Genomic DNA, 55,469 nt, shown 5'->3' on the forward strand with positions numbered 1-55,469 from the left:
GGGCGCCGGTCCTGACTTCCGCCTGGAGCGCAGGTGCGGCAGTGTGGGGCGTCCCGGTCTCGGACCGGGTCGTCTCGCCGGTGATCCGCCGCGCCCATCGCAAGGCGCAGGTCGGCACCGCGCACCCGGTTGCCCTGGAGATCCCGACTTGAAGGTTCACATACTCGACGATTGGTACGACAACCTGCGGTGCCTGCCGTCTTTTTCCCTGCTCGACGGCCATGAGGTCACCGTCTGGACCGACCGCGCCCCCGATGCCGCCGCCCAGGCCGCGCGACTGCAGGGCGCCGAGGCGGTGGTGCTGTTCCGCGACCGCACCACGATCAACGCCGAGCTTGCCGAAGCGCTCGATGGGGTGAAGTTGATTGCCATGCGCGGCCAGCATGGCCATGTGGATACAGACGCGCTGAGCCGTGCCGGCATCCTCTTTTGCTCGAAGATGAGCAAGGACGGCCCCTCGACCTCGACCGCCGAGCTGACCTTCGGGCTGATCATCGCGGCGCTGCGCCACCTGCCCCGGCAGATCGCCTCGGCCCGCGCGGGGGCTTGGCAGGGCCACGCGCCGATGGGGCGCAACGTGGCGGGCAAGAGGCTGGGACTCTACGGCTACGGCGGCATCGCCAAGGTGGTGGCGGGGTATGCGCGTGCCTTCGGTATGGACGTGCAAGTCTGGGCCTCGGAGGCGAGCCGTGCCCGCGCCGCCGTCGATGGTTTGATCGTTCCCGAGGACCGCGAGGCCTTTTTCGCAAGCTCGGACGTGGTGTCGATCCACAAGCGCCTGCTGCCCGAGACCCGGGGCGAGGTCACCGAGGCCGACCTGATGGCGATGCGGCCGGACTCGGTGCTGGTGAACACCTCGCGCGCCGGGCTCATTGCGCCGGGTGCCCTGCTGGCCGCGCTCGAGGCGCGCCGCATCGGGCAGGCCGCGCTCGATGTCTTCCCCGCAGAGCCCGTCACCGATCCCGCCGATCCGCTGCTCTCGCACCCCCGGGTGATCCCGACGCCGCACGTGGGTTTCGTGACCTCCGAGGAGCTCGACAAGCAATTCGGCGAGATTTTCGAGCTGATAAATGCCTACGCCGAGGGCGCACCGATCGAGATGATCAATCCCGAGGTCTGGTCGCCCAACCAGAGTTGAGCGCGAGGCGGGCCGGAACCTGGCGAGCAGCTCCGGTCATCGTCGATCGTGCGCGGGTGGTGCGCCAGCGCGGCGTGGCTGAGGGTCGGCGCCTCAACGCCGCGCTGGAACGAGCCTTCATCGGCGTTGCCCCTGCAGGCCTCCTGCTTCAGATAGACGACCCGCACCCCTTGTTCTTCGCCGCAATAGTTGAGATCCTGCGGCACCTTACTGCAAGAGCAAACCTCCCATGATCCCATCCCTGCTGCTGCCCGACGGCATGACCGAAGCGGTCTTTGCCCTGCTCATCGGCACGAGCTTCGCCGCCTCCTTCATCACCGTCGCCTTCGGCATCGGTGGCGGCGGTGTCCTCTTGGCGGTCATGGCGAGCCTGGTGCCCCCGGCGGCGCTGATCCCGACCCATGGCGTCATCCAGCTTGGCTCGAACTTCGGGCGCGCGGCGCTGACCTTCCGCCACATCCACTGGTCGGTGATCCCGGCCTTTGCACTCGGCTCGCTGATCGGCGCGGCGGCGGGCGGCGTCATCGCGGTGACCTTGCCGCCGGCGATCATGCAGATCGGTATCGGCGCCTTCGTGATCTACTCGGTCTTTGCCAAGCCGCCCAAGGGGCTGCGCGACTGGCCTGCCATCGTCGGCGCGGTGTCGAGCTTCCTGACCATGTTCTTCGGCGCAACGGGGCTCTTCGTTGCGACCTTCACCAAGTCGCAGGAGCTGCCCCGCCACTCCTATGTCGCGACCCATGCGACGCTGATGACGGTGCAGCACGGGATCAAGACGCTGACCTTCGGCCTGCTCGGCTTCGCCTTCGCCCAATGGGGGGCGTTCGTCGTGGCGATGATCGCCGCCGGTCTGCTCGGAACGGTCTCGGGGAAGATGGTGCTCAACAGGATGAACGATCACCGCTTCCGGTTGGCGCTCGACACGATCCTGATCCTGCTGGCCCTGCGGCTCATCTATGCGGGTCTGCGGGATCTCCTGGGCTGAGGGCCGCTTGGCCACAGGCGCGCCCGGCGGCAATCAGATCTTGGAGCATCAGCGCAGCCGCTGACAAGTATGTGTCCGCGCGGGCAACAACCTAGACGCCGCGGATCACCTCCGTCGTCACCAGGTTGCGCAGCGCGCGCCGCCGCGCTTCAAGCCCTCGGTCTTTGCGCCGCTCGCGGCCCACACGCTCAAGGAACTGGCGCCGAAGATGGAGCTGCCTCGGGCCGCAGCTCGCCGCCATTCGCAGATCTGCAAGGCCTGTTGCGGTGGCGAGGGCAATTGCGGCGGCTATCCCGACGAGTCACGGGGTGCGGTAGATTGCCAGCACAGGCGACTCTCCCTCGCGCACGCTTGCGCGGTACATGCCTTCGCAGTTGAAAGGCATCGCGATGCTGCCGTCCTGCGCCACGGCGATCACCCCACCCGAGCCATCGTGGTCATGCAGGTCATGCATCACCACATGGCTGGCGGCGTCCTCGAGCGTCTCGCCCAGGAACCTCATCCGCGCGGCGATCTCGCTGCCCGCCGTGTAGCGGATGAAAACCTCTCCATGCCCCGTGCCCGAGACCGCGCAGGTGGCATTCTCGGCGAAGGTTCCCGCCCCCGGCAGCGGCGTGTCGCCGACCCGGCCGGGCAGCTTGGCGGTCATCCCGCCGGTGGAGGTGGCCGCCGCGAGGTTGCCCGCGCGGTCGCGCGCCACCGCGCCGACCGTGCCGTGGCGGCGGGCCGGATCGTCGCTCTCCTCGCCGTTGCGGCGCATCTCCAGCGTCTCCTGCAGGGCGTCCCAGCGGGCCTGGGTGAAGAAATACTCCGGCTCCTCGAAGGGCAGCCCGGCATCGCGCGCGACCTGCAGCGCGTTGGGCCCGATCAGCAGCACATGCGGCGTGCGCTCCATCACCGCGCGGGCAGCGCGCACCGGGTTGCGCGGGCCGCAGATCCCGGCCACGGCCCCGGCGCTGCGGTCGCGCCCGTCCATCACGCAGGCGTCCATCTCCTGCACGCCTTCGGTGGTGAAGACCGCGCCGCGCCCGGCGTTGAACAGCGGCTCATCCTCGAGCGCGCAGACCGCGGCGGTCACCGCATCCATCGCGCTGCCGCCACTCCGCAGCACCGCCTCGCCCGCCTCGAGCGCGCGGGCCAGCCCGGCCTCGTAGGCGGCTTCCTTCTCGGGGGTCATCTGAGACTTGAGGATGGTCCCGGCCCCGCCGTGGATCGCAAGCGAATAGGTGGTCATTTCGGTCCTTTCAGCCCAGCCTCTTCGGCGCAGTAGCGGGCGATCTCGGCATGGGTGGCGATCCAGCAATCGCCGGTCGCGGTGATATGCTCGAGCAGCTCTTCAAGAATGAAGATGCGCGAACGGTAGCCGGTGATATGGGGGTGCATGGTGAGCAGGAACAGCCCGCCCTCGGCCCGCGCCCCGTCGAACTCGCGGCGGAAAATATCGAGCACGTCGGCGGGCGGCGTGTAGGGACGCTGCGCACCAAAGCGGTTCATCATGAAATAGACGGCGTCGTCGCGGATCCATTCCACCGGCAGCTCGACGATGCCCGTCGGCTCGCCCGCGTCGAGGATCTCGAAGGGGTCGTCGTCGTTGAACAGCGAGCTGTCATAGAGCAACCCGAGCTCGCGCGCGATCTTCAGCGTGACCTGCGAGTAGTCCCAGGACGGCGTGCGCATCCCGACCGGACGCGTTCCGGTGATCTTCTCCAGCGTGTCGGCAGAGCGCAGCATCAGTTCGCGCTCGGCCTCGGGCGGCACCTGCGTGTTGCGCTCGTGGATCCAGCCGTGCAGGCCGATCTCGTGGCCTTCCTGCGCCAGCATCCGCTGTTCCTCGGGGTGCAGCAGCGCCGCGACGGCGGGAACGAAGAAGCTTGCCTTCGCGTCGAAGCGGTCGAGCACCTGCTTGATCCGCGGGATGCCGCGGCGCGCGCCGTATTCACCCCAGCCGAGACGGGCGATCGAGGTGCCGCCGTCGCGCAGCTCGTTGGTTTCATGGTCGCTGTCGAAGCTGAGCGCCACGGCGCAGCGCGCGCCGCCCGGCCAGCGGTCCGGCAGCAGGCTGCGCCCGGCGCGCACCTGCCCCACCAGCCCGCGCCACTGCGCCTCGTCCCATTCGTGCGGCTCGCTCATGCATGTCCTCCGTCCACGGACAGCACCTGTCCGCTGATCCATTCCGCCGCCTCCGAGGCCAGGAAGGCCACGGCCCCGGCGATATCCTCGGGCCGACCGAGCCGCCGCGTGTGAATGCCGCTCAGCACGGCTTTCTGGCGCTCGGGGCCGAAGGCCTCCCACTGTTTCTCGGTCGAGGGGTTCGACAGCACGAAGCCCGGCGCCACCGAGTTGACGGTGATCCCCTGCGGCCCCAGCTCCAGCGCGAGCTGCCGCGTCAGCCCGACGAGCGCGTGTTTCGCCGAGGCATAGGCCTGGATGCCGGTGAGGCTGGGCCGCAGCCCCGCGCCCGACGAGATGGTGACGATCCGCCCGCTTCCGCGCGCCTTCATCCCCGGTGCCACTGCCTGCGCGCACCACATGGCGGCATCGACGTTGGCGCGGAAGATGGCGTGCCAGTCGTCCTCGGCGATCTCCTCGATCGGGCGACCCACCTGCCCGCGTACCCCGCCGGCGGAGGTGACCAGAACGTCGATCCGGCCATGCGCTCCGATGGCGCTGGCAATGGCGGCAGCGGCGCTCTCGCGGCTGCCGAGATCGGCGACGTGCAGGCCCATGCCCTCGGCGCCGAGCGGCGCCATGCCGTCCATATCGATGTCGAGCGCTGCGACCTGTGCGCCCGAGGCGGCGAAGCGCCGCGCGATGGCCGCCCCGATGCCCTGCGCCGCCCCGGTGACCGCCACGACCTTGCCCTCGAAACTCAGACGCATAGCGGCAGCATCTCCGTCACCAGATCGGCGGACTGCGCGCGCCGGCCTTCCTCGATGTCATGGATCAGCTCGACCATCCGCGCCAGCGCTGGCACCTCGATGCCATGCGTCTGGCCGAGCCCGACCATCACCCCGATCTGCGCGTCCACCTCGGTGCGGCGCTTGCGCACGGCGAGGTCGCGCCAGATTCCGGAATGGGTTTTCGCCGTCTTTCGGTTGTGCGCGACCATCTTGTCCATCGAGGCATCGATCGCCGCGCGGTCCCCGGCGCGAAAGGCCTCGGGGTCGAAGCCGTTGAAACCGAGCGGCGTGACCCCTTCGGCGGCTGCCAGCGTCATCACCTCGCGGCCGAGCTGCGCGTAGACCGCACGATGCTCGGGCCGGGCCATGGCGTCGGACATGCTGTCGGGCGTCAGCGCGGTGCAGAAGAGCAGCGCACCATAGCCCATCTTGCCCCAGAGATAGCCCCAGATGTTGTCGGTCAGCACCGCCTCGGGCTCGAGGATCGACAGCAGCGCATGGACCTCGCGCGCGCGGTCGGTGACCTGCCCGTCAAGCTCGCCCACCGCCACCGCGGCGCGGTTGCCGAAGAGGACAACCCCCGGCTCCAGCCAGTCGGCGCCGTAGTTGACGAAACAGCCGACGGTATGTTCCGCACCGATCCGCGCCGCGATGACCCTCTCGTTGAGCCCGTTCTGCGCCGAGACCACGTAGCCACCCGGCGTCAGATGCGGCAGCAGCATTTCCAGCGCCGCCTCGGTGACATGCGCCTTCACCGCGAGGATGATGACGTCATAGCTGCCGGTCAGCTCCTCCGGGGTGCTGGCGGGCAGCACCTGGGTAAACTCTTCGACTGGCCCTTCGATGCGCAGCCCGGTCGTGCGCATCGCCTCGACGTGCTCGGGCACGATGTCGACCATGTGCACCGCCCGACCGGCGCGGGCGAGATAGGCACCGAGGATGCCTCCGATCGCCCCCGCGCCCCAGATCAGGATCGGACGCGCGCTCATGCCCAGTCCCCGTCGAGCAGCGCGCGGGTTTCTTCCACGGCCACGGCCCAGAGCCGGTCGGTCTCGGCGTCGGGCTTCTGGTAGACGCCGCCGTAGTTGCCATCGCCGATCAGCGCGCGCACCCCGGCAGCGTCGCGATCGCGCAGCCGCTCGAAGGGCACGAAGGGCTTCTGCTCATCCGGCAGCGCGCGGCCCGGCAGCCGCGTCCAGGGGAAGTTCTCCATCCAGCTCGCGTGGCTGGCCACCGGGTCGATCTCCTGCACGCAGGCCCAGGTCTTCGGCGCGCGCCACCAGTCGTGAAACCGGCAGCGGGCGCCCGGGTTGGCCTGCATCCACTCCATGGTGACTGGCTGTACCGGGCAGTTGCCGCCGTGACCGTTGACGATGAGGATGCGGCGGAAGCCGGTGGCGTAGAGACTGTCGAGGATGTCCCGAACCACGGCGGCATAAGTCGCGAGCTTCAGCGTCACGCTGCCGGGAAAGCCCATGAAGTAGGGGGTAAGCCCGTAGGCCAGCGCCGGGAAGACCGGCACGCCGAGCGGCTCGGCGGCATCGGCGGCGACTTTCTCCGACAGGATCGAGTCGACCGAGAGGCTCAGGTAGGCGTGCTGCTCGGTGCTGCCGAGCGGCAGCACACAGCGGTCGTCGGTCTCGAGGTATTTCTCGATCTCGAACCAGTTGCTTTCCGAAATCCTCACGTCAGTCTTCCTTCTTGCTGGTCAGTCGCAGGCGATGGTCCTCGATGGCCGGCAGAAGCTCGGTCCGGACCGACTGGTTGTCGGGGGTGTGGCGATATTCAAAGCCGGTTTGGCCCGGCCGCAGATTGTCGCGCAGGTAATCGGTGCCGGTGGCGTAGACGAGCACATCGGCCTCGGCGATCAGCGCCTCGGCGCCCGGCTCGCCGCGCACTGCCATCGAGACATCCGACACATGCGGCGCAAAGCGCCGGATGCCCGCCTTCATGATGGTGACGAACTCGGGGAAGTAGGAATAGCCGACCACCCGCGCTTCCGTGGGCAGCGAGGCCAGAGACACCCGCGTCGCCTCGTCCGGGATCAGCGTCAGCCCGTAGACCGCGACGCCGGGAAACAGCTCGCGCGCCGCGCCGAGAAGGGTGCGCGGGGCCACCACCAGATCGACATCCTGCGGCGGCGCGCCGCGAAGTTCGGAAAGCACGCCCGGCACGATCTCGTCGCCTTCCGCAAGGCGCGGGCGCAGCGCGGCGGCATAGGCCTCGGTCGCGTCGTGGAAGTTGCCGAGCATCATCATGCGCAGCGCCCGGCGCTTGCGGGACTGCGCGGTCGAGACCCGCGTGGCCAGGTCGTCGGCACTGAAGCCGCATTGCTTGCCCACCCGGATCAGCTCGGCGACAAGTTCGTCGAGCTTGCGCAGCTGCGTGGCGCAGGTGACCGCCGCCCCGGCAGACACGAAGGTGCCCGAGCCCACCCGTCCTTCCAAGTGCCCCGCCTCCTGCAGCGTCGCGTAGACCGTGCTGACGGTGACCGGCGAGATACCGAGCCGCGCCGCCATCACCCGCACCGAGGGAAGCCGCGCCCCGGCGGGAAGCTCGCCCGAGGCGATTCCGAATTCCAGCGCCCCACGCAGCTGGACAGAGACCTGTACCGACGACTCGCGGTCGATCGCCTCGGCGATGCGGTTCAGGGATTGATCAAGTTGGGCCTGTTTCTTGCTCATTTCGTCACAATGCATTTAAACACTTTAACTGCCAAGTGTTATGTTTTTCCGTGCCCATTATTGATGCAGCCACTCTCTTCGCAGCTACCCGTATCAACATTTTCTTGACCGTATCAACAACTCACCTCAGTGTATCAACATCAAATAACACAACAAGGGAGTTTCAAGATGACACGAGCGACACTCAAGTCCGCCGTCGCGGCTTTGGCCCTGCTGGGCACGGCCCCGATGGCCATGGCCGATGATCTGGTGATCGGCCTGCGCGCCGGTCCCGATTCCATCGACCCACATTGGTCCACCCTCGGCAGCCAGGCCGAGGCCCTGCGCCACATCTATGACACGCTCGTCGATGTGGACGACAACCTGCAGCTCAAGCCCGGCCTCGCCCTGTCCTGGGAAGCCGTCGATGACACCACATGGGACTTCAAGCTGCGCGAAGGCGTGAAATTCCACGACGGCAGCGACTTCACCGCCGAGGACGCGAAATTCTCGATCGAGCGAATCCCCGAGGTCACCGGCCCGATGTCGATGACGCTCTACACCAAGTACGTGGACAGCGTCGAAGTGGTCGACGACTACACGCTGCGCGTCCACACCAAGGGCATCGCCCCGGCCCTGCCGAACGACTTCACCCGCCTCTTCGTCGTTCCCTCCGAGACCGGCATGGAGGCGCGCAACGAAGAGTTCAACTCGGGCGCCAAGGCCATCGGCACCGGCCCTTACACCTTTGTCTCCTGGCAGCCCAAGGGTGATCTCGTGCTCGAGAAGTTCGACGGATACTGGGCCGACACCCCGGCCTGGGACAAGGTCATCCGCAAGGAGATCCCCGACGATGCCGCCCGCGTCGCCGCGCTGCGCTCGGGCGAGGTCGACATGATCAACTACGTGCCCGCCTCCGACTACCTGGCGATGAAGAATGATTCCGGCCTCGAGACCTTCATCTCGGACTCGGTCTACATCCTCAACGTGCAGCCCTCGGTCGTTGACGAAGAGCCGCAGCCGATCACGCTCAACGGCGAGCCGGTCGACGGCAACCCGCTGCAGGATGTGCGCGTGCGCAAGGCGCTGGACCTCGCTATCAACCGCGACGTGCTGGTCAATGTCGTCCTCGAAGGCCTCGGCACCCCCGCCAACCAGCTGATGCCCGAGGGCTTCTTCGGCTATTCCGACGAGATCGGCGCGCGTGAATACGACATCGAGCAGGCCAAGGCGCTGCTGGCGGAAGCCGGCTATCCCGACGGGTTCGAGATCGACTTCACCTGCACCAACAACCGTGTCCCGGGTGACGCGGTGGTCTGCGAGGCGCTGGCCCAGATGTGGTCGCGGCTCGGGCTGAAGGTAAAGGCGCAGGCGCTCAACGGCACCGTCTTCTTCCCTGCCGCGGCGCGCAAGGAATACACCATGGCCATGTCCGCCTGGGGCACGCTGACCGGCGAGGCCGCCTACACCTACGGCGCGCTGACCCACACCCCGGACGAGGAGAAGGGCTTCGGCAACTTCAACCGCACCGGCTATTCGAACCCCGAGTTCGACAAGGTCTTCGACGAGGGAGCGCAGACGCTCGACCCGGAGGCACGCCGCAAGCTCTACGAGCAGGCATCCTACATCGCGATGGAAGACCGGGCGCTGATCCCGACGGTCATCCTGCAGACGGTCTGGGCGGCGGATGCTTCCTCTCTGGAGTTCACGCCGCGCGTCGATCAGGAGACCCGCGCCTACGAAATCTGGCCGGCCAAGTGATCCGGACGCTCCGCTGATAGAGGGGCGCCCGCCCGGGCGCCCCTGCCTGCAACCGCGCGGCGGGCCGCTTCCGCTGCGCGCCGTCACCGACAAGAGGCCCCAATGCTAGGATATCTCGCCAGGCGTCTAGCCCAGGCCGTGGTCGTGGTCTTCGCCATGTCGATCATCGTGTTCGTCGGCGTCTACGCCATCGGCAACCCGATCGACGTGCTGATCGACCCCGGCGCGACGCAGGAGATCCGCGCCAAGCTGATCGCCCAGTACGGGCTCGACCAGCCGCTCTGGCGGCAGTATTTCACCTTCCTTTCGAACGTCGCCCAGGGCGATCTCGGCACCTCGATGGTCTACAACATCCCGGTGGTCGATCTGGTCTTCTCGCGCCTGCCCGCGACGCTGGAGCTGGTCTTCGTCTCGGTCTGCATCGCGACCTTCATCGGCATCCCGGCGGGGCTCTACGCGGGTTACAAGCCCGGGAGCCTCGGAGCCCGCGCGATCATGGCGCTGTCGGTTCTGGGCTTTTCCGTGCCGACCTTCTGGATCGGCATGCTGCTGATCATGGCCTTCGCGGTAAATCTCGGCTGGCTGCCCTCTGGTGGACGCGGCGATGTCGGCAGCCTCTTCGGCATCCCCACCTCGCTGGCCACCGCCGACGGCTGGAGCCATGTCATCATGCCGGCGCTGAACCTGTCGCTCTTCAAGATGGGCCTGCTGATCCGCCTCACCCGCGCCGGCATGGTCGAGGCCATGCAGACCGACTACGTGAAATTCGCCCGCGCGCAGGGGCTGCCCGACCGGCAGATCGTCTTCAGCCACGTACTGCGCAACATTTCCATCCCGATCGTCACGGTCTTCGGCCTCGAGCTCGGCTCGACCCTCGCCTTCGCCGTGGTCACCGAGAGCGTGTTTACCTGGCCCGGCGTCGGCAAGCTGATCATCGACTCGATCCTGCAGCTCGACCGGCCGGTAATGGTCACCTACCTGGTGCTGGTGGTGATCCTCTTCGTGCTGATCAACCTGGTGGTCGATCTCGTCTACGCCCGGCTCGACCCGCGCGTGCGCCTCAAGGGGAAAGCCTGATGTCCGACACCGCTCCCATGCCGCAGGCCAGCCTGCCCCTGCCACCCGCACCCGAGGTCGAAACCCGCGCGCAGCGCTTGCGCAATTTCTGGGCCGACTACCGCCGCTCGTCGGTGGCGGTGGCCTCGCTGGTGGTGATCCTGGTCTTGGCTTTCGTCTCCTTCGGCGCGCCGCTGGTCTCGCCGCAGGATCCCTATGACATGGCCGCGCTCGACTGGATGGATGCCTTCCTGCATCCGGGCGAGACCGGCTCGGGCGGCTACACCCATCTGCTCGGCACCGACAACGCCGGGCGTGACATGCTCTCGGCGATCTTCTACGGGCTGCGCACAAGCTTCGTCATCGGCCTCTCGGCGGGGGCGCTGGCGCTCTTCACCGGCATCTGCGTCGGGCTCACCGCGGCCTATTTCGGCGGCCGGGTCGAAAGCCTGCTGATGCGCATCGTCGATCTTCAGCTCTCGATGCCCGCGATCCTGCTGGCGCTGGTGCTGGTGGCCATGCTGGGACAGGGCGTCGGGCAGATCATCCTCGCGCTGGTTGTCGCGCAATACGCCTATTTCGCCCGCACCACCCATGGCGCCGCCACGGTCGAGCGCAGCAAGGATTACATCGAGGCCGCGCGCTCGACGCCGCTGCCGACCCGCCGCGTGCTCTTTCGGCACCTGCTGCCCAACGTCATGCCGCCGCTGATCGTGGTCGCCACCGTGCAGGTCGCCAGCGCCATCGCGCTAGAGGCCACGCTCTCGTTCCTCGGGGTCGGCCTGCCGCTGACCGAGCCTTCGCTCGGCTCGCTGATCTCCAACGGCTTCAAGTACATCCACTCGGACCGCTACTGGCTGTCCATCTATCCGGGGATATTCCTGATGATCACCGTGGTTGCCATCAACCTCGTCGGGGACCAGGTGCGCAGCGTGCTCGATCCGCGAGGCCAGCGATGACCGCCGCGCTCGAGGTTCGCGGCCTCACCACCCGCTTCGAAACCCGTAAGGGCCCGGTCACCGCCGTCAACGACGTCAGCTTCTCGGTGCAACCGGGGCGCATCATGGGGCTGGTCGGCGAAAGTGGGTCGGGCAAGAGCGTCACCGGCTTTTCCGTGCTCGGGCTGATCGACGCGCCGGGGCGCGTCACCGGCGGTCAGGTGCTGGTGCAGGGCACCGACCTGCGAACGCTCTCGCCCGACGCGCTGCGCCGGATGCGCGGCAGCAAGGTGTCGATGGTCTTCCAGGATCCGATGATGACCCTGAACCCGGTCCTGCGCATCGGCGACCAGATGGCCATGGCGGTGCGGGTGCACGAGAAGATGAGCAAGCGCGCCGCCTGGGACCGCGCCCGGCAGGCGCTCGAGACCGTGGGCATTCCCGCCCCCGCCGAACGGCTGCAGGCCTATCCGCACCAGCTCTCGGGCGGGATGCGCCAGCGCGTCGCCATCGCCATGGCGCTGCTGCACCGACCCGCGGTGATCATCGCCGACGAGCCGACCACCGCGCTCGACGTGTCGATCCAAGGGCAGATCCTCGCCGAGGTGCGCCGCCTTGCCGACGAGACCGGCACCGCCGTCGTCTGGGTCACCCATGACCTCGCCGTGGTCAGCTCGCTCGCCGACGACATCTCGGTGATGTACGCGGGCCGCATCGTCGAGAGCGGCACCGCCGCGCAGGTGATCGGCAACCCGCGCCACCCCTACACCCGCGGGCTCATCGACAGCGTGCCAAGCCTGCACGAGCCCGGCGCAAAGCTGCCGCAGATCCCCGGCGCGACACCGCAGCTCGCGAACCTGCCCTCCGGCTGCCCGTTCCGCCCGCGCTGCGCCTTCGCCACCGAGGCCTGCGCCGCCGCCCCTCCCCTGCACGAGGCGCACGGCCGCCACGTCCTGTGCCATCACCCGCTGGAGGCGACATGACCGACCCCTTGCTGAAGATCGACACTGTCTCGAAGCGGTTCAGCCGCAAGCCGGGCCTGCTGGGCCGCGGCATCGACCGGATCACCGGGCGCAGCTCGGAAAGCACCGTGCACGCGCTGACCGATGTCTCGCTCGAGGTGACGCGCGGCGAGGTGCTGGGGATCGTCGGGGAATCCGGCTGCGGCAAGTCCACGCTCGGGCGGATCGTGTCGGGCATCTACGCCCCGACCGAGGGCGCGGTCCTGCTGGGCGGCAAGCCGGTCGCCCGGGGCGCGGATCACGGCATAGAAAAGCTGACCACCCGCGTGCAGATGATCCATCAGGATCCCTTTGCCAGCCTCAACCCGCGCATGAAGGTCGGCGAGACCATCGCCGAGGGCCCGCGCGTCCACCGCATCGTGGAGGCCGGACGCCTGCGCGCCCGCGTCGCCGAGCTGCTGGAACAGGTCGGGCTTGAAGGCGCCTACGCCGACCGCCTGCCGCACCAATTCTCGGGCGGCCAGCGCCAGCGCATCGCCATCGCCCGCGCGCTCGCCATGGAGCCCGAACTCCTGGTGCTCGACGAGGCGGTCGCCTCGCTCGACGTGTCGATCCAGGCGCAGGTGCTCAACCTCTTCATCGACCTGCGCCGCGAGCTCGACCTCACCGCGCTCTTCATCAGCCACGACCTTTCCGTGGTGCGCCACGTCTGCGACCGGGTGGCGATCATGTACCTTGGCCGGGTGGTCGAGCTGACCAGCGCCGCACGGCTCTACGCCCGCCCGATGCACCCCTATACCGAGGCGCTTTTCGCCTCAGTGCCCACGCTCGGTACCGGCCGCGCCGCCTTTCACCCGATCAAGGGCGAGATCCCCTCGCCGCTGAACCCGCCCAAGGGCTGCGCCTTCCACCCGCGCTGCCCCTTCGCCGGGCCGCGCTGCCGCACCGAGGTCCCCCGGCTCGCGGCCCCCGAGACCGGCCATTCCGTCGCCTGCCACCTGCACGACGGCGGCACCGGCGCGACGGAGGTGGCGGCATGACCAGCGATCTCTCGACCCGTGTCGCCCAGCTCAACGACGTGCTCTGCAGCGTCAACGCGCTGCAATGGGACGCGCGGGTGATGATGCCGCGCGGCGGGGCTGAAACCCGCGGCCACCAGCTTGCCACGCTCAAGGGCATCGCCCGCGAGATGATCCTCGACCCGGCAATGGAAGCCGCGGCAGAGGCCGCGCTCGGCACCGGCGAGGATGCCGCGGCGCAGGCGGTTCAGGCCGCGCGCCGCTGGCACGCCGCCTTGCCCGCCGAGTTGCTGCGCCGCCAGGCCGAGCAATCCGCCCTCGCCGGCGCGGTCTGGGCCGAGGCGCGCGCCAGCGGAGATTTCGCCCTCTTCAAACCCTACCTTCAGACCATGCTGGACCTCGCGCGGCAGGTCGCGCAGGCGAGCGGCTTTGGCGCGCACCCCTATGACGCGATGGTCCACGCCTTCGAACCGGGCGAGACGGCCGCCAGCCTTGCCGCGCTCTTCGACCGGCTGCGCGCCGCGCAGAAGCCGATCCTCGACAGCGCGCTCGGCAAACCCAAGCCCCGGACCGAGTTCCTCTACCGCGACTATCCCGTTGCGCAGCAGCAGGCCTTCTGCCGCGCGCTGGTTGCCGAGCTGGGCTATGACTTCGCCCACGGGCGACTGGACACGGCGGTGCACCCCTTCGAGATCAGCATGACCCGCGGCGACGTGCGCATCACCTCGCGCTGGCGGCCCGATTACCTGCCGATGTCGATCTTCGGCTCGATCCACGAGACCGGCCACGCGCTCTACGAGATGGGCGTCGACCCGAGCTTCACCCGCAGCGCCATGACCACCGACATGATCGGCCTCTACGCCGTCGGCGGCACCAGCTTCGGGATGCACGAAAGCCAATCGCGCCTGCTGGAAAACCACGTCGGCCGCGCGCCGGAGTTCTGGCAGCACCACTTCGGCACCCTGCGCGATCATTTCCCCGAGCAGCTTTCGGATGTCAGCGCAGAGGAGTTCGTCGCGGCGGTCAACCGTGTCGAGCCCGGACTGATCCGGGTCGAGGCCGACGAACTGAGTTATGATTTCCACATCATGCTGCGCGTCCGCCTCGAGATGGCGCTGATGGAAGGCAGCCTCGACCCCGCCGACCTGCCCGACGTCTGGAACGCCGCCATGCGCGAGGATCTCGGGGTGGAGGTGCCGCACGATGGCCTCGGCTGCCTGCAGGACGTGCATTGGTCCTCGGGCTACATCGGCTCCTTCCCGACCTACACCATTGGCAATATCACCGCCGCGCAGATCATGGAGCATTACCGCAACCATCGGCCCGAGATCGCGGCCGGACTCGGGCGCGGCGAGACGGGTCCGCTGCGCGAGGCTCTGAAGGCAGATGTCTGGCGGCACGGGCGGAGCCGCAGCCGGGCGGAAATCCTGGACGGACTGGGGAAGACGGCTTCGGACCCCACGGCGTATATCGGATACCTTCGACGAAAGTTCACCTGACCGCGGGCCAGCGACACGCGTCCATATCTGAGGCCCAGGCGGTGCCCCGTGCTGGCGGTCAGTTCCATGCAAATGAGGGCGCCGTCACTCACCGCGTCGGGCGCATGGCCCGAAAGAGTGCATCCCCGTCTCGCTGCCGCAGGCTGTGGGGCGGTCAATCTCTCGGACAAGGTCGACCCATGGATGAGTAGACGCGCACCCGTCACGCGCAGCCTTGCCACCGCCCAATAGGCAGGGGCATCGAGCTGCCGACCCGGCACCATCGATCAGGCGACGGCGCGCCCGATCAGCGTCCGACACAGCGCCTCGATCCGCTGCGTGGCCAGCGCGAGCTCTGCGTCCGGAACCGTCAGCGCCACACGCACCAGCCCCGTGCCGTTGCTGCCGAAGGCGCTGCCCGGCATCACCGCCACGCCCTGCTCCTCCAGCAACCGCCAGGCGAAGCCCTCGCCATCGAGCCCCGTTCCCGAAACGTCGAGCATCAGGAACATGCCGCCGCGCGGCATCTGGGACGAAAGACCCGGCACATCGTTCAACCGGTCGCAGAGCATGCGGGCCCGCCGGCCAAAGGCTTCGCGCATCCGCTCCGAGGTATCAAAGGCCCCGCGCAGGGCGGCCTCGGTCATGTCCGCGATGAAAGGCTGGTTGCCGAACAGCATCGTTTCCGAGACCGGCAGCACAGCCGCGCAGAAGTCCGCCGGGCCGATGGCCCAGCCGCTGCGAAAGCCCGTGGCCGCGTGGCTCTTCGAGATCGAAGAAACCACGACCACCCGCTCGCGTAGCGCCGCGATCTCGAGCGGCGAGGCGAAGCTGCCCTCGAAGATCAACTCCGCGTAGACCTCGTCGCAGACGATCCAGAGGTCGTGCTCGGCGCAGATTTCCCCCAGAGCCTCCAGCGTCGCGCGGTTGATCACCGCGCCGGTCGGGTTGTGCGGCGTGTTGAGCAGCAGCACCCGGCTGTCTTTCGTTATGGCCGCGCGCAGGTCGTCCGGCTGCAGCACGAAACCCCGGTCCATGCGCAGCGGCACCGGCTGCACGTGGCCACCGGCGGCGGCCACCACGCCCTCGTAGGTGGCATAGTAGGGATCGCCGATCAGCACCCCCTCGCCCGGCCCCACCAGCCCCAGCATGACGGTGAAAAGCGCGGTCTGGGTGCCGGGAAAGCACAGCACGTTCTCGGGTCCGATATCCGGCTGCCGGGGCCGGTAGGCCTCGACCAGCGCATCGATCAGCCCTGGCTCGCCCCGCCCGTTGGAATATTGCGTGCGGCCTGCGCGCAGCGCGGTGACGCAGCGCTCGATCAGCGCGGGGTCCGGGGCGATGTCGGGCTCGCCGATGGTCAGCTCGAGGATGTCCTCTCCCGCGTCGCGCCGCGCGCGGGCCGCGTTGTGCACCGCCCATTTGTCTCCGCCGAGGGTGCGCAGGCGTTCGGTGATCGCGGCATACCGCATGTCAGGTCCTTTCGTCTTCGAGCGCCAGGTGGCGCGTCAGCGTGGTGTCGGGCAGCCTCATGATGCCTTCGGCGGCCTGGAGCGCGATGCCAGAGAGCCGCCGCGCATCGTAAAGCCCGTGGCCGAGCGACCCCTCGATCCAAAGGCCATCGATCAACCCGTTGAGCGCGATGGCCAGGTGCTTGCACCGGGCCGGGTCCGCCGGGCAGCCATGCGCCAAGAGCACCGGGTGGATGCGGGCTTCAAGCAGGTCGAGGAACTCGCGGTAGCCCTCGCGGTGGATGTCGGCATAGGCTGGATCGACGCGCACGCGGCCCACGAAAGTAGCCCAGAGCGAGACCTTCACCCCGGAAAGGCTGGGCGGCGCGAAGTTGGCGGCGATGAATTCCGCCAGCGCCGCGTCGGGCGGTTGCGCGCCGCCGGCCCCGGAATCTTCGGCGGCGGCGGTCATCTGTCCCATGAGGTAGGCGTAGGCGGCGCGCACCATCTCCTCCTTCGAGGGAAAATAGTGACGGATCAGCCCCGCCGAGACCCCGGCGCGCTCGGCGATCTGCCGCGCCCCGGCCTTGTCGAGCCCGAGATCGGCGACGCAGGAGAGCGTCGCCTCGAGCAGGTCGGTGCGGCGACGGTCCTGCGACAGGCGGCTATAGACACGCCGGGTCACGCCCGGCCTCCCGCCGCCAAGAGCATCCTGTCACGCGCATTCCGTATGGTCACTTTGACTTCCTCGTCGAGATTTGTTTTACAGTCGTACAACAGCGAAGAAATTGCAAGGGATGCAGCCACCCGGGATCGTCCGGATTCGGCAGAGGGACAGCCATGAAAGACGCCACGCCGGCGGTAGAGATCCGCGACCTGCACAAGCACTTCGGACGTCTCGAGGTGCTCAAGGGCATCTCGCTCACCGCCCGCCCCGGCGACGTCGTGGCGGTGATCGGCGGTTCGGGTTCGGGAAAGTCCACCATGCTGCGCTGCATCAACATGCTCGAGACCCCCAGCGCCGGCCGGATCGCCATCCATGGCGAGCCCTATGCCATGCGCCCCACCCGCGACGGCGGGCTCGAGCCCTCGGACCGCGCGCAGTTGCAGCGCATCCGCGCCCAGCTCGGCATGGTGTTCCAGAACTTCAACCTCTGGCCGCATCGCACAGTGCTCGGCAATGTGATCGAGGTTCCAATGCAGGTGCTCGGCATTCCCAAGGAGGAAGCCGTCGCCCGCGCCCGTCAGGTCCTCGACCGCGTCGGGCTGGCGGACAAGGAAGACGCCTACCCCGCCCACATGTCCGGAGGCCAGCAGCAGCGCTGCGCCATCGCCCGCGTGTTGGCGGTCGAGCCGCTGGCGATGCTCTTCGACGAGCCGACCTCGGCGCTCGACCCCGAACTGGTCGGCGAGGTGTTGAGTGTGATCCGCGACCTCGCCGCCGAGAAGCGCACGATGATCCTCGTCACCCACGAGATGGGCTTCGCCCGCGATGTGGCGAGCCACGTCGTCTACCTGAAGGACGGCAGGATCGAGGAGGAGGGCTCGCCAGAACAGATCTTCGGCGACCCACGCTCGCCGCACCTGCAGCAATTCATCCGCTCGATCGCCTGACCGCGCGGGTGCACGACAAGACCAACAGAGGAGAGACCATGTTCAGAACACTCGCGCTTGCCGCCACTGCCGCCGCCACGCTCGCCGCCCCGGCCCTCGCAGAGCCTTACAAGGTCGGCATCGCCGCCGAGCCCTATGCGCCCTTCTACAGCCCTGCCTCGGACGGCAGCTGGAGCGGCTGGGAGATCGATTTTGCCGACGCGCTCTGCGCCGAGATCGAGGCCGACTGCGAGATCACCCCGGTGGCCTGGGACGGCATCATCCCGGCGCTCAACACCGGCAAGATCGACATGATCGTCGCCTCGATGAGCATCACCGAGGAACGCGCCAAACAGATCGCCTTTTCGGACAAGTACTATGACACGCCGACCGGCGTGATCGCCCTCAAGGACAGCAAGGTCGAGCCCACCCCCGAGGGCGTCAAGGGTGCCTATCTCGGCGTCTCGGTGGGCACCATCCACGAGACCTACGCCCGCACGCATTTCTCCGAGACCGCCGCCGACATCCGCAGCTACCCCACGGTGGACGAAGAGCTGCAGGATCTCGCCGCGGGCCGGATCGACGCGGTGATCGGCGACATGCTGGCGATGATGCCCTTCCTCGACACCAAAGCCGGCGCGGCCTGCTGTGAGTACCGCGGCGCGGTCAACAGCGACCCGGCGATCCTCGGTCAAGGGGTCGGCGTCGGCCTTCGCAAGGAGGACAGCGAGCTGCTCGAACGGGTGAACTCCGGCATTGCGGCGATCCGCGAGAACGGCACCTACGACAAGATCTCGGAGCCCTACTTCGAAGGTCTCGACATCTACGGCAGCTAAGCCGCCTTCCCGGGCCGCGACACGACCGTCGCGGCCCGGGCACTGCAATAATCAAGGACGCCGCCGCACGATGTTCGATGCTTTCGATTTCAGCCTGCTCGCCCTCACGTCACCGGGATGGGGCGGCGCGCTCCTCGCCGGGTTCCTGCGCTCGGTCGAACTGGCGGCAGGCGGCTATCTGCTCGGCATCGTCATCGGCCTGCTCGGTGCCACCGCCAAGCTCTACGGCGGGCGCGTGCTGCGCGATATCGCCGAACTCTACACGCTGCTCATCCGCGCGGTGCCAGAGCTGGTCTTGATGCTGCTCTTTTACTACGTGGGCACCGATCTGCTGAACAAGCTGATGGCCACCCTGGGCCGCGAGGGTGTCGACATCGACGGCCTCAGCGCCGGTATCCTGGTGATCGGCTTGGTGCAGGGCGGCTACGCCACCGAGGTGATCCGCGGCGCCATCCGCGCCGTGCCGCCCGGGCAGATCGAGGCCGCGCAGGCCTTCGGCATGTCACCGCTCAAGGTGCTGCGCCGGGTGACCCTGCCTGCCATGACACCGCATGCGCTGCCCGGCATGGCGAATCTGTGGATGATCGCCACCAAGGACACCGCGCTGCTCGCCGTGATCGGCTTCTCCGAGCTGACGCTGGTGACCAAGCAGGCCGCCGCCGCGACGCGCGAGTATTTCCTTTTCTTCGTCGCCGCGGGGCTGCTCTACCTCGCGCTCACCCTGATCTCGAACCTCGGCCTGCGCTGGCTCGAACGGCGCGCCCGCCGCGGCTTGCCGGCCGCCGCCTGAGGAGCGCCCCATGCCCGATATCAACATCGCCTCTCCGATCCTCCCCGCCCCTGCGCTGCCCCTGCGCGCCCGACTCGCGCCGCTGCTGATGCCGCACCGCCTGGCCCTGGCGGCGCTGGCGCTGGCGGCGCTCGCGGCGATTCTCACCCAGATGGACTGGAGCTGGCTGCCCGCCTACCTGCCCAAGATCGGCCACGGACTGCTGGTGACCCTGGCGCTTCTGGGTTCGAGCATCGCCGCCGGCCTCGCGCTCGCGCTGCCGCTCGGCGCGGTGCAGGTCGCCGGTCCGGCGCCCCTGCGCTGGCTGGCGGCCGGCTTCTGCACGGTGATCCGCGGAACGCCGCTGCTGCTGCAACTCTGGCTGATCTACTACGGCCTCGGCGCACTCTTCGCGCAATTCCCCGAGATTCGCGGTTCTTGGCTCTGGCCCTACCTGCGGCAGGCCTGGCCCTACGGTTTCCTGACACTGGCCCTCTCCTTCGCCGCCTACGAGGGCGAGGTGATGCGCGGCGCCTTCGCTGGGGTGCCGCGGGGCGAACTCGAGGCTGCCCGGGCCTTTGGCATGTCTCCGCTAAAAGTGTTCCGCCGGGTCTGGTTGCCCCGCGCCATGCACCGCGCGCTGCCCACGCTGGCGGGCGAGATCATCCTGCAACTCAAGGCGACGCCACTGGTCGCGACAATCACCGTCACCGACCTCTATGCAGTGATCACCCGCGTGCGGCAGGACACCTACCTCACCTACGAGCCGCTGCTGCTGCTGATCGCGATCTACCTGTGCCTGAGCGGCACTCTGACCCTGCTGCTGCGCTGGATGGAGGGGCGGGTGCCGAGCGGGCGCTGAGCCCGCCCCGAGAAGGTCAGTAGCCGCGCGCCCGGTCCACCGCACAGCCCATCGGGCGCCCGTCGCGCAGCGCCCGCGCCGTCTCGACCACCTGCTCGGCCACCACCTCGGGCAGAGAGTCGCTGGCCACATGAGGGGTGATCCGCAGCCGCGCATCTTGCCAGAAGCGGTGCTCAGGCGGCAGCGGCTCCTCGCGGAAGACATCCAGCGTCGCCGCCGCCAGTTGGCCGCTGTCCAGTGCCGCCTCGAGATCGGTCTCCACAAGGTGCTCGCCACGACCGATTTGCACCAGACTCGCCGCCGGAGCGAGCCGCGCGAAGAGCGCCGCATCCAACACGTTCTCGGTCTCGGCCGTCAGCGGCAGGACATTGACGAGGTACTGTGCACCCTCGGCCGCACGCGCCACGGCGCCCGGCCCGGAAAGATAGCTCACACCCGGCAGCCGCTCTGCCGGTTCGCCGCGACAGGCCACGCGTACCGAAAATCCCAAGGCCCGCAGCCCGGTCACCACCGCCCGGCCCATGGTCCCGTGTCCCAGCACCGCAACCTGCACCGAACCCGGGGCCCTCATCCGAAGCGGAAGCCACCGGGCTTTGGCGGCATTGCGCGCCATCTCGGCGAAGCCGCGCTCGTAATGCAACACCTCATGCACCGCATAGCCCGCCATCAGTTCGGCCTGATGCGGATCACGCACCCGCGCGACGACGGCAGCGTCGGGCAGCCCGGGATGCGCCAGCAAAGCGTCGACGCCCGCCGCGACCGACATGGCGAGCCCAAGGTTCGGATAAGGCGCGAAAGCCCCCTCTCCCGGCTCCCAGCAAATCGCGAAGCGCACGTCCTCGGGTCGGTCGATCTGGTCGGGGCGGCGCAGCAAGACATCCGTCGCACACTGTCGCAGCGCTGCGCCGTAAAGCGCATCCAGGTCCGCCGTTGCACTGAGGTATACACCGAGGATTGGTGACTGCGCGGGCATGGGGCTGTCTCCCTTTCATTGATCGGGATTCTTATTGCACAAATGTACAATAGACGCCATGCCGCCGGCTCTGCCATCCGCCGGATCGGCGCCCGCGCGCGGCAACCGGTCGCGCCCATGCCGCGACCGGCGCGAGATCACATGGTCACACAGATCTTGCCGAAATGCGCGCCGCTTTCCTGGTAGCGGAAGGCCTCGGCGAGATCGGCCAGCGCGAAGCTGCGGTCGATCACTGGGTGGAGTTTCAGCGCCTCGAGCGCCTTGACGAAGTCGAGCTGGTGCTGGCGCGAGCCGACGATCAGTCCCTGAAGCCGCTGCTGGCGCGCCATCAACAATGCCGTGGGGATTTCGCCGGAGCGCCCGGTGAGCACGCCGATCAGTGCGATATGTGCCCCCGGGCGCCCCGCAACGATGGATTGTGCCAGCGTCGCCGGACCGCCGACCTCGACCACGATGTCAACGCCGCGCCCGCCGGTGAGGTGGCGCATCTCCTCGCCCCATTCGGGCGTGGTGCGGTAGTTGATCACGTGGTCCGCCCCGAGCGCGCGCAGGCGCTCGAGCTTGGCGTCGGACGACGAGGTCGCAATCACCGTTGCACCCATCGCCTTGGCAAGCTGAAGCGCGTAGATCGACACGCCGCCGGTTCCCAGCACCGCGACCGTATCGCCTGCCTTGATCCCCGCATCGACCACCAGCGCGCGCCAGGCGGTCAGCCCGGCGGTGGTGATCGTCGATGCCTCCTCGTGGCTCCAGCCCGCGGGCGCAGGGGTGAACCAGGAGGCGGGCAGCGTGACCCGCTCACGGGCGTAGCCGTCGCGCCCGTCACCCGGCGTGGTCGAGAAATCGCTAGGGCGATCGTCGCCGGTCTGCCAGTCGGGGAAGAAACAGGACACCACAGCATCGCCGACTGCGAAGCCCTCGACACCTGCGCCGACCGCCTCTATCTCGCCCGCGCCATCGGCCATCGGGATCCGACCGTCGGGCAGCGCGCCCTCGACGGCGCAGACCCGGTAGTCGTGGTAGTTCAGCGAACTGGCGCGCAGGCGCACGGTAATTTCACCGGCCGCCGGAGCCGAAGGCTCCGCGGTGTCGCTCGTGACGAGATTGTCGAGACCGCCCGGCGCTTTGATTGTCACCTGTTTCATTGGATTGCCTTCCTTCTGTCTTGGCCCGCTGGCAGGCCACGCCCACCTTTTCGGCGGATCTAGCGCGCCTCGCCGAGAGTCCATTCCCGAGGCGCTTGCGTAAGAGGCCCGTCGCTCGCTCAGCCGCGGAAGTCGGGGCCGACGCCTTCGATCGAGCGCAGATGCGCCTGCCATTCGAGTTCGAGATCGCCATCTTCCTCGTTCATCTGCACGTACTGCTGGTGCACCCGGGTGGCGATCTCGTCATTGACCATGCGCAGCGGCCGACCGCTGGAGGTGGCGGCGATCTGAATCTCGCAGGCGCGCTCGAGGTAGAACATGTTGTTGAACATCTCGGCGGCGCTTCGGCCGGTGGCGATGAGCCCGTGGTTGCGCAGCATCAGCACCGGGTGATCGCCGAGGTCCTCGACGATGCGCTCGCGCTCTTCCAGATCCAGCGCGATGCCTTCGAAGTCGTGGTAGCCGATGCGATTGTGGAACTGCAGCGAAATCTGGTTGAGCGGCAGCAGCCCTTCTTCCATGCAGGAGACCGCCACGCCCGCGCGGGTATGGGTGTGCATGATCCAGGCCGCGTCATGCCGGGTCATGTGCACCGCCGAATGGATGGTGAAGCCCGCCGGGTTCACCCGCTGCGGGCTGCCGTCGACCTTGTTGCCGTCGACATCGATCTTCACCAGCGAGGAGGCCGTGATCTCTTCCCAGCGCCAGCCATAGGGGTTGATCAGGAAATGCCCGTCCTCGCCCGGCACGCGCGCGGTGATGTGGGTGTAAATCAGGTCTGTGAACCTGTGCAGCGCCGCGAGCCGGTAGCAGGCGGCGAGCTCTTCGCGGGTCTGTTTCTCTTCAGGGGACATGGTCATCGGTGTCTCCGGTCTTCAGTTGCGTTGGCCGACGGCGCCACCGGCGCCCTCGGCGGGGCGCCCGGCGTGGGCCGCGGCCAGGGTTTCGAGCGCCTGCGCCACCTGCGGCTCCGGCGGGCATGCGCGGCGGGTGGTGAGGTCGGTGTGAACAAGCAAGGTTTCGAGCGTGGCCGCAAGGGTTCCATCGGGTTTTGTCACCCGGTGGAAGAGTTTCATCTTCTTGCCCGCGCCCTCCAGCACCTGTGTGATCACCGTCAGGAGGTCCCCGCGATGCGCCTCACTCAGGTAGCGGATGCGGGTGTCGACAGTGAAGAAACTCTTGCCCGAGGCGACATAGGCGTCATCCGCGCCCACGAGTTTCATCAGCCCGTCGGTGGCCCAGGTGCCCAGCTCGAGATAGGCGGCCTCGTTCATGTGACCGTTGTAGTCCGTCCAGGTGACCGGTACCGACTGGCGCAGGGTGATCGGCAGACCGTCTTGCTCGCCACCCCTGTCCAGCAATGTCTCGTGCCGCAGAAGCACTCCGCCCGCGCCACTGCCGGTACGGCGGAGGCCGCGCAGGATGGCGACAAGATTGTCGTCGCGCAGCCGCTCCAGTTCCCGGATGCCAAGATGGCCCGACTGGGCGTCGGACTGGCTGCTGATGGTTTCGACAAGCGCCGCATTCAGCTCGGGCACATCGGTCAGCTTTGTCCAGGGCCAGTCGAGGGTCGGGCCGAACTGCGCGATGTAGCTCTGCATTCCTGCCTCGCCGCCGGCAATCCGGTAGGTCTCGAAGAGCCCCATCTGCGCCCAGCGGAGGCCGAAACTCATGCGGATCGCGTCATCGATCTCGGCGGTGGTTGCGATGCCGTCCTTCAGCATCCACAGTGCCTCGCGCCAGACCGCCTCCTGGAAGCGGTTGCCGATGAAGGCGTCGATCTCCTTACGCAGAACCAGCGGGTGCATGCCGATCGAGGTAACCACCTCGGCGGCCTTGTCGCAAAGTGTCGGATCGCCCGAAATTTCCGCCAGAGGCAGCAGGTAGACCGGGTTGAACGGGTGCACCACCACCACCGGCGCACCGCCGGAGGCGAGGTCGCTGGCCTTGAAGCCCGAGGTCGAGGACGCGATGAAATCACCCACGCGCAGCGCCGCGGTGATCTCGTCATACACCCTGTGCTTCAGCTCTAGCCGCTCCGAGACGCTCTCCTGCACCCAGTCCGCGCCCGCCACCGCTTCGGAGATCGAGGCGGCAAAGGTGAGGCTGCCCTCGGGCGGCAACGGGCGGGCATAGAGCGCGGGCAGCGCGGCGCTGGCATTGTCCAGCACCTCGCCGATCTTGCGGTCCGCCTCGGGGTCGGGGTCGAAGAGTGCGACGTCCCAGCCGTTGAGCAGGAAGCGCGCGGCCCAGCCACCGCCGACGACGCCCCCGCCGATGATCGCGGCGCGGCTCATGCCGGAGCCGCGGGGGCGGCGCGCTTCACGAGGCCAAGCTGCGCGCGCACCTCTTCCGGCCCGATCAGCGAGGCGCCCATGTTGCTCAGCAGGCTTGCTGCCTTCTCGACAAGTTGCGCGTTGGTCGCCAGCACGCCGCGCTCGAGGTAGATGTTGTCCTCCAGCCCGACCCGGACGTTGCCGCCTGCCAGTGCCGCCGCCGCCACATAGGGCATCTGATCGCGGCCAAGGCTGAAGGCCGACCAATTCCAGCTCTCGGGCACGTTGTTGACCATCGCCAGGAAGGTATTGAGGTCGTTCGGCGCACCCCACGGGACGCCCATGCAGAGCTGCACCAGCGCCGGGTTTTCCAGCACGCCTTCCTTCACCAGCTGCTTGGCGAACCATAGATGGCCGGTGTCGAAGGCCTCGATCTCGGGTTTCACGCCGAGCTCGGTCATCTGCTGGCCCATGGCGCGCAGCATGCCCGTGGTGTTGGTCATCACGTAATTGCCGTCGCCGAAGTTCATCGACCCGCAGTCGAGCGTGCAGATCTCCGGAAGGCAGGCGCGGATGTGGGCCATGCGCTCGGTCGCGCCCGCCATGTCTGTGTTCGGCGTATCGAGCTGCATCGGCCTCTCGGGATCGCCGAAGGTCAGATCGCCGCCGACGCCTGCGGTGAGGTTCAGCACCACGTCCACCTCTGACGCGCGGATGCGGTCGGTCACTTCTCGGTAGTAGTCCAGATCGCGGCAGGGCGCGCCGGTCTCGGGGTCGCGTACGTGGCAGTGGACGATGGCGGCCCCGGCCTTGGCGGCGTCTATGGCGGCATCGGCGATTTCCTTGGGCGAGCGCGGCACGAGGTGGCTCTTGTCCTGCGTTGCGCCCGCGCCGGTGATCGCAGCGGTGATGAAGGGTTTTCGGTTCATCTGAAGAGGCATGGTGTCTCCTGTCGTCTCGTTACCGGCCTTTCCAGACCGGGTCGCGTTTCTCGGCGAAGGCGCGGGCGCCTTCCTTCTGGTCTTCGGAGCGGTACAGCCGCTCGACGGTTTCGAGCTGGCTGCGGGTGATGCGGTTCATCGCGTCCTGGAACTTCATGTCCTCGGCTTCGCGGGCGATCTCCTTGATCGCGGCGAAGACCAGCGGCGGACCGGCGGCCAGCTCGTCCGCCATCTTGCGCGCCTCGGCCATCAGTTCGGCCCCCGGCACGACGCGGTTGACCAGGCCCCAGCGATGCGCCTCCTCCACGTCGAACCAGCGGCCGGTGTAGAGCAGCTCCATGGCGATGTGATAGGGGATGCGCTTGGGTAGCTTGAGGGTCGCCGCGTCGGCCACGGTGCCGGATTTGATCTCCGGGAGGGCAAAGGAGGCGTGGTCGGCGGCGAAGATGATGTCGGCGCTGATCGCCAGTTCCAACCCACCACCGCAAGCGATGCCGTTGACCGCAGCGATCACCGGCTTGTTCAGGCCGCGCAGCTCCTGCAGGCCGCCGAAGCCGCCCTTGCCATAGTCGCCGTCGGCATCCTCGCCGCTGGCTGCGGCCTTGAGGTCCCAGCCCGGGCAGAAGAACTTCTCGCCCGCGCCGGTGAGGATCGCCACGCGCAGCTCGGGGTCGTCCCGGAAGTTGGTGAAGATTTCCCCCAGCTCGCGGCTGGTGGCCATGTCGATCGCGTTGGCCTTGGGCCGGTTCAACGTCACCTCGAGCACCGCGCCGCGGCGCTCGGTGAGCACGTTCGAAGAGGTCATTGTCTCTCTCCCATCCTGATGAGTGCATCCGCTGCAACGGCGCCCGAGGCACGACAGATCAGCGGGTTAATTTCGATTTCGTGGAGGTTGTCCGCATGGCAGCTGACCAGCTCCTGCAGCGCCATGATCGTGTCGAGCACGGCCTCCATGTCCGCCGCCGGGCGGCCGCGGTAGCCGGTGAGCAGCGCGCCGCTGCGCAGGCCCGTGAGCGCACGATGCACCTCCTCGCGGCTGGCGGGGACCAGCAGCGAGGAGGTGTCGCGAATGAGTTCGGTGAGGATACCGCCCAGCCCCAGCGTCAGCACGAAGCCATGCGCCGGGTCTCGCGTCACGCCGATCAGCAGCTCGGCCACGCTGCCCGTGATCATCTCTTCGACGAGAAAGCTCTGCGCGGGCATCACCGCCGCCGCTTGCATCACCGCCTCGCGGCAGTCGAGGTTCAGCACCACGGCCCCGGCCTCGGTCTTATGGGCGATGCCCTCGCCCTTCAGAACGACCGGGAAGCCGATGGCAGAGGCGCAGGCTCCGGCGGTCTCGGCACAGTCGGCGCGGTCGGATTTCGGCACTCGGATGCCTGCTGCCGCGAGCAGCGCCTTGGCCTCCGCCTCGGGATAGATGCGGGTGGCACCATGGCCGTTAATCGGCATCAGCACCGGCTCGGTTGGTTGGTTGCCGCCCGCGGACCGCATGCCGACCTGTGCCGCGGCGCCAATCGCGCGCAGCGCCTCGCCCATGCCGCAGAGCGGGGTGATGCCGAGCTCCAGCGCCCGTGCAGCGACCGGCTCGGGCAACCCCTCGGCGAGCAGCGAAACCAAGGCCATCGGCGTGCCGGTGGTGTGTCTCGTTCGGGCCACCGCGCGCAGCACCTGGTCGTAGTCGGGCGCGGCAAAGCGGTCGTCGCGCGGGTAGTCGATCACCACGCAGCCGAGCGCCAGATCGGCGTCGCAAAGGCCGGTGAAAGTGGCTTCCAGCGCCGCCTCGTCGCCCCAGATATATGTGTTGTAGTCCAAGGGGTTTGCCAGCGCGACCTTCGGGCCGAGCGCCGCCCGCAGAGCGGATTTCTGGGTATCGTCCAGCGCAGGGAATTCGACGCCCACCACTTCGCCCATGTCGGCCATCAGCGAGGCCTCGCCGCCCGAGCAGGATGCCGAGGCGATCCGCGCAGAGGACAGCCCGCCGATGACATGCAGCAGCTTCAGCGTCTCGACCAACTCCGACGGCGTGGCGACCTGCGCCATCCCGAGCCGGCGCAGCAGCGCCCGCGCCCCGGCATCGCTGCCGGTGAGCGAGGCGGTGTGCGAGACCGCCGCCTCCTGCGCCTGCTGCGACGCTCCGACCTTCAGCGCGACGATGGGTTTGGCCAGTTCCTGCGCGCGGCGGGCCAGCCCCTCGAAGGCGGGCAGGTGGCTGATCCCCTCGATGTGCAGCCCGAGCGCGGTGATGCGCGGGTCTTCCAGCAGCGCGATGCCGAGATCGGCCATGGATGTCTGCGCCTGATTGCCCGCCGCCACGACCGCGGCCAGCGGCAGACCGCGGCGCTGCATTGTGAGGTTGATCAGCACGTTGGACGACTGGCCAATGACGGCGACGCCGCTCTCCACCGGCGACATGCCGTGCCGGTCGGGCCAGAGCGCCACGCCGTCGAGCGCGTTCACCATGCCATAGCAGTTCGGTCCCAGGATCCGCATATTGCCCGCGGCGGCGACCAACTGCTCCTGCAGGTCATCTCCGTCGGCCAATTCCGAGACCGCCTCGCTGAAGCCGGCGGCAAAGCAGACCGCGCCGCCGCAGCCCATGGCCGAGAGCTCTCCGGCGATCTGTACCGAAAGCTCGCGGTTGACCCCGATGAAGGCGGCATCCGGAACGCCTGGCAGCGACGAGAGGTCCGCGTAGGCCGGCAGCCCGCCGACCTCGGATTTCTTGGGGTGCACCGGCCAGATCGGCCCCGAGAAGCCGGTCTCGCGGCACTGGCGCACCACGCTTTCGCACCAGGTACCACCGCCGATGACGGCGATGGCCTTTGGCGAAAGGAAGCGGCTGAGCGGCTCCATCGATTAGGCTCCCAGCGGCCGGAAAATTTCCCGGCTGATGATGTGACGCTGGATCTCGGACGTGCCGTCCCAGATGCGCTCAACGCGGGCGTCACGCCAGAAGCGCTCTATCGGCAGCTCGTCCATCAACCCCATGCCGCCGTGGATCTGCAGCGCGGCGTCGGTAACACGCGCCAGCATTTCCGAGGCATAGACCTTGGCCGAGGCGATCTCGCGGTTGGCGGGCAGGCCCTGGTCGAGGCGCCAGGCGGAGGAGAGCGTCAGCATGTCTGCGGCATCGATCTCGGTGATCATGTCGGCGATCTGGAAGCTGACACCCTGGAACTTGCCGATCGGCTGGCCGAACTGCTTGCGCTCGGCGGCGTATTGCACGGCGTGGTCGAACACCCGGCGGGCGCGGCCCACCGACATGGTCGCCACAGTGATGCGCGTGGCGTAGAGCCATTCGTTCATCACCTCGAAGCCGCCATCGACCTCCCCCAGCACCTGCGCGTCGGGCAGGCGGCAGTTGTCGAAGTAGAGGATGCAGTTCTTGTAGCCGCGGTGCGAGACCGAGTTGTAGCCCTTCGCCACCTCGAACCCGGGGGTGTCGCGGTCGACAAGGAAGCAGGTGATGCGCTTCTTGGGGCCGCGCGGGGTCTCGTCGACGCCGGTGGCGACGAAGACGATGAAGAAGTCCGCGTGATCGGCGCCGGAGATGAAATGCTTGGAGCCGTTGATCACCCAGTCGCCGCCGTCACGGGTGGCGGTGCATTTCATACCGCGCACGTCCGAGCCGGCGTCGGGCTCGGTCATCGCCAGCGCGTCCATGCGCTCGCCGCGCACGGCGGGCATCAGGTAGCGGTCGACCTGTGCGCCCTCACAGGCCATCAGGATGTTCTGCGGGCGGCCGAAGAAGTGGGTCAGCGCCATCGAGCCGCGCCCCAGCTCGCGCTCGACGAGGGCGAACTCCAGGTGCGACAGGCCCGGCCCGCCGACACTCTCGGGGAAGTTGGAGGCGTAGAAGCCGAGATCGATGCACTTCTGCTTGATCTCCTGTGCCACCTCGGCGGGCACCTCGCCGCTGCGCTCTACAGCGGCCTCATGCGGGTAGATTTCGTTCTCGACGAAGCTCCGGACGGTGGAGACGATCATCTCCTGTTCTTCGGTCAGTCCAAAATGCATGTCGGACCCTCTTGTTCTGTCGTTGGGTTGATCTGGGGTTTTGCGGGGTCTCCCGCGCCGCCGGGGCGCGGGAGGCAGGATCATCGGGCGGCGCGTTCCTTGCGCATCAGCAGCAGGGCACGGGCGATCACCAAGAGGCTCACCACGAGGATCAGCAGCACCGAGAGCGCGGCGATCGAGGGGTCGACGTTGTCACGCAGCCCCTTCCACATGCGGCGTGGCAGGGTGATGGTCTCGACCGAGGTGACGAAGAGCGTCACGCCGATCTCGTCCCAGCTGAGCAGGAAGCACAGGAAGAACGCGCCCAAGAGGCCGAAGCGGATGTTGGGCAGGATCACCCCAAAGATGCGGGTCGGCACGCTGGCACCCATGGATTGCGCGGCCAGGTCCATACGCCGGTCGATCTGGCTCAGCGACATCATGGCCACGACCACGGCACAAGGCACGATCATCCCCATATGGGCGAGGATCACGCCACCGTGGCCGCCGTAGGCGATCACTCTGTTCCACTTGGTGAGCTTCTTGAGGAAGACGTCGAGCGTCAGCGACGAGACCACGGGCGGCGCCACCATAGGCAGCAGCACCAAGCCGGTCATCCGCCCCGAGGCGCGCGCGCGCAGCATCCAGATGCCGATGCAGAAGGCGATGACCAGCGGGAGGTTGATGGCACAGCGGAATTGTCGCAACCACGTTTAGGATGTGGCGCCTAAGGCGTGGAACTTCCCTTATTCTTTCTCCGACCGAACGTGCTTCGATCTGCGTTGTGTTCACCACAATCGCCTCGCTCTTCATTCTTGCCCGTTATGGGACAAGGGTAGGGAGACGAGCACATGGACCGCAAATGAAACTTGTTGACCTGCGTGACAAATGGAATTTGTCACCCGTCGCGGCGTTGGCGAAACCTGCTCAATTCAATTCGTCTTTTCAACCAGTTACGAAACTCAGCCACGATCTCGGTTTCGAGCTTTTCCTCCGGGGTACAAAGAAAATAACCGGTTTCGGCATGCAGGGACGCCGCGAAGGGACGCATCAGCTTGCCGTCTCGCAACTCATTTCGCCACAGGACCGTGTCACCGATCGCGATCCCCTGTCCGGCCAGAACCGCCGTGTGCACGATGTTCATGTCCGAGTAGCAGATGCCGCGATGGGCGTTCTCTGTCGGCAGGCCGGAGAGCTGCATCCAGTTCTCCCAGTCGGTGAAATCGTTCATGTGTATCAACGTCGCGGCCTTGAGAATCCCGAGGTCGTTGAAGTTCTTGAACCGGCTCAGGTAGGCGGGGCTGCAGAGCGGCGTGAAGTCGACCGCCATCAACGGCTCGATCACGAGGTGCGCGCGCGGCTCCTGCCCGAAGGTGATGAAGGTATCGACCTCGGGGTTGTTGGTGTCGGCAAGATTCTGGGTGCTGATCACGTTCAGCACCACCTCGGGGTTCTCCGCCAGGAAATCACCGACATGCAGGCACAGCCAGGAGGACGCGAAGCCCGGAGGGGCGCTCACCGTCAGCCGCCCGGTCAGCCCCTGCTGCGAGACGCGCGCCGTCGAGCTGGCGATCATGCTGAGCGCGCGGCGCACGTCTTCGGCATAGGCGCGAGCCTGCGGGGTGATCTCGGTCCGGTTGCCGTGGCGCTCGAGGATCTTGAAGCCGAGGTCGGTTTCCAGCAGGCGCAGCTGATGGCTGATCGCGCTGCGGGTGACGTTAAGCTCGGCGGCGGCTCGCCAGAGCGCGCCATTGCGCGCGACGCTTTCGATGGCGCGCAGCGCCTGGATCGAGGGGAAACGTTTGATGGCGGGCCTCGCGCGGTTGAAAAACGGCCCCCGCTGCATAGCGCGGCGCAGGCGCGTGATCGAGACCTCCCGCGCTTATGGCAGGGTCACCTGCGACTTCAGGAACTCAAAGTGCCGGTCAGCCATGCCGCGGTAGGCCAGCCAGCCGTCCCCGGTGTTCTGCGCCACCGCATCCGAAAGCACCGCAAGTGGCGCGCCGGTCGAGCGCGCGAGGATCAGCGTCTGCATTGCCTTGTCGAAGAAATAGAGGTTCTCGACAGCCTGCACGACGGTCTGCCCGACGATAGTGCCCCCATGGTCGCCCATGACCGACATCTCCTTTTCGCCCAGAGAGTCCGACAGCCGTTCACCCTCCTCCCCGGCGCTGGCGATGGCGCCGAAATCCAGATCTTTGGCAGTACGGCCGTAAAAGCGCGAGGGGGTGGTGTCGATCGGGGCTGGCACCTCCAAGAGCACCTTGACCCCCGCCGGATCGCGGAGCCGGGAATCCTTGGCAACGGCCACGCCATTCGCGGAGAGACTCTATCGCCCTCGACGGTGTTGGCCCGGCAGTGCAGGAACTGCACGCCCGGCGCGAGCGCCTCGGCTGGCGTGTCGGTATGCAACTCGTGCCCCGACGCGGTATAGGCCGTGTTGGTCGGGTTGATGTGGGTCTTTGCGTCAAAGTAATCGCCGAAGAAAATCGGGCGGAGCTGACCGATCACCAACGGCGGCCTCGGTAAGGCCCGCGTCGCTGTCCGGCATGTCGGTGAGGATCACGAAGCCTTCGACCAAAAGCCCCTCGATCCATTTGGCCCTCGGAGTGGGGTCGGCCAGAAGCGCAGGCTGGCGGAAACGCGGCACGTCGGAGTCGTGGTCGCCGTACCATGCCGTGCGCTCAGGTCTGCCGGGTCGGGGCAGCGGCGCGGAGACTTGTAGGCTTTGAGCCAGCCCAGCGGGAAGCGGGTGACGCGATCCTCGCCCGCCCAGGTGATTTCCGGCTCATCGCGGTTCACCTCGGCGGTCTGCCCTCGCGGTGCGGTGTCGAAGCGCAAGATGTCAAAGCCGCGCTCGCGCGTGCCGGCGTTGAACGAGCTGGGAAAACTACGTCCCGGCGCACGGCATCGAAGGGAGCCGGCTCTAAGGCCAGACCTTCGACAATTGCGATCAGACGCCGCTGCGAAAGCGTCCGCGGCCGCGCGTCGGCGCGGACCGCGGAACACGTCGCTCACTGCTTCTTGAGCTTGGCCTGTTCCAGCGACCAGTACTCCATGTCGAAGAGATCGCGCTCGGAAATGGGAGTGAAGCGCCGGTAGGCCTCGGCGGCGTTCACCACACGGCAGGTCTGCTCGAAGAGATCCCCCGCGATGCGTGCGGCCTTCATGTTCGCGCCGACCCCGAAGATGCCTGCGCCCGGCACAAGGATGACGCGCGGCAAGGGGTCGAGCATGACCTTTTCTTCGGCTGCGTGGGGCGCATTGCGCTCAAAGTAAGCGCGGTATTCCGCGGCGAACCCGTCGAGCGCGGCGTCGATCTCCTCGCGCGTGGCGCCCGCCTGGAGCAACATGCCGAAGGGTTTCAGCCGGATCACGTGGTCGGGGGTCACCGTACCGCGTCGCGCGAGCTCCGGCAGGTCGTCACGCCCGAGATAGGCGCGGATCGCGGGGGTCGAGCGGAAGTCGAGGGCCGGCTCATCGCCAAGCGCGTCGCGCGCGACGAGCGCGTCGGCAAGGTCGCGAACCAGCGCTTCGGGTGCCGTGCGGTCGGTGTCTTCCGGGGCCGGAACGGTGATGCCGCGGGCGGCGAGATACTCCTCGGCCATGGTGACGAACTCGATCATCAGCTCGTAACTCTCCCGCGCAGTCTCGGCGAAGGTGAAGAGCCCGTGCTGCGCCAGCCAGAGCCCGTCAACCGAAGGATCTCGCGCCAGCGCGTCCTTGCAGGCGTGGCTCAGATCGTAGCCTGGCATCACGTAGGGCACCCAGCCGACCCGTCCGCCGAAGATCTCCTGCACCACCGGCTCCATGTCGGCCTGGTCGGCCAGCACCAAGATCGCCGTCGCATGGGTGTGATCGACAAAGGCATGCGGCATGTAGGCATGCAGCAGGGCCTCGACCGAGGGATTGGGCGCGGAGGGATCGAGCAGGTGGCTGCGCAGGAAGGCGACCATGTCCTCGTCCGACATGCGCGGCACGTCGCGCGTCTCGAGCAGCGGCGCGAGGCGCATGGCCGGCAGGCCCGGCGCCTCGATGTCTCCAAGATCCCAGCCGGATCCCTTGACGTGGATCACCGTGCCCTCTGCCGCCGGGATCTTCACCGACGTATTGCCGCCCCCGTGCAGCACAAGGTCCGGATCCTGCCCGATAAGCCGCGAGGTGTAGACCCGCAGACCCAGCGCGGCGGGCTCCCCCCGGGCCTCGGACTCGGCCCCGAAGGCCTCTGCTTGCTTGTCGTTCCAGCGGCTTAGCATCTCGGTTCTCCTTCTCATGGACCGGGGGCGCCGCAAGCGCCCCCGGATGGTCTGTGGCCGGAGCGGCCTCAGAAGTCGTAGTTGTCGATGTTCTCGGCGTTGAAAACGGTGCGTTCGGGCAGCAGGATGATGCCATTGCCCTCGGCCTCGTAGTCGTAGCCCTGCACCGCGTTCGGCGAGACCTCGACCGGGCCGATGCCCGGCACGTCGATGCTGTCACCCACGTTGAGCGGGCCGTCCTTCAGCACATGCGCCGCCACCGCGACCGAGATCGCCCCTTGCTGTGTCACGTCCCAGAGGCCGAACCGCTCGACCGTGCCGCGCTTGACGTAGGGGCGCATCACGTTCGGTGTCGAGAAGCCCACGATGGTCACCTCGCCGGCGCGGTCCAGATTCTCGGCCGCCTGCGCCGATGCCGGGAGCGCGTTGGCGTCGGGCGCGATGATCGCGTCAAGATCGGGATAGGCGCCAAGGATGCTCTCGGCGGTCTGCAACGATTTCTGCGCGTCGTTGTAGCCATATTGCGTGGTCACGATCTCCCAGCCCGGGTGCTCCGCGGCGATCTTTGCCTTTGCGGCCTCGGCCCAGGCGTTCTGGTCGGTCACGGTCGGCGAAGAGTAGAAGAAGGCGACCTTGGCCTTTTCCTTGCCGGCGAGCCCGTCATTCGCCATGTCCACGAGCAGCCCGCCAAGCTGGTCCGGCGTGCCCTGGTTGATGTAGTAGGAGCGGCACTCGGGGTTCACGTCGCTGTCCCAGGTCATCACCAGCACGTCGCGGGCCATCGCCTGCTTGAGCGCCGGGCAGAGGCCGTCGGGCGAGACCGACGAGAGCACGATCGCGCCGTAGCCCTGGTTGACGAAGTTGTTCACGAACTGCACCTGCCCCGAGACGCTGGGCTCGGTCGGGCCGTCATAGGTCACGTTGACTCCAAGCTCGTCGCCCATGGCCATCGCCCCGTTCCCACCCGAGGTGAAGAAGCCCACCCCGACCAGTTTCGGGATAAAGGCGATGTCTTGGGCGCTCGCGACGTTGGCGGCCATCAGGCCAGCCGCAACCGTACCAAGCAGCGTCAGGGATTTACGCATGGTGTTTCCTCCTCCATTGAAACAAGTGCCCGGGGTCAGTGCGTCTGCCGCGAGCGGACCGGTAAGAAATCCCGAAGCAGCTCAGCGCCGTGGCGCAGGGCGACTACGAGGACCAGCAGCGCCCCGGACAGCGCGCTGGAAATCTGACTGGGCACACCGCTCATCTGCAGGCCCTGCTGCAGGTAGCCGATGATGAACGTGGCGATGATCGTGCCCAGCACCGAGCCCTGGCCGCCGTAGATCGAGGCGCCTCCGAGCACGGCCGCAGTGATCGCCGGCAGCAGCGTTGCGCTGCCGAGATCGACCCGGGCCGAGCCGAAATAGGCCGATAGCATGAGCCCCGCGAGCGCCGCGGCAAGGCCGGTCAGCACGTAGGTCACCAGCTGCACACGGAAGACAGGCATGCCCGAATGGCGCGCAGCGTGCTCGTTCTGACCGACCTGGAACACCAGCCGTCCGAACCGCGTCAGGTGCAGCAGGACCAGCAGCAGCGCGGCAAAGCAGAGAAACACGAAGAGCGGCATCGGCAGGCCCAGCACCTGTGCGTATCCAAGTGCGGTGAACCCGGCGGGAAAGCCGCCGATGCCTTCGTAGCCACTGGCGCCGACCAGCCCCGAGAGCACGGTTGCCGCGCCCGAGAACATGTAGAGCGAGCCCAGCGTCACCACCAGCGGCTGCAGCCGCGTGAGCCGGATCACCACCGCGTTCAGCAGTCCTGCGGCTGCACCGGTGGCAAAACCCACCAGCAGCGAGAGCGGCAGCGGCAGCCCGAAGAAGTTGGCGATGCCAAACGTGATCGCAGCAAGCCCCACGGTCGAGGCGAAGCTCACGTCGATCCCTCCGGCGATGATCACCAGGGTCAGCGGCACGGCGACGATGCCCACCTGCACGAAGTCCGAGGTCCCGAACAGCAGCGACGCGGGCCGCAGGAAGCGCGGGTTGATCATCCCGAAAATGGCGAGCTCGGCCAGCAGCACCGCGAAGAGCAGCACTTCCCAGCGCATCAAGTGGCGTTTCATGCGGCATCCTCCAGGTCGCTGAGCGGGGCGATCTTGTGGCTCGAGCGGCGGTAGCGCGCGGCCCGGTCACGGGCCTCGAGCGCGATGCGCAGCCGGCCGTCGATCAGCAAGACGGTCAGCAGCATGCCGCCGCCGATGAGGTCGTTCCAGTAGGCGGGGATCTTGAGGAACACGAGCGAGGTGTCGATGGAGGTGAAGAAGATCACCCCGATGACCACGCCCGCCACGGTCCCCACGCCGCCAAGCAGGCTGATCCCGCCGAGCACCAGCGCGGCGATGGCGCGCAGTTCGATGCCGCTGCCGGCCTGGTTCGGCACAAAACCGATCTGCGCGGCGAACGTGATCCCGGCCAGCGCGTACATCGCGCCGCCCCAGGCGAAGCAAAGGAACTCGATGCGCTTCACCGGCAGCCCGAGGTGGCGCGCCGCGGCGCGGTTGTCGCCGACGACCTTGACCCAGCCGCCGCGGCGCGAGCGCAGGAACAACCAGAGCAGCACGATAACACCCGCGGCGACCAGCCCCATGACCGACAGGCCCGCGACCGACTTGGCGCCGAGCGCCTTCAGCGCCTCGGGAAGCTCCTCGATCCACTCCCCGCCGGTGGCGATCAGCATCACCCCGCGGAAAAGCCCGAGCGTGCCGAGCGTCGCCACGATCGAGGGCACGCCGAGCAGCGCCACCAGCGCGCCGCTGAGCGCCCCGGCCATCACCCCGACACCAAGCGCCGCGCCGCAGGCGAGCGGCAACGCGACGCCGGCGTTGAGCGTCAGACCCAGGGTCACCGCCGAGAGCCCGAGCACCGAACCGCCAGACACGTCGATGTTGCGGGTCAGGATGATCGGGAAGATCCCCAGCGCCACCAGCATCAGCACCAGACCGTTGGACCAGATGATGCTCGCGGTGCGCGCCGACAGGAAGCCCGGCGCGGCGGCGCCGACCGCCAGCAGCACGGCCAGCGTGACGAAGAAGAGCGTCGCGACACGGTCGCGGGCGATGCGTTCAAGCATGTGCGGCCTCCCCGGCCTCGAAGGCAAGCTGTGCGATGTCGTCGGTGCTGGAGCCGGCGGGCAATTCTCCCGCGAAATGGCCCCCCGCCATCACCGCGATCCGGTCCGAAAGGCGCAGCACCTCATCGAAGTCGGACGAGATCAGCAGCACCGCGGTGCCGGTCTCGGCGAGCTCCTCGATGATGCGGTAGATGTCGTTGCGCGCGCCAACGTCGACGCCCCGTGTCGGCTCGTCGAGGATCAGCACCCGCGGCGCCGCGGCCAGGCATTTCGACAGCAGGACCTTTTGCTGGTTGCCGCCCGACAGGCTGCCGACCGGCTGGTCGGGTCCGGCGCAGCGGATGCCCAGCGACTTACGGTACGCTGCGAAACGGCGGCGTTCCTGCCCGGGCCGCAGCAGGAAGGGCAGCCGGTCGTGCACCAGCGACGAAGTGTTCCAGTAGAGCGGCGCCTCGAGGAAGAGCCCGTATTGCTGCCGGTCCTCGGAGAGGTGCACCACCCCCGCCTTCACCGCCGCCCCCGGCCCCTTGGCTTTGAAGTCTCGGCCTTCGAGCGTGACCCGCCCGCCGCTGCGCGGGCGCAGCCCAACCAGCGTCTCGGCCAGTTCCGTGCGCCCCGCACCGACGACGCCGGTCAGCCCGAGGATCTCTCCCGCGCGCAACGACAGCGAGATGTCGACGAAGCCCTCGCCGCTCAGCCCCTCGAGGGACAGCACCGGCGCGCCGGTGATCTCGCGCTGCCGTTCGCGCGCATCGAGCGCGGTGACGCCCGGGCTCATGGCAGCAAGTATATCGGCGTCGGGGCTCGCGCTCATCCGCTCGCTCAGCACAACGTAGCCGTCACGCAGCACTGTGATCCTGTCGGAGACCGCGCGCAGCTCGTGCAGCTTGTGGGAAATGAAGACAAGCCCGTGCCCTTCGGCGCGCAGCGCACGCATGTGGCCGAACAGCGTCTCTACCTCGTGCGGCGTCAGCGCCGAGGTCGGCTCGTCGAGGATCAGCACCTTGGCCTCGCGCAGCAGCCCGCGCAGGATCTCGACGATCTGCCGGTCGGCGATTTCCAGCGTCGCGGCCTTGGAATCCGGCGACAGCGAAACGCCGAGCTGGGCAATCAGCTCCTCGACCCGCGCGCGGTAGGCACCGGCGGGCTTCGGCATGCCGACGCAGATATTCTGGAGCACCGACTGGTTGGGGAAGATATGCGCTTCCTGCGGAACGAGGTAGAGACCCATTGCCTGGGCCTGCGCGGGAGTCGCGGGCGAGAGCGGCGCGCCGCCGAGCCGGACTTCGCCGCCCGATGCGGACACGAGCCCCGCGAGAATCTTCATCAGCGTCGACTTGCCCGCACCGTTGCCCCCCAGCAGCGCATGAACCTCGCCGGAGCGGATCGTGAAATCGACCGCCTTCAGCACGGGGACGCCCGCGTAGCTTTTCGACACGGACTTCAATTCCGCGAGAACAGTTTCCATGACGCCTCCTCACCGATGCCGAGCGCGAGACGACCATCAGCTGATGTTCATTTGCACTCGCCTACATCATTTGTGCAATCATGCCATGTCGTGTCAATCTGAATCTGCGCATTTATTGGACCTAATCGCCACATATTTGGGCAGTTGACTTGATCAAATATTTGATGAAGAACTATTATGATCTCGCTTGCAGCCCGCAGGAAAGGACCCGCCCGATGATGGAACAGCCTCAGAGCGCCACCGACGATGCCCTCATGGCGCGCGTGGCCTGGCTCTATTACAACGATGGGCTGACCCAGAGCGAAGTCGGCGACATCCTCAACATCTCTCGCATAAAGGTCTCGCGCCTGCTCGACGCCGGGCGCAGCTCTGGACTCATCCAAGTGCGGATCAACTCGCGCCAGCAGGGTTGCCTAGAGCTCGAGACCCGGATGCGGCAACAGTTCGACCTGAGCGACTGCCGGGTGATTCCCGAAAGCTCGGTCGCAGATGTGAACCTGCGCGTGGGGCAGGCCGCCGCCCAGTACCTGATGCAGAAGCTGGCCCCGGGCGAGACGCTGTCGGTCGGGTGGGGCGAGACCATCACCCATTCGATCCGCATGCTGGGCCACACAGCGCAGGAGCGCGGCATTGGCCTCTATTCGCTCACTGGCGGCGTGCAGACCTACGTCGAGGGGATGCGCGAGGCGAACTGGCATCGCAACATCAACATCATCCCGGCGCCGCTGGTGGTCTCGACGCCCGAACTCGCGCGCGCGCTCATGCAGGAGCCGTCCATCGCCGCGCTCATGGCGCAGGCGCTCGAGGCGGACTACAAGCTGGTTGGCATCGGCGGGCTGAGCGAGAGCGCGACGGTGGTGACGCAGGGCTACATCCCGGCGGGCGAGATCGATCCGCTGCGCCGGGGCGGCGCGCGCGGCGACATCCTCTGCCGTTTCTACGACCGTCGCGGGCAGGACATCGGCGTGCCGCTGCACGACCGGGTGGTCGGCGTCGACCTCGAACAACTGCGCGCCTCGGACCGGGTGATCGGCGCGGCGGGAGGGCCGAGCAAGACCGGTCCGATCCTCTCGGCCCTGCGCGGCGAAATCCTCGACATCCTGATCACCGACGAGCCGACCGCGCTCGCCCTTCTCGACGCGGCGGAGGCCTGAGCATGCCCTACTTCCTTGCTTTCGATGCCGGCACCGGCAGCGGCCGCGCCGTGCTCTTCGACGACACCGGCGCCGAGATCGCGGCCTCCGGACAGGAATGGTGGCACGCCACCGACCCCCGCTTCCCCGGCTCGATGGATTTCGACACCGCCGGCAACTGGGCCGCGCTGGCGCGCTGCTGCCGCGAGGTGATCGCGGCAAGCGGGATCGACCCCACCGAGATCCGCGCGGTTAGCGCCACCGCCATGCGCGAAGCCTTCGTGCTGCATGACGCCAGCGGCGCCGAAATCTGGGCCTGCGCCAACGTTGATGCCCGCGCGGGTGACGAGGTGCGCGAGCTTAAGCGGGCCCACCCCGGGCTCGAGGCAGAGATCTACGCGCGCTCCGGCCAGACCTACGCGCTTGGCGCCCTGCCCCGTCTCGCCTGGCTGCGCCGCCACGCGCCGGAAACGCTCGACCGCGCGCGCAGCCTCACCATGCTCTCGGATTGGATCCTCTACCGGCTCTCGGGCGAGCTGACGCTCGAGCCCTCGAACGGCGGCACCACGGGCCTGCTTGATCTGCGGACCCGCGCGCCGCTGACCGGGGCACTGGAAACCGTTGGCCTGCCCACCGATCTCTTTCCCCGCGGCGTCACCACCGGCGAGGTCATTGGCAAGGTCCATGCCGCTGCCGCGGCCGAAACCGGTCTGGCCCCCGGCACGCTGGTCGTCGCCGGCGGCGGCGACTGCCAGACCGGCGCGCTTGGACTCGGCATCGTGCACGAGGGAGACTGCGCGGTGCTGGGCGGGACCTTCTGGCAGCAGGTGGTGAACGTGCCCCTGTCGCTCACCGATCCGAGCATGACGCTACGCATCAACCCGCACATGGTTGCCGGGCTCAACCAGGCCGAGGCGATCAGCTTCTTCACCGGCGCGGTCATGCGCTGGTTCCGCGACGCCTTCGGCAATGGCAAAGGCTACGCGGCGCTCGAGGCCGACTCGATGGCCGTGCCGCCCGGCGCTTATGGGATCATCCCGATTTTTTCCGACGTCATGCGCTACGGCGACTGGTTCCACGCCGCGCCTTCACTGCTCAACCTCTCGCTCGACGCGGCCGCCTCGGGTCCCGCCGCGATCTTCCGCGCGCTGCAGGAGAACGCGGCCATCGTCGCGCGGCGGAACCTCGAGGCCGTCTTTGCCCTCACCGGCCACCGGCCCGAACGCTTGGTCTTCGCCGGCGGCGCCGCGAAATCCGCCCATTGGTCGCAGATCCTTGCCGATGTCACCGGGCTGACGGTGGTCACGCCGCAGGTGACCGAGGCCACCGCGCAGGGCTGCGCCTCGGCGGCGGCGACCGGTGCTGGCCATTTTGCCTCGCTCGCCGAGGCGGGCGGTGCCTGGACGCGGATCGAACGGACCTTCACCCCCGATACGGCGCTGCGGCCGCTCTACGACGAGGCCGGCGAGCGATGGGCCAAGGCCTATGCCGCGCAGCGCCAGCTCGTACTTGACGGTACCACCACCTCGATGTGGCAGGCGCCCGGCATCTGAGGCTTCCCATTCCACTCACAAAGGACAAGGTCATGCTGATCCAACTCGTCAACATCAAGGTTCAGGAAGGCACGCGCGACACCTTCCTCAAGGCTTTCACTCTGAACTGCGAAGGCACGCGCAAGGAGCCGGGCAACCTGCGCTTCGACCTGCTGCACGACCCCGCAGACGAGAACAACTTCTACGTCTACGAGATATTCGAGAGCGAGGCCGCTCTGGACGAGCACCGCAAGACCCCGCACTACCAGACCTGCGTGTCAATGATCGATCCGATCACCCTCGGCGGACGCAGCAAGACCTACTTCTCGCCGGTGCTGATCCAGGACCAGGCGCCCGCCTGAGCCCGCAGCCGCGCCGATCGTCGAGCCGTGCCGCCGTCCTTGCGACGGCGCCGGCTTGTCCCGCATGGGAAGGGCACCCACTATCTGCGCAAGAAGGTCGCGAGACTTGGCACGCGCACCCATCACATGTGCCTAATGCGACAGCCGCCTGAGGAACCGCTGCAGCCGCTCGTCCTTGGGTGCGCCGAAAATCTGTTCCGGCGTGCCTTCCTCGACAATCTTGCCGCCGTGCATGAAGATCACCCGGTCGGCAATCTCGCGGGCGAACTGCATCTCGTGCGTGACGATCAGCATTGTCTGGCGACGCGCGGCGACGCGGCGCATGAGGTCGAGCACCTCACCCACCCATTCCGGGTCAAGCGCCGAGGTCGGCTCGTCGAAGAGCATGAGCTCGGCGCCGATCGCCATCGCCCGGCCGATGCCGACGCGCTGCTGCTGTCCGCCCGAGAGGCTCGCGGGGTAGCTGTCCGCCTTCTCGGCAAGGCCGGTCTCGGCCAGCACCTCGAGCGCACGCCGCTCGGCCTCGGCCGGCGGGCGGCCCTGCACGGTGACCAGCGCCTCCATGATATTTTCCTTCGCGGTCTTGTTGGCAAAGAGCGCGTAGTTCTGGAAGACGAAAGCCGAGCGGCGGCGCAGGGCGAGGATTTCGGCCCTGGTCGCACGGGCGGCGTCGAGCGTCACCTCGCCGATGGTGATCCGCCCCGCATCGGGATGGTCGAGGAAGTTGAGGCAGCGCAGCAGCGTCGACTTGCCGGTCCCCGAGGGGCCGATGATCACCACCCGCTCGCCCGGCGCGATGTCAAGATCGATTGCATCAAGCACCGCAGTGCCGTTGAAAGTCTTGCTGAGACCGCGGATGGAAATCATCGTGCATACGCCTTGTTCAGATAGACCTCGAGCCGCTTCTGCCCCTGGCTCAGCAACTCGACCATGGCCCAGTACATCAACGCCACGACGAGGAAGGCCTCGAAATAGAGGAAGCTGCCCGCCGCCTCTTTCTGCGCCGCGCCCATCATCTCGGTGACGCCAAGGGTGAAGGCCAGCGAGGTGCCCTTGATCATGTCGATGAAGTAGTTGACCAGCGTCGGCGCCGCCACCCGGGCGGCCTGCGGCAGGATGATCCGCCGCATCATCTGCAGCTGGGTCATGCCGATGGACTGTGCCGCCTCCCATTGGCTGCGGTCGACGCCGAGGATCGCCGCGCGGATCGTCTCGGCCATGTAGGCGGAGAAGTGCAGCGTCAGCCCCATGATCGCGGCGGTGACCCCGTTGATGCTGGTCAGGAAGCTCATCACCTGCGGCAGCCCGTAGTAGAAGAGGAAGAGCTGCACCAAGAGCGGCGTGCCGCGGAAGAAGCTGATGAACAGCACAACCGCCCAGTCGATCCAAGGCAGGCGGAACACCCGCTCCACCGCCAGCAGCGAGGCGAGGATGAGCGCCAGGACCATCCCCGCCGCCGCCATACCCAGCGTCAGCGGCACGTAGCCCAGGATAACGGGGACCAGCCCCAGCATGTAGTCGAGGTCCAGTCCCCGCATGGGTTCACTCCGGGCTGGTGATGTCGGTGCCGAACCACTTCTGCGAGATCTCGGTCAGCGTGCCGTTCTCGCGCAGGGTGGACAGCGCCGCGTCCACCTCGTCGCGCAACGCGGTGCCGGCCGCGTCGTTGCGGAAGGGCAATGCGTTGTGGATCTCCGAAAAGGGCTTGCCGGCCAGCGCCAGCGGCAGCGGGCTTTCCTGGATCAGCTGCGCCGAGGAGACGCGGTCCATCACGAAGGCATCGACCCGACCCAGCGCGGTGTCCTGCGCGATGTTGGATTCGTAGGTCTTGATCTCCACTTCGTCGGCGAAGGGCAACTCGCGCAGCAGCTGCTCGAAGTTCGAGCCGAGGTTCACAGCGACGGTACGCCCGCGCAGGTCTTCGACGCTGGTGATCTCGTCATTGCCCTCGCGCACCACCACCTGCGCCCCGTCGTAGACATAGGGCTGGGTGAAGGCGAACTTGGCCTCGCGCTCGGGGGTGATGGTGATCTGGTTGGCAATCGTGTCGATGCGGCCCGCGTCGAGCGCGCCGACGAGACCCGAGAAGGACATGGTCTCGAATTCCACGTCGAGGCCGGTCTGCGCGCCGACGGCGTTCATGACATCAACCTCGAAGCCCTGCAGCACGTCCTGCTTGACGAAGGTGAAGGGGAAATAGCCGCCCGACATGCCCACCCGCAGGGTCTGGGCCTCTTGCGCCATGGCGCTGCCTGCGAGCCCGGCGGCGAGAATTGTGGCGGTGGCGATAGACTTGAGCATCTTGGCAACTCCTTTGAATTAGGGGCACTAGGTGTCTTCCCGGGTCGCGAGGATCAATGGGTCCACAAAGAAAAGGTCCCTGTCTCGAGGTGACGCTCGTCTTGCGGAACGTCGTTCCGTCTTATCCGCCCCGGAAAGAATGCCCGTTTGCCCCGGGTCCGTCGATGGGGTTGGTGCAGCTGTCGCTTTCCCGCCCCTGCGGCAAGAGATTTCCGGGGGGAGACGCGATGACGGTCAGGCGCCGGTCCGGGAGAGTTTCTCCGACAGCCATTCGAGAAAGACCGCGAGCCGTCGCAACCCCGACGTGCGGGTAAGATAAAGCGCGGTGATCTCCAGCGGGTCTGCCAGCAGGCGATCGGGAAAGAGCGACACCAGCCGCCCCGCCGCGATATCCTCGGCCACCATGAACTCCGAAAGGCGCGCAATCCCCATGCCGCCAAGGATGAGGCTGCGCACCGCCTCGCCATTCTCGGCGTAAACCGAGGCGGGGACGTCAACTGGCCCGGAAAGCCCCTCGAAGTGCAGGCCGTTGATGTGCGACGGCGCGGTGAAGCGCACCTGCCGGAGCTGCCCAAGCGCCTCGGGCCTGTCGGGCCAGCCTGCGCGGTCAAGATAGGACGGAGCCGCGACCAGACGCCATGGCGTGCGTCCGAGCGGCCGCTGCAGCACCTCGCTGTCAGCCAATCGCCCGAAGCGGATCGCCACATCCGCATGACTGTCGATCAGGTCGACGAGGCGATCGGTCATGTCGAGAGTGACCTCCACCTCGGGAAACCGCGCGTGGAACTCGGCCAGCTGCGGCGCGATCACGTGCAGAACGAAGCCCGCCGGGGCATTCACCCGCAGCGGACCTCGCGGTGCACGCCCCTGCGCCGCGAGATCGGCCAGCGACTCGGTCCGGGTGACGATGTCCTGTGCCGCCACGAGCAGGTCGCGCCCCTCAGCGGTCAGTTCGATCGCGCGGGTACTCCGGCGCAGCAAGGTGGCGCCGAGTTGCAGCTCGAGGCGGGTCACCGCCCGGCTCAGCGTCGAGGGAGCCACGCCAAGATGCCTGCCGGCCTCGGCGAAGCCCCCGGCCTCGATCACCTTAACAAAGGTCGCAAGGTCTCGGGTCTGCGGTAATTCGTGCATCAAGCGCAACGGGCCTTTGCCAACCTGTCTGTTCACGCAAAAGCCTAGCGCGGCCATCTTCGCGGCGAAAGTGGTAACAGGAGCCTCCCATGCCCTTAGCTCTCTGGGCGCTGACGATCAGCGCCTTCGCCGTCGGCACGACCGAGTTCGTGATCGTTGGCCTCATCCCGACCATCGCGGCGGACCTCGGCGTATCCCTGCCCTCGGCCGGCCTTCTGGTCAGCCTCTATGCGCTTGGCGTGACCATCGGCGCGCCGGTGCTGACCGCGCTTGCCGGGCGCCTGCCGCGCAAGACGCTGCTGCTGTCGCTGCTGGTTCTGTTCATCGCCGGCAATGCCTTCGCCGCCTTTGCGCCCGGGTACGACAGCCTGATCGCCGCGCGCTTTCTGACGGGTCTCGCGCATGGTGTCTTCTTCGCCATCGCCTCGACCATCGCTACGGACCTCGTTGATCGCGAGAAGGAAAGCTCCGCGATCGCGCTGGTCTTTCTGGGCCTGACCGTCGCGCTGGTCACCGGTGTGCCGCTCGGCACCTGGATTGGTCAGAACTTCGGGTGGCAGGCGAGCTTCCTCGGCGTGGTCGTTCTGGGCGTGATCGGGCTGATCGCCTCGGCGCTGCTTGTGCCCGGCACGCTGCGCCGGCGCCCGGTGCCGCGCCTGAGCGCTCAGGCAAAGGTGCTGACCTCGCCACGGCTGCTGCTCGTCTACCTGATCACCGCGGTCGGCTACGGCGGAAATTTCATCGCCTTCACCTACCTTGCCCCGATGCTGAGCGAGGTGACCGGGCTCGGCGCGGGCGCGGTGAGCCTCGTCATCCTGCTCTACGGCGCTTCGGTCGCGGTCGGCAACATCATCGGCGGCAAGTTGGCGGACCGCATGGGCGCGGTGCGCGCGCTGACGCTGATCTTCATCGGGCTGTCGGCGGTCTTGCTGGCGCTCGGCCTGACGCTCTCGTCGCCTGCGGCGGCCATCGCGGTGATCGCAGTCTGGGGCGGCTTCGCCTTCGCCAACGTGCCTCCGCTGCAGGTCTATACCGTGCAGATCGCCCGCGAGGTTGCGCCCGATGCGGTCGACGTGGCCTCGGGTCTCAATATCGGCGCCTTCAACCTTGGCATCGCGCTTGGCGCATGGACGGGCGGGCTCGTCGTCGCGGGCAGCGGCCTTGCCGCGGCACCCCTGCTCGGCGCTGCGGTCGTCTTCGTCGGCGTGCTTCTGACCCGGCTCTCCGGGCGTCTCGACCGGACGGCCTCCCCTCTTCCAGCAGAATAGGAGGACTTGTCCCATGACCATTGGACACATTGGGCGCGCCGGATTCCCCGCGCTTGGCCTCGGCACCGTCCGCATGGCGCCCGGCGAAGCGCGCGACTTCCTTGGCGGCGGAGCCGCAGGGCCGCATCGTCTCGCCCGAGGGGCTGGCACCCGATTGGGACTGACGCGCTAAATCTGCAAGGTCCGACCCGCCCCGGCGCGTTCGGGGCGGGCGTGCGCGCGATGTCATCTGGGTCCGGGACGTGGAGCGCGACAAGCGACCTCTGCAGGTGCTCCCGCTCGCGGGACGCGAGCATGTTCCATCTAGAGCGTTCATTTATATACATATAATTGATATGTAGTTTGATACGATTATTGAATTTGATTCATCGTACCAAATTGTCTATGACTGATTCATCTTGGACCGTGGGGTGGAGGCGCTACGGTCGGTCAGCCGCCGAGGTTGACATGGAGGAGACAGCCGTGAGCGAATTCGCACTGCCTGAGACCCTGGGAGCCGATGCGCGCCCTCTGAAGGCGTCCGAGGCTCTTGACACGCTGGGCCGGCGCATCGTCGCCGGCACGTACGAGGTCGAGGGCACGCTGCCGGTCGAGGCCAGTCTGATGGACGATCTGGGGATCAGCCGCACCACCCTGCGCGAGGCAATCCGCACGTTGGTCGCGCTCGGGCTGGTCGAGGTGCGGCCGCGGATCGGCACCCGGGTGCTGCCGCGCAAGCACTGGAACCTGCTCAATCGCGATGTGCTGCGCTGGATGATGCCGAGCGAAGGCTTCAACGTCGAGCTGATGGGCTCGATCGACGAGGCGCGCGAGGTGTTCGAACCCGCCGCCGCGGCGATGGCCGCCGAGCGCGCCAGCCGCAGCGCGATCACCGCGATCCGCGTCGCCTACGACAAGATGGAGGCCGCCGCCGACAGCGGTGATGCCGTGGCCGCGATCCGCGCCGACCGCGAGTTCCATCTGGCGATCCTCGCCTCGACCGGCAACCCGATCATCGAGGCCTTCGACACCGCCATCGACGCCGTGCTCGGGCAACTGTTCCGGGTCGCCATCGAGATGCATATGGAGAATTTCCGCAACAACCTGGTCAATCACCGCAACGTTCTTGACGCCATCGAGCGCAAGGACGCGGCGACCGCCCGACAGGCGATGCTCGACACCATCTGGTTCACGCGTCGCCACTTGGAAAGGCACAAGCTTACCAAGACATTCAGCTAAACGGAGGAGACCTCATGCTGAAGAAAATGACGTTCGCGAGCATTGCCCTGCTCGCGGCGGCCGGCACCGCCATGGCCGAATACCCCGAAAAGCCGATTACCATGATCGTGCCGTGGAACGCCGGCGGAGGCACCGATGCCGTCGCGCGGATGCTGGCCAAGGGGCTGGAAGCCGAGCTTGGAACCAATGTCGCGGTCGTGAACCGCTCGGGCGGCGCCGGTGTCGTCGGCCACAACGCCATGGTGACCGCGCCGACCGACGGCTACACCATCGGCTTCGCGACCGCCGAGATGGTGACCTACTACTGGACCGGCAACGCCGAGTTCACCGACGAGGACTTCACGCCGATCAGCTTGGTGAATTTCGACAGTGGTGCCTTCCACGTGGCCGCAGGCAGCGACTGGGAAACCGTCGGCGACGCCGTCGAGGCAATCAAGAATGCGCCCGCCGGCACCTTCAAGATGTCCGGCACCGCCGTCGGCGCGGCCTATCACCTTGCCTTCGCCGGCTTCCTGCAACAGCAGGGCGTCGACCCGCTGAAGGTCACGATGGTGCCCTCGCAGGGCGCTGCCCCCGGCTTTCAGGAACTGGCTGCCGGAGGCGTGCAGATCATCCCGTCGTCGCTGCCCGAGGGCAAGACCATGATGGATGCGGGACGCTCCAAGGCACTGGCCGTCTTCGCCGACGAGCGCAACACGGCCTTCCCGGACGTGCCCACCGCCGCCGAACAGACCGGCACCCCCTACTCGGGCGGCACCTGGCGCGGCGTCGTCGGCCCCAAGGACATGGATCCCGAGGCCGCGGCCAAGCTCGAAGCCGCCGTGAAGACCGTCTTCGACAGCGAAGAGTTCCAGTCCTTCATGGCGCAGCAGGGCTTTGGCGCTCGCTACCTCGACGCCGCGGAGTTCACTGACTTCCTCGACGAGACGCAGCAGAGCGTCGGCGAGGTCATGAACGCCATCGGCCTCGCGCAACGCGGCAGCTGAGGAGAGTAGGGATGCGGCTTCCGGATATCTGGACCGGGCTTGGCTTCGCGATACTCGGGATCTTCGTGGTCCTGCAGGCGCAGGGCTTTCCCGAACCTGCGGGGGCCGCATCCCCGCGGCTCTTCCCGCGCATCGTCGGCTCGGGCTTCGTGCTCTTCGGCCTGCTGATCGCGGGGCGCAGTCTCGCGGCACGGATGCAGGGCGCCGAGGTGCGGCTCCTCCCCGAGGTCGAGGATTGGATGCGCAGCCCCAAGCGGCTGGCGCGGATCCTCTTCATCCCGCTGGCAATCGTGCTCTATGGCCTGCTTGCGCCCGTGCTCGGCTCGCTGCCGGTCTCGGTGGTGCTGGTCCTTGTCAGCGCCCTGCTCTGGGACGAGCGACCGATTGCGGCCGCCGTCGTTTCTATCGCCGTCTGTCTCGTGGTCACGCTCTTCTTCATCGAGGTGATGCGTGTGCCCCTGCCCACCGGGCCCTTCCCCGGCTCCCTGTTCTGAAGCGACCCGCATGGATGTCCTGATTTCCGCCTTTCACATGGTCTTTAGCCTCGACGTGCTGGGAGTGATCGTGCTCGGCTCGGCCTTCGGCCTTTTCGTCGGCGCGACCCCGGGCCTCAGCGCGACCATGGCGGCGGCGCTGCTGGTGCCGGTGACCTTTTTCCTCTCGCCGGTGGCGGCGATCGGCGCCATCGTCTCCTGTTCGGCCATGTCGATCTTCGCCGGCGACATTCCCGGGGCGCTGCTGCGCATCCCCGGCACCCCGGCCTCGGCCGCCTACATGCGCGAACTCGATGCGCTGAACCGCATGGGTCGGCTGGATCTCGCGCTCGGCACGTCGATGATGGTGGCGGTGATCGGCGGGCTAATCGGCACAGCGGTTCTCGTGCTCGCCGCACCGCAACTGGCCGAGGTGGCGCTGCTTTTCTCGACCTACGAATATTTCTGGCTGGCGCTGCTCGGCCTGTCCTGCGCCACGCTGGTCGCCGGGCGCGACCGTCTCAAGGGCACGGTGTCGCTGCTGCTGGGCCTGTTCCTGACGATGATCGGCCTCGACGTGACGACCGGCCTGCCGCGCTACACCTTCGGGCTGATCGACCTGCAGGCCGGGGTTTCGCTGATCGCGGTGATGATCGGCGCCTTCGCGGTGGCCGAGATCCTGCGCTCGGCGCAGCACCCGCTCGTCACCCCGCAGAAACCCGCAAAGGCCGGGCTGTCGATCTTGCGCGGACAGCCCCGCAATCTCTGGACCCACAAGGGCGCGGTGGCCCGCGGCAGCCTGATCGGCACGCTGATCGGCGCGCTGCCCGGTGCAGGTGCCGACATCGCCGCCTGGATCGCCTACGCGATCAGCCAGAAGGTCTCGAAGAAGGCCGACAATTACGGCAAGGGCGAGCCCGAGGCCATCGCCGGGGCCGCCTCGGCCAACAACGCGGCGCTCTCGGGAAGCTACGTGCCGGCGCTGGTCTTCGGCATCCCCGGCGACTCGATCACCGCGATCGTTGTCGGCGTGCTGGTGCTCAAGGGCATCCAGCCGGGGCCGATGGTCTTCATCACCTCGCCCGAGCTCGTCAACGCGATCTACATCGTCTTCGTGCTGGCGAACCTACTGATCATCCCGCTTGGCCTCTTGGCCATCATCGGCGGGCGGCAACTGCTCGGCGTGCGCATGGGCAAGCTCTATCCCTCGATCCTGCTGCTCTGCATCCTCGGCACCTTTGCCACGAACAATTCGCTCTTCGATCTGTGGACGCTCGCCGCCGTTGGCGTGCTGGTCTGGATCATGGAGGCGAATGACTATCCCGCCGCGCCGCTGGTGCTGGGCCTCGTGCTCGGCCGGGTCGTGGAGGAGAATTTCATGTCCAGCATGATCAAGGCGGATGGCAACCTGCTCGCCTTCTTCGAACGCCCCATCGCCGGGGTACTGGGCGTGATCACGCTGCTGGTCTGGCTCGCACCGCCGGCGGTGTCCCTGCTGCGCCGCCTCTCCGGGCGCGGCAGATCCGACCGAAGCTCTCTCGCCAAACAAGGGAAATCCTGATGTATGCCTCAATGAAAGGCTCGACCCATCCGCTCGCCGTTCCCGAGATTGCCGAAATGGCAATCCCCGAGGACGAACGGGTCTGGGTGCCGCAGGCGCCGGACGTGTGGTTCCGCCCGCTCCTGCTCAACACGATGGCCGGGCAGTGGTGCAACCTGCTGCGGGTGCGCAAGTCCGGCGTGCTCAGCAAGCACCTGCACCCCGCCCCGGTCACCGGCTACGTGATCAAGGGCCGCTGGCACTACCTCGAGCATGACTGGGTGGCCGAGACCGGCTCCTTCGTCTTCGAACCACCGGGCGAGATCCACACCCTGACCGTGCCCGAGGATTGCGAAGAAATGATCACCTTCTTCAACATCCAAGGGTGCATGTACTACGTCGACGAGGACAACAAGCACGTCGGCTTCGAGGACGTGTTCACCAAGATCGACATGTGCCGCAAGCACTACGAAGACGTCGGGCTCGGCGCGAGCTACCTCGACCAGTTCATCAGATGACCAAGATGGAAAGAAGCGACATCCCCACCCTCGGTGGCGAATGGGCGGCGCCTTTCCTCGAAGGCCGCTCGGTCCTCGTGACCGGCGGCACCTCGGGGATAGGTTTCGGCATCGCGCTCGGATTCGCCCGGGCCGGGGCGCGGGTCACCGCGACGGGGCTCACCGACAGAGAGGCCGCGGCGGCGACCGCCAAGGCGAAAGAGCTCGGGCTCGGCGGGACCCTGAGCTTTGAGCTGCTCGACGTGCGCGACGGCGCAGCGGTGACCGAGGTCATCGGCGCGCAGGCCGATCTTTACACGCTGGTCAACTGCGCCGGGCTGATCCGCCGCGGCGCTGAACTCGAGCCCGCGGTCTTCGAGCAGGTCATCGACGTCAACCTCAACGGCTCGATGCGTTGCGCCCATGCCGCGCATGACGCGCTGGCGCGCACGGGCGGCAGTGTGATCAACACCGCCTCGATGCTGTCGTTCTTCGGCGGCGGGCTGGTGCCAGGCTACTCGGCGTCGAAGGGCGGCATTGCGCAGCTCACCAAATCGCTCGCCATCGCCTGGGCCAAGGACGGAGTCCGGGTGAATGCCATCGCTCCGGGCTGGATCCGCACACCGCTGACCGCCGATCTTCAGGACGACGAGGCGCGCGCACGTACCATTCTCGGACGCACGCCGATGGGCCGCTGGGGCGAGCCGGGCGATCTGGCGGGCCCCGCCATGTTCCTCGCCACCCCGCTGGCGGGGTTCATGACCGGCACGGTCATCCCCATCGACGGCGGCTATGCGATCGCCTGATCGCGACCTGGAAAGCTGAGCAGGAGGAAGACATGAAGGCGCTGGTCTATGAAGGGCCGCGGACAGTCGCCGTGCGCGATGTCCCTCGCCCCAAAACCAAAGGGGTCCGTCTGCGGCTGCACTACTGCGGCGTCTGCGGGACGGACATCGGCATCTACGCGGGCAGCCACCCGCGTGCGCAGGCACCGCTGATCCTTGGTCACGAGTTCATCGGCGAGGTGATCGAGGATCACGCCGGATTCACCAAGGGCCAGCGGGTCACCGCTTTCCCCCTGATCTCCTGCGGCGCCTGCCATCCCTGCCGGACCGGCAGCCCGCATGTCTGCGCCAACCTGCGCCTTCTTGGCATCGACTGTGACGGCGGCATGGCCGAGGAAATGACCGTCGCGCCCGAGCTACTGGTCCCGGTTCCCGACCATGTCCCGGACGAGCTCGCGGCGCTGATCGAGCCGGTCGCGGTCTGCCTGCGGGTCGCGGACCGAGCCGGGGTCACCATGGGCGACACCTGCGTCGTCACCGGCGCGGGGCCGATCGGGCTCATCACCGCGTTGATGTTGCGCCACGCCGGCGCCGGGCGCATCCTCATCTCGGACATCGCGCCGGGACGGCTGCGACTTGCCGAGGAACTGGGGTTCGAGCCCGTGAATGCCCGTGCGGAGACACTTGCCGCGGCGGTGGCCGCGGCCACCGACGGCGACGGCGCCGACGTGCTGGTGGAATGCTCCGGCGCGGCGCCTGCGGCGCTCGAGATGACGCGGCTCGTGCGCACCGGCGGCACGATCTGCCTCGCTTCGCTGTTCAAGGCCCCGACCCCGGTCGCGCTGCTCGACATGAGCTTCAAGGAGCTGAGGCTCGTCGGGTCACGGGTCTACACGCGTGAGGAATTCCGCCGCGCCACGGCGCTTGTTGCGCAGCTCGAGACGCCGCTGGCGAAACTGATCACCCTGATCGTGCCGCTCAGCGACGCGGGCGATGTCTTCGAGCTGGCCACGGATCCAGAGGCCGGCATGGTGAAGGTGCTGGTCGATTGCCGGGGCTGACCCCGAGGGTCCGAGATCCCCCTGCAAGACAGGCGCCTGCGGGAAGATGCCTCCGGGCAACGTCCCGCGTTCCTCGCCAACCCTGTCCAGCGCGACGCCCGGCGCGGCCTCAGGCCGTCAGCGCCCGCGTGGCCCGGAAGACCACCTCGACGCCGCGCGCCAGCTGGTCGTAGTCGGTCCATTCCTCGGGCGTGTGTGACACGCCGTCCCGGCTTGGCACGAAAATCAGCCCGACCGGAGCGATCTTCGACAGGACCATGGCGTCATGCCCGGCGCCGCTCGGCATCGGGCGCCAGGCGAAACCGCAGTCCTCGGCTGCGGCGATCAGCGCGCCGCGGATCTCCTCCGACATCGGGGTTTCCGGCACCGCGAGAAGCTCTTCGGTCCCGACCGCGTAGCCGACCGCCTCCAGCGAGGCGAGCCTTGTGCGAAGCGCCGACTTGATCTCGTCGACCGTCCCGACCCTGTCGGCCCGCACGTCGACGCTGAAGATGGCGGTCTCGGGAATGACGTTGGCGCCGCCGGGATGCACGTCGATCTGGCCGACCGTGACAACCGCGCGGGGGTCGATGGCCGCGCAGAGGCCCGGCAGCTCGGCGATGACCCCGGCCGCGGCCACGAGCGCGTCGCGGCGGCCGGCCATCGGAGTGGTGCCGGCATGTCCCGCGGCACCGGCAATCCGCACCTCGAGCTGCGACAGCGCCACGATCGAGGTCACGATGCCCACGGCGTCACCGGTCTGTTCAAGCACCGGTCCCTGCTCGATGTGCAGCTCGAGAAAGGCGTGGATGCCTCCCTCGGGGATCGCAGCGGCCCCCGCCTCCTGCAGCGCGAGACCGAACCCCGACATCGCCTCGCCAAGGGAGACACCTTCGCTGTCGCACATGGGCGCGAGCGCCTCCGGGCCGAGCTGGCCGGTCAAGATGCGCGAGCCGAGCAGGCCGCCGCCGAAGCGGCCGCCCTCCTCCTCGATCATCGCGATCACTTCGAGCGGGCGGCGCGGCGTCACGCCAAGCTGCTGCATGCAGAACGCCGTTTCGATCGCCGCGACGACCCCGGCGGGCCCGTCGAAGGCGCCGCCGTTGGGCACGCTGTCGATATGCGAGCCGACCAGCACCGGGGCAAGCGACGGATCGCCCCCCTCGAGCCGCCCGACGAGATTGCCGACGCTGTCAATCCGCGTACTCAGTCCCGCCTCCTGCATCCGGCCCGCGAGGTAATCCAGCGCCGCGCGGTGCTGCGCGCTGTAGGTCAGCCGGGTGGTACCGCGGCCCGGGGTGGCGGTGAAGGCGGCCACCGCCTCGATCATCTCGCGGATGCGCCCCTCGCTGACGTGCAGCGCCATCACAGCAGCCCCGCGAAGATACCGGCCAACAGCACCGAGACGATGGTCACCGTGACGAAACCGGCGACCAGCATCGGCGGCAGCATGTGGGCGGAGAGCACCTCGCGTTCGTCTTCCTGGTCGGACAGCGCGTTCACCACCTCGTTGGTGATCACGTAGTCGGCGGGGAAGCCGTAAAGCGCGGTCAGCGAGCAGGCGAAGGCCATCGCTGGCGTGCTGCCCAGCAGCTTTCCGGCGATGAAGGAGAAAACGTACATGCCGGCGATGCCGATGAGGATCGCGCCGAACATCGGGCCCGCGAGATCGAGCAGCATCTCGGGCGTCGCGCGGTTCAGCCCGCCGAGGATGAACAGCATCAGCACCATGATCACGAAGCCGAAGGAGTTCGCGAGCTGCAGCGGCTGGCGCTCGAGGAAGCCGACCGAGGCGGCGATGACCCCCGCCACGAGGCACAGCACGAAGGGGCTGATCTCGAAATAGGGCTTCACCAGCTCGGACACGCCCCAAGCAAGGAAGGCGACGAGGCCCAGCCGGAACAGCTTGAAGTAGACGGTGTTGTATTCTGCCGGCAGGTTGCGGAACAGCGCGGGCACCGCGGCGCCCTGCGCGCTCTCGACCTGTGTCACCTTGGCCGCGCCGGCCCATTTGCCGCTGCGGTAGAGGCCCAGCACGCGGCGTCCCTCACGCTGGAGCATCCACGACGTCAGCGGGTAGCCGATGAAGCCCTGCATGACATAGATCAGGATGGCGAGCACCGCGAGGCTCTCGAAGCCCGCCTTGGACGCGGCCTCGGACATGATCAGCGACGAGACCACCCCACCGGTCAGCGGCGGTGTCACGACGACGAGGGTTTCGAAATCGAGGAAGAGCCGCCCGACGGTGAACAGCATGGCGGCGATCCCGGCGATCCCGAGGAGCGCGATGACCACCGTGCGCCACTGCCGCCTCAGTTCCTTGAGCGAGAGCAGCGTGCCCATATTGGTGATCAGCAGGAACATCGACAGGTAGACGACCGGCGTTCCGAACCCGGCGACCTGCACGATATCGGCGGGGAAGAACGTCCAGTAGCCGACAAGGAACAGGACGGCGCAGACGAAGATCGACGGCAGCCGCGAGCGGGTTCTCGTGGCAGCGACGTCGCCGACGAAGAGGATCAACGTCAGCACGGCAAAGGCGGCAAGTTGGGGCATTCGGGTCTCGCTTGGAATCTTGAAATGCAACGGTTGACGGATCGTTACATCCAAGTGGATGTAATTT

General features: G+C 67.6%; 54 protein-coding genes (1 of these 54 running past the window's edge). 24 read left to right on the forward strand and 30 right to left on the reverse strand.

All coding sequences use genetic code 11. The features are described from left to right. The first annotated feature begins 148 nt into the window (after positions 1–148). The gene (locus tag G0Q01_RS22275; protein WP_164198045.1) at positions 149–1,138 is read left to right on the forward strand and encodes an NAD(P)-dependent oxidoreductase; all 990 of its coding nucleotides are present in this window, start codon (positions 149–151) and stop codon (positions 1,136–1,138) included. A gap of 229 nt (positions 1,139–1,367) precedes the next feature. Further along, positions 1,368–2,123: a sulfite exporter TauE/SafE family protein gene (locus tag G0Q01_RS22280; protein WP_164198043.1), complete on the forward strand. Its 756-nt coding sequence runs from the start codon at positions 1,368–1,370 to the stop codon at positions 2,121–2,123. Positions 2,124–2,424: 301 nt separating this feature from the next. On the opposite strand, the gene G0Q01_RS22285 is transcribed toward G0Q01_RS22280, so the two are convergent. From G0Q01_RS22285 to G0Q01_RS22310, 6 genes are read right to left on the reverse strand one after another with little or no spacing between them, the layout of a single operon-like run. Then, positions 2,425–3,357 carry an isoaspartyl peptidase/L-asparaginase family protein gene (locus G0Q01_RS22285; protein ID WP_164198041.1) on the reverse strand — a complete coding sequence of 311 codons (933 nt, stop codon included), beginning with the start codon at positions 3,355–3,357 and terminating at the stop codon, positions 2,425–2,427. Beyond that, positions 3,354–4,253, reverse strand: a complete 900-nt coding sequence (locus tag G0Q01_RS22290) for a polysaccharide deacetylase (protein WP_164198039.1) — start codon at positions 4,251–4,253, stop codon at positions 3,354–3,356. The genes G0Q01_RS22285 and G0Q01_RS22290 overlap by 4 nt, the downstream gene beginning before the upstream one ends. Further along, positions 4,250–5,002, reverse strand: coding sequence for an SDR family NAD(P)-dependent oxidoreductase (locus G0Q01_RS22295; protein ID WP_164198037.1), 753 nt, complete (start codon positions 5,000–5,002; stop codon positions 4,250–4,252). Before G0Q01_RS22295 ends, G0Q01_RS22290 begins: the two co-directional genes overlap by 4 nt. Next, positions 4,993–6,012 (reverse strand): ketopantoate reductase family protein, encoded by a 1,020-nt coding sequence (locus G0Q01_RS22300; RefSeq protein ID WP_164198036.1) that lies wholly within the window; start codon positions 6,010–6,012, stop codon positions 4,993–4,995. Before G0Q01_RS22300 ends, G0Q01_RS22295 begins: the two co-directional genes overlap by 10 nt. Continuing rightward, the gene (locus tag G0Q01_RS22305) at positions 6,009–6,710 is read right to left on the reverse strand and encodes a creatininase family protein (protein ID WP_164198034.1); all 702 of its coding nucleotides are present in this window, start codon (positions 6,708–6,710) and stop codon (positions 6,009–6,011) included. Before G0Q01_RS22305 ends, G0Q01_RS22300 begins: the two co-directional genes overlap by 4 nt. Before the next feature lies 1 nt (position 6,711). Beyond that, positions 6,712–7,707, reverse strand: a complete 996-nt coding sequence (locus G0Q01_RS22310) for a GntR family transcriptional regulator (protein ID WP_164198032.1) — start codon at positions 7,705–7,707, stop codon at positions 6,712–6,714. Between the two features lie 168 nt (positions 7,708–7,875). On the opposite strand from G0Q01_RS22310, the gene G0Q01_RS22315 reads away from it, so the two are divergent. The 6 genes from G0Q01_RS22315 to G0Q01_RS22340 all read left to right on the forward strand — a co-directional run bounded on the left by G0Q01_RS22315 (position 7,876) and on the right by G0Q01_RS22340 (position 14,921). After that, on the forward strand, positions 7,876–9,447 hold the full coding sequence (locus G0Q01_RS22315; protein WP_164198030.1) for an ABC transporter substrate-binding protein: 1,572 nt from the start codon (positions 7,876–7,878) through the stop codon (positions 9,445–9,447). A gap of 102 nt (positions 9,448–9,549) precedes the next feature. Continuing rightward, complete coding sequence (locus G0Q01_RS22320; protein WP_108970156.1) at positions 9,550–10,524, forward strand: ABC transporter permease; 975 nt, start codon at positions 9,550–9,552, stop codon at positions 10,522–10,524. Beyond that, positions 10,524–11,462 carry an ABC transporter permease gene (locus tag G0Q01_RS22325; RefSeq protein WP_203595136.1) on the forward strand — a complete coding sequence of 313 codons (939 nt, stop codon included), beginning with the start codon at positions 10,524–10,526 and terminating at the stop codon, positions 11,460–11,462. The genes G0Q01_RS22320 and G0Q01_RS22325 overlap by 1 nt, the downstream gene beginning before the upstream one ends. After that, a complete protein-coding gene (locus G0Q01_RS22330) occupies positions 11,459–12,424 on the forward strand; it encodes an ABC transporter ATP-binding protein (protein ID WP_164198029.1) in 966 nt (321 codons plus the stop codon). Before G0Q01_RS22325 ends, G0Q01_RS22330 begins: the two co-directional genes overlap by 4 nt. Further along, positions 12,421–13,443: an ABC transporter ATP-binding protein gene (locus G0Q01_RS22335; protein ID WP_164198027.1), complete on the forward strand. Its 1,023-nt coding sequence runs from the start codon at positions 12,421–12,423 to the stop codon at positions 13,441–13,443. Before G0Q01_RS22330 ends, G0Q01_RS22335 begins: the two co-directional genes overlap by 4 nt. Next, on the forward strand, positions 13,440–14,921 hold the full coding sequence (locus G0Q01_RS22340; protein WP_164198025.1) for a carboxypeptidase M32: 1,482 nt from the start codon (positions 13,440–13,442) through the stop codon (positions 14,919–14,921). The genes G0Q01_RS22335 and G0Q01_RS22340 overlap by 4 nt, the downstream gene beginning before the upstream one ends. Positions 14,922–15,187: 266 nt before the next feature. Here the strand turns inward: G0Q01_RS22340 and G0Q01_RS22345 are convergent, their stop codons facing one another. Both G0Q01_RS22345 and G0Q01_RS22350 read right to left on the reverse strand, forming a co-directional pair. Next, entirely contained in the window at positions 15,188–16,372 is a 1,185-nt protein-coding gene (locus tag G0Q01_RS22345; protein WP_164198024.1) for a pyridoxal phosphate-dependent aminotransferase, read from the reverse strand. Between the two features lies 1 nt (position 16,373). Further along, complete coding sequence (locus G0Q01_RS22350; protein WP_108970162.1) at positions 16,374–17,036, reverse strand: TetR family transcriptional regulator C-terminal domain-containing protein; 663 nt, start codon at positions 17,034–17,036, stop codon at positions 16,374–16,376. Between the two features lie 155 nt (positions 17,037–17,191). On the opposite strand from G0Q01_RS22350, the gene G0Q01_RS22355 reads away from it, so the two are divergent. The 4 genes from G0Q01_RS22355 to G0Q01_RS22370 all read left to right on the forward strand — a co-directional run bounded on the left by G0Q01_RS22355 (position 17,192) and on the right by G0Q01_RS22370 (position 20,411). Continuing rightward, positions 17,192–17,965 (forward strand): ABC transporter ATP-binding protein, encoded by a 774-nt coding sequence (locus tag G0Q01_RS22355; RefSeq protein WP_164198022.1) that lies wholly within the window; start codon positions 17,192–17,194, stop codon positions 17,963–17,965. Positions 17,966–18,003: 38 nt separating this feature from the next. Beyond that, the gene (locus G0Q01_RS22360; RefSeq protein WP_164198020.1) at positions 18,004–18,780 is read left to right on the forward strand and encodes a transporter substrate-binding domain-containing protein; all 777 of its coding nucleotides are present in this window, start codon (positions 18,004–18,006) and stop codon (positions 18,778–18,780) included. A 70-nt stretch (positions 18,781–18,850) separates the two neighbouring features. Continuing rightward, on the forward strand, positions 18,851–19,570 hold the full coding sequence (locus G0Q01_RS22365) for an ABC transporter permease (RefSeq protein WP_164198018.1): 720 nt from the start codon (positions 18,851–18,853) through the stop codon (positions 19,568–19,570). A 10-nt stretch (positions 19,571–19,580) separates the two neighbouring features. After that, entirely contained in the window at positions 19,581–20,411 is an 831-nt protein-coding gene (locus G0Q01_RS22370; protein WP_164198016.1) for an ABC transporter permease, read from the forward strand. Positions 20,412–20,427: 16 nt separating this feature from the next. Here the strand turns inward: G0Q01_RS22370 and G0Q01_RS22375 are convergent, their stop codons facing one another. The 16 genes from G0Q01_RS22375 to lsrA form a co-directional block, all read right to left on the reverse strand. Next, positions 20,428–21,384 (reverse strand): NAD(P)-dependent oxidoreductase, encoded by a 957-nt coding sequence (locus G0Q01_RS22375; protein WP_164198014.1) that lies wholly within the window; start codon positions 21,382–21,384, stop codon positions 20,428–20,430. Between the two features lie 137 nt (positions 21,385–21,521). After that, a complete protein-coding gene (locus G0Q01_RS22380) occupies positions 21,522–22,529 on the reverse strand; it encodes an NAD(P)-dependent alcohol dehydrogenase (protein ID WP_164198012.1) in 1,008 nt (335 codons plus the stop codon). 119 nt (positions 22,530–22,648) lie between these two features. After that, a complete protein-coding gene (locus G0Q01_RS22385; protein WP_164198075.1) occupies positions 22,649–23,383 on the reverse strand; it encodes a class II aldolase/adducin family protein in 735 nt (244 codons plus the stop codon). Between the two features lie 21 nt (positions 23,384–23,404). After that, complete coding sequence (locus tag G0Q01_RS22390) at positions 23,405–24,826, reverse strand: carnitine 3-dehydrogenase (protein ID WP_164213884.1); 1,422 nt, start codon at positions 24,824–24,826, stop codon at positions 23,405–23,407. Beyond that, on the reverse strand, positions 24,823–25,746 hold the full coding sequence (locus G0Q01_RS22395) for a 3-keto-5-aminohexanoate cleavage protein (RefSeq protein WP_164198008.1): 924 nt from the start codon (positions 25,744–25,746) through the stop codon (positions 24,823–24,825). Before G0Q01_RS22395 ends, G0Q01_RS22390 begins: the two co-directional genes overlap by 4 nt. Before the next feature lie 19 nt (positions 25,747–25,765). Then, on the reverse strand, positions 25,766–26,551 hold the full coding sequence (locus tag G0Q01_RS22400) for a carnitinyl-CoA dehydratase (protein ID WP_164198006.1): 786 nt from the start codon (positions 26,549–26,551) through the stop codon (positions 25,766–25,768). Further along, the gene (locus G0Q01_RS22405) at positions 26,548–28,602 is read right to left on the reverse strand and encodes an acetate--CoA ligase family protein (RefSeq protein ID WP_164198004.1); all 2,055 of its coding nucleotides are present in this window, start codon (positions 28,600–28,602) and stop codon (positions 26,548–26,550) included. Before G0Q01_RS22405 ends, G0Q01_RS22400 begins: the two co-directional genes overlap by 4 nt. Positions 28,603–28,605: 3 nt before the next feature. After that, on the reverse strand, positions 28,606–29,766 hold the full coding sequence (locus tag G0Q01_RS22410) for an acyl-CoA dehydrogenase family protein (protein WP_164198002.1): 1,161 nt from the start codon (positions 29,764–29,766) through the stop codon (positions 28,606–28,608). Between the two features lie 80 nt (positions 29,767–29,846). Beyond that, positions 29,847–30,452, reverse strand: coding sequence for an ABC transporter permease (locus G0Q01_RS22415; protein WP_235940335.1), 606 nt, complete (start codon positions 30,450–30,452; stop codon positions 29,847–29,849). Positions 30,453–30,643: 191 nt separating this feature from the next. Next, complete coding sequence (locus G0Q01_RS22420; RefSeq protein WP_164198000.1) at positions 30,644–31,591, reverse strand: LysR substrate-binding domain-containing protein; 948 nt, start codon at positions 31,589–31,591, stop codon at positions 30,644–30,646. Between the two features lie 36 nt (positions 31,592–31,627). After that, the gene (locus G0Q01_RS27440; RefSeq protein ID WP_370457343.1) at positions 31,628–32,056 is read right to left on the reverse strand and encodes a hypothetical protein; all 429 of its coding nucleotides are present in this window, start codon (positions 32,054–32,056) and stop codon (positions 31,628–31,630) included. 703 nt (positions 32,057–32,759) lie between these two features. Beyond that, positions 32,760–34,001: a class II aldolase/adducin family protein gene (locus tag G0Q01_RS22430; RefSeq protein ID WP_164197998.1), complete on the reverse strand. Its 1,242-nt coding sequence runs from the start codon at positions 33,999–34,001 to the stop codon at positions 32,760–32,762. A gap of 68 nt (positions 34,002–34,069) precedes the next feature. Further along, positions 34,070–35,086, reverse strand: a complete 1,017-nt coding sequence (lsrB, locus tag G0Q01_RS22435; RefSeq protein WP_164197996.1) for an autoinducer 2 ABC transporter substrate-binding protein LsrB — start codon at positions 35,084–35,086, stop codon at positions 34,070–34,072. A gap of 35 nt (positions 35,087–35,121) precedes the next feature. Continuing rightward, on the reverse strand, positions 35,122–36,105 hold the full coding sequence (locus tag G0Q01_RS22440) for an autoinducer 2 import system permease LsrD (RefSeq protein WP_108970176.1): 984 nt from the start codon (positions 36,103–36,105) through the stop codon (positions 35,122–35,124). Next, a complete protein-coding gene (locus G0Q01_RS22445) occupies positions 36,102–37,112 on the reverse strand; it encodes an autoinducer 2 ABC transporter permease LsrC (RefSeq protein WP_164197995.1) in 1,011 nt (336 codons plus the stop codon). The genes G0Q01_RS22440 and G0Q01_RS22445 overlap by 4 nt, the downstream gene beginning before the upstream one ends. Further along, on the reverse strand, positions 37,105–38,580 hold the full coding sequence (gene lsrA, locus G0Q01_RS22450; RefSeq protein WP_164197993.1) for an autoinducer 2 ABC transporter ATP-binding protein LsrA: 1,476 nt from the start codon (positions 38,578–38,580) through the stop codon (positions 37,105–37,107). The genes G0Q01_RS22445 and lsrA overlap by 8 nt, the downstream gene beginning before the upstream one ends. Before the next feature lie 215 nt (positions 38,581–38,795). Here lsrA and G0Q01_RS22455 point away from each other — a divergent pair, with 215 nt between their 5' ends. From G0Q01_RS22455 to G0Q01_RS22465, 3 genes are read left to right on the forward strand one after another with little or no spacing between them, the layout of a single operon-like run. After that, entirely contained in the window at positions 38,796–39,734 is a 939-nt protein-coding gene (locus tag G0Q01_RS22455; RefSeq protein ID WP_164197991.1) for a sugar-binding transcriptional regulator, read from the forward strand. A gap of 2 nt (positions 39,735–39,736) precedes the next feature. Further along, entirely contained in the window at positions 39,737–41,266 is a 1,530-nt protein-coding gene (gene lsrK, locus G0Q01_RS22460) for an autoinducer-2 kinase (protein WP_164197989.1), read from the forward strand. Between the two features lie 32 nt (positions 41,267–41,298). Further along, positions 41,299–41,607 carry an antibiotic biosynthesis monooxygenase gene (locus G0Q01_RS22465; RefSeq protein WP_108970181.1) on the forward strand — a complete coding sequence of 103 codons (309 nt, stop codon included), beginning with the start codon at positions 41,299–41,301 and terminating at the stop codon, positions 41,605–41,607. Positions 41,608–41,739: 132 nt separating this feature from the next. Here G0Q01_RS22465 and G0Q01_RS22470 read toward each other — a convergent pair whose 3' ends face one another. From G0Q01_RS22470 to G0Q01_RS22485, 4 genes are all read right to left on the reverse strand, one after another. Beyond that, entirely contained in the window at positions 41,740–42,474 is a 735-nt protein-coding gene (locus tag G0Q01_RS22470) for an amino acid ABC transporter ATP-binding protein (protein ID WP_164213885.1), read from the reverse strand. Beyond that, complete coding sequence (locus G0Q01_RS22475; protein WP_108970183.1) at positions 42,471–43,145, reverse strand: amino acid ABC transporter permease; 675 nt, start codon at positions 43,143–43,145, stop codon at positions 42,471–42,473. Before G0Q01_RS22475 ends, G0Q01_RS22470 begins: the two co-directional genes overlap by 4 nt. 4 nt (positions 43,146–43,149) lie before the next feature. Continuing rightward, on the reverse strand, positions 43,150–43,908 hold the full coding sequence (locus G0Q01_RS22480) for an amino acid ABC transporter substrate-binding protein (RefSeq protein ID WP_164197985.1): 759 nt from the start codon (positions 43,906–43,908) through the stop codon (positions 43,150–43,152). A gap of 234 nt (positions 43,909–44,142) precedes the next feature. Continuing rightward, entirely contained in the window at positions 44,143–45,039 is an 897-nt protein-coding gene (locus G0Q01_RS22485) for a LysR family transcriptional regulator (RefSeq protein ID WP_164197983.1), read from the reverse strand. Between the two features lie 89 nt (positions 45,040–45,128). On the opposite strand from G0Q01_RS22485, the gene G0Q01_RS22490 reads away from it, so the two are divergent. The 8 genes from G0Q01_RS22490 to G0Q01_RS22525 all read left to right on the forward strand — a co-directional run bounded on the left by G0Q01_RS22490 (position 45,129) and on the right by G0Q01_RS22525 (position 52,867). Further along, the gene (locus G0Q01_RS22490) at positions 45,129–46,307 is read left to right on the forward strand and encodes an MFS transporter (RefSeq protein ID WP_164197981.1); all 1,179 of its coding nucleotides are present in this window, start codon (positions 45,129–45,131) and stop codon (positions 46,305–46,307) included. Between the two features lie 462 nt (positions 46,308–46,769). Beyond that, a complete protein-coding gene (locus G0Q01_RS22495) occupies positions 46,770–47,525 on the forward strand; it encodes a FadR/GntR family transcriptional regulator (protein WP_159099691.1) in 756 nt (251 codons plus the stop codon). A gap of 14 nt (positions 47,526–47,539) precedes the next feature. After that, positions 47,540–48,511 (forward strand): tripartite tricarboxylate transporter substrate binding protein, encoded by a 972-nt coding sequence (locus tag G0Q01_RS22500; RefSeq protein WP_164213886.1) that lies wholly within the window; start codon positions 47,540–47,542, stop codon positions 48,509–48,511. A gap of 11 nt (positions 48,512–48,522) precedes the next feature. After that, the gene (locus G0Q01_RS22505) at positions 48,523–49,005 is read left to right on the forward strand and encodes a tripartite tricarboxylate transporter TctB family protein (protein ID WP_164197975.1); all 483 of its coding nucleotides are present in this window, start codon (positions 48,523–48,525) and stop codon (positions 49,003–49,005) included. A gap of 10 nt (positions 49,006–49,015) precedes the next feature. Next, positions 49,016–50,545, forward strand: a complete 1,530-nt coding sequence (locus tag G0Q01_RS22510; protein ID WP_164213887.1) for a tripartite tricarboxylate transporter permease — start codon at positions 49,016–49,018, stop codon at positions 50,543–50,545. Then, on the forward strand, positions 50,545–51,042 hold the full coding sequence (locus tag G0Q01_RS22515; RefSeq protein WP_235940341.1) for a 2,4'-dihydroxyacetophenone dioxygenase family protein: 498 nt from the start codon (positions 50,545–50,547) through the stop codon (positions 51,040–51,042). The genes G0Q01_RS22510 and G0Q01_RS22515 overlap by 1 nt, the downstream gene beginning before the upstream one ends. Positions 51,043–51,047: 5 nt before the next feature. Beyond that, a complete protein-coding gene (locus G0Q01_RS22520; RefSeq protein WP_164197971.1) occupies positions 51,048–51,827 on the forward strand; it encodes an SDR family NAD(P)-dependent oxidoreductase in 780 nt (259 codons plus the stop codon). 32 nt (positions 51,828–51,859) lie between these two features. Further along, a complete protein-coding gene (locus G0Q01_RS22525) occupies positions 51,860–52,867 on the forward strand; it encodes a zinc-binding dehydrogenase (RefSeq protein WP_164197969.1) in 1,008 nt (335 codons plus the stop codon). A 109-nt stretch (positions 52,868–52,976) separates the two neighbouring features. Here the strand turns inward: G0Q01_RS22525 and G0Q01_RS22530 are convergent, their stop codons facing one another. After that, entirely contained in the window at positions 52,977–54,212 is a 1,236-nt protein-coding gene (locus G0Q01_RS22530) for a Zn-dependent hydrolase (RefSeq protein ID WP_164197967.1), read from the reverse strand. After that, on the reverse strand, positions 54,212–55,402 hold the full coding sequence (locus tag G0Q01_RS22535) for a hypothetical protein (RefSeq protein WP_164197965.1): 1,191 nt from the start codon (positions 55,400–55,402) through the stop codon (positions 54,212–54,214). The genes G0Q01_RS22530 and G0Q01_RS22535 overlap by 1 nt, the downstream gene beginning before the upstream one ends. 24 nt (positions 55,403–55,426) lie before the next feature. Between G0Q01_RS22535 and G0Q01_RS22540 the strand changes: the two genes are divergently transcribed. Beyond that, positions 55,427–55,469 carry the 5' portion of a MarR family winged helix-turn-helix transcriptional regulator gene (locus tag G0Q01_RS22540; RefSeq protein WP_235940342.1) on the forward strand. The gene runs 596 nt beyond the window's last position, so 43 of the gene's 639 nt are visible here — the first part of the coding sequence; the start codon lies at positions 55,427–55,429; the stop codon falls past the right edge of the window.

The sequence above is a fragment of the Salipiger sp. PrR007 genome, assembly GCF_010499845.1.
GTDB lineage: Bacteria > Pseudomonadota > Alphaproteobacteria > Rhodobacterales > Rhodobacteraceae > Salipiger > Salipiger pacificus_A.

Excerpts from the sequence above, each read along its gene's own strand:
- G0Q01_RS22320 (WP_108970156.1), top strand. The coding sequence starts at position 9,550 with ATGCTAGGATATCTCGCCAGGCGTCTAGCCCAGGCCGTGGTCGTGGTC.
- G0Q01_RS22325 (WP_203595136.1), top strand. The coding sequence starts at position 10,524 with ATGTCCGACACCGCTCCCATGCCGCAGGCCAGCCTGCCCCTGCCACCC.
- G0Q01_RS22355 (WP_164198022.1), top strand. The coding sequence starts at position 17,192 with ATGAAAGACGCCACGCCGGCGGTAGAGATCCGCGACCTGCACAAGCAC.
- G0Q01_RS22430 (WP_164197998.1), bottom strand. The coding sequence starts at position 34,001 with ATGCTAAGCCGCTGGAACGACAAGCAAGCAGAGGCCTTCGGGGCCGAG.
- G0Q01_RS22420 (WP_164198000.1), bottom strand. The coding sequence starts at position 31,591 with ATGCAGCGGGGGCCGTTTTTCAACCGCGCGAGGCCCGCCATCAAACGT.
- G0Q01_RS22340 (WP_164198025.1), top strand. The coding sequence starts at position 13,440 with ATGACCAGCGATCTCTCGACCCGTGTCGCCCAGCTCAACGACGTGCTC.
- G0Q01_RS22345 (WP_164198024.1), bottom strand. The coding sequence starts at position 16,372 with ATGCGGTATGCCGCGATCACCGAACGCCTGCGCACCCTCGGCGGAGAC.
- G0Q01_RS22515 (WP_235940341.1), top strand. The coding sequence starts at position 50,545 with ATGTATGCCTCAATGAAAGGCTCGACCCATCCGCTCGCCGTTCCCGAG.
- G0Q01_RS22400 (WP_164198006.1), bottom strand. The coding sequence starts at position 26,551 with ATGACCTCTTCGAACGTGCTCACCGAGCGCCGCGGCGCGGTGCTCGAG.
- G0Q01_RS22280 (WP_164198043.1), top strand. The coding sequence starts at position 1,368 with ATGATCCCATCCCTGCTGCTGCCCGACGGCATGACCGAAGCGGTCTTT.
- lsrA (WP_164197993.1), bottom strand. The coding sequence starts at position 38,580 with ATGGAAACTGTTCTCGCGGAATTGAAGTCCGTGTCGAAAAGCTACGCG.
- G0Q01_RS22480 (WP_164197985.1), bottom strand. The coding sequence starts at position 43,908 with ATGCTCAAGTCTATCGCCACCGCCACAATTCTCGCCGCCGGGCTCGCA.
- G0Q01_RS22295 (WP_164198037.1), bottom strand. The coding sequence starts at position 5,002 with ATGCGTCTGAGTTTCGAGGGCAAGGTCGTGGCGGTCACCGGGGCGGCG.
- G0Q01_RS22445 (WP_164197995.1), bottom strand. The coding sequence starts at position 37,112 with ATGCTTGAACGCATCGCCCGCGACCGTGTCGCGACGCTCTTCTTCGTC.
- G0Q01_RS22500 (WP_164213886.1), top strand. The coding sequence starts at position 47,540 with ATGCTGAAGAAAATGACGTTCGCGAGCATTGCCCTGCTCGCGGCGGCC.
- G0Q01_RS22380 (WP_164198012.1), bottom strand. The coding sequence starts at position 22,529 with ATGAAACAGGTGACAATCAAAGCGCCGGGCGGTCTCGACAATCTCGTC.
- G0Q01_RS22470 (WP_164213885.1), bottom strand. The coding sequence starts at position 42,474 with ATGATTTCCATCCGCGGTCTCAGCAAGACTTTCAACGGCACTGCGGTG.
- G0Q01_RS22395 (WP_164198008.1), bottom strand. The coding sequence starts at position 25,746 with ATGCCTCTTCAGATGAACCGAAAACCCTTCATCACCGCTGCGATCACC.
- lsrK (WP_164197989.1), top strand. The coding sequence starts at position 39,737 with ATGCCCTACTTCCTTGCTTTCGATGCCGGCACCGGCAGCGGCCGCGCC.
- G0Q01_RS22440 (WP_108970176.1), bottom strand. The coding sequence starts at position 36,105 with ATGAAACGCCACTTGATGCGCTGGGAAGTGCTGCTCTTCGCGGTGCTG.
- G0Q01_RS22520 (WP_164197971.1), top strand. The coding sequence starts at position 51,048 with ATGGAAAGAAGCGACATCCCCACCCTCGGTGGCGAATGGGCGGCGCCT.
- G0Q01_RS22410 (WP_164198002.1), bottom strand. The coding sequence starts at position 29,766 with ATGCATTTTGGACTGACCGAAGAACAGGAGATGATCGTCTCCACCGTC.
- G0Q01_RS22385 (WP_164198075.1), bottom strand. The coding sequence starts at position 23,383 with ATGTCCCCTGAAGAGAAACAGACCCGCGAAGAGCTCGCCGCCTGCTAC.
- G0Q01_RS22300 (WP_164198036.1), bottom strand. The coding sequence starts at position 6,012 with ATGAGCGCGCGTCCGATCCTGATCTGGGGCGCGGGGGCGATCGGAGGC.
- G0Q01_RS22485 (WP_164197983.1), bottom strand. The coding sequence starts at position 45,039 with ATGCACGAATTACCGCAGACCCGAGACCTTGCGACCTTTGTTAAGGTG.
- G0Q01_RS22405 (WP_164198004.1), bottom strand. The coding sequence starts at position 28,602 with ATGGAGCCGCTCAGCCGCTTCCTTTCGCCAAAGGCCATCGCCGTCATC.
- G0Q01_RS22330 (WP_164198029.1), top strand. The coding sequence starts at position 11,459 with ATGACCGCCGCGCTCGAGGTTCGCGGCCTCACCACCCGCTTCGAAACC.
- G0Q01_RS22465 (WP_108970181.1), top strand. The coding sequence starts at position 41,299 with ATGCTGATCCAACTCGTCAACATCAAGGTTCAGGAAGGCACGCGCGAC.
- G0Q01_RS22505 (WP_164197975.1), top strand. The coding sequence starts at position 48,523 with ATGCGGCTTCCGGATATCTGGACCGGGCTTGGCTTCGCGATACTCGGG.
- G0Q01_RS22510 (WP_164213887.1), top strand. The coding sequence starts at position 49,016 with ATGGATGTCCTGATTTCCGCCTTTCACATGGTCTTTAGCCTCGACGTG.
- G0Q01_RS22490 (WP_164197981.1), top strand. The coding sequence starts at position 45,129 with ATGCCCTTAGCTCTCTGGGCGCTGACGATCAGCGCCTTCGCCGTCGGC.
- G0Q01_RS22310 (WP_164198032.1), bottom strand. The coding sequence starts at position 7,707 with ATGAGCAAGAAACAGGCCCAACTTGATCAATCCCTGAACCGCATCGCC.
- G0Q01_RS22535 (WP_164197965.1), bottom strand. The coding sequence starts at position 55,402 with ATGCCCCAACTTGCCGCCTTTGCCGTGCTGACGTTGATCCTCTTCGTC.
- G0Q01_RS22525 (WP_164197969.1), top strand. The coding sequence starts at position 51,860 with ATGAAGGCGCTGGTCTATGAAGGGCCGCGGACAGTCGCCGTGCGCGAT.
- G0Q01_RS22315 (WP_164198030.1), top strand. The coding sequence starts at position 7,876 with ATGACACGAGCGACACTCAAGTCCGCCGTCGCGGCTTTGGCCCTGCTG.
- G0Q01_RS22475 (WP_108970183.1), bottom strand. The coding sequence starts at position 43,145 with ATGCGGGGACTGGACCTCGACTACATGCTGGGGCTGGTCCCCGTTATC.
- G0Q01_RS22335 (WP_164198027.1), top strand. The coding sequence starts at position 12,421 with ATGACCGACCCCTTGCTGAAGATCGACACTGTCTCGAAGCGGTTCAGC.
- G0Q01_RS22455 (WP_164197991.1), top strand. The coding sequence starts at position 38,796 with ATGATGGAACAGCCTCAGAGCGCCACCGACGATGCCCTCATGGCGCGC.
- G0Q01_RS22290 (WP_164198039.1), bottom strand. The coding sequence starts at position 4,253 with ATGAGCGAGCCGCACGAATGGGACGAGGCGCAGTGGCGCGGGCTGGTG.
- G0Q01_RS22530 (WP_164197967.1), bottom strand. The coding sequence starts at position 54,212 with ATGGCGCTGCACGTCAGCGAGGGGCGCATCCGCGAGATGATCGAGGCG.
- G0Q01_RS22375 (WP_164198014.1), bottom strand. The coding sequence starts at position 21,384 with ATGCCCGCGCAGTCACCAATCCTCGGTGTATACCTCAGTGCAACGGCG.
- G0Q01_RS22360 (WP_164198020.1), top strand. The coding sequence starts at position 18,004 with ATGTTCAGAACACTCGCGCTTGCCGCCACTGCCGCCGCCACGCTCGCC.
- G0Q01_RS22390 (WP_164213884.1), bottom strand. The coding sequence starts at position 24,826 with ATGAGCCGCGCCGCGATCATCGGCGGGGGCGTCGTCGGCGGTGGCTGG.
- lsrB (WP_164197996.1), bottom strand. The coding sequence starts at position 35,086 with ATGCGTAAATCCCTGACGCTGCTTGGTACGGTTGCGGCTGGCCTGATG.
- G0Q01_RS22285 (WP_164198041.1), bottom strand. The coding sequence starts at position 3,357 with ATGACCACCTATTCGCTTGCGATCCACGGCGGGGCCGGGACCATCCTC.
- G0Q01_RS22365 (WP_164198018.1), top strand. The coding sequence starts at position 18,851 with ATGTTCGATGCTTTCGATTTCAGCCTGCTCGCCCTCACGTCACCGGGA.
- G0Q01_RS22370 (WP_164198016.1), top strand. The coding sequence starts at position 19,581 with ATGCCCGATATCAACATCGCCTCTCCGATCCTCCCCGCCCCTGCGCTG.